At 74.0% G+C, this 52,563-nt stretch carries 30 protein-coding genes and 1 other RNA gene; 21 read left to right on the forward strand and 10 right to left on the reverse strand.

Annotation, left to right across the window (positions count from 1 at the left end; genetic code table 11):
• Positions 1-428: 428 nt before the first annotated feature.
• The gene (locus ACFWEG_RS09235; RefSeq protein WP_387211110.1) at positions 429-5,351 is read left to right on the forward strand and encodes an NAD-glutamate dehydrogenase; all 4,923 of its coding nucleotides are present in this window, start codon (positions 429-431) and stop codon (positions 5,349-5,351) included.
• 185 nt (positions 5,352-5,536) lie between these two features.
• Positions 5,537-7,669, forward strand: a complete 2,133-nt coding sequence (locus ACFWEG_RS09240; protein ID WP_387211113.1) for a hypothetical protein — start codon at positions 5,537-5,539, stop codon at positions 7,667-7,669.
• On the opposite strand, the gene galE is transcribed toward ACFWEG_RS09240, so the two are convergent.
• The 3 genes from galE to ACFWEG_RS09255 form a co-directional block, all read right to left on the reverse strand.
• Positions 7,666-8,634: a UDP-glucose 4-epimerase GalE gene (galE, locus tag ACFWEG_RS09245; protein ID WP_387211116.1), complete on the reverse strand. Its 969-nt coding sequence runs from the start codon at positions 8,632-8,634 to the stop codon at positions 7,666-7,668. The genes ACFWEG_RS09240 and galE overlap by 4 nt on opposite strands.
• A gap of 173 nt (positions 8,635-8,807) precedes the next feature.
• The gene (locus ACFWEG_RS09250; protein ID WP_387211119.1) at positions 8,808-10,346 is read right to left on the reverse strand and encodes a hypothetical protein; all 1,539 of its coding nucleotides are present in this window, start codon (positions 10,344-10,346) and stop codon (positions 8,808-8,810) included.
• Positions 10,347-10,410: 64 nt separating this feature from the next.
• Positions 10,411-13,815 (reverse strand): CDP-glycerol glycerophosphotransferase family protein, encoded by a 3,405-nt coding sequence (locus ACFWEG_RS09255; RefSeq protein WP_387211122.1) that lies wholly within the window; start codon positions 13,813-13,815, stop codon positions 10,411-10,413.
• A gap of 85 nt (positions 13,816-13,900) precedes the next feature.
• Between ACFWEG_RS09255 and ACFWEG_RS09260 the strand changes: the two genes are divergently transcribed.
• The gene (locus ACFWEG_RS09260; protein ID WP_387211125.1) at positions 13,901-15,919 is read left to right on the forward strand and encodes a CDP-glycerol glycerophosphotransferase family protein; all 2,019 of its coding nucleotides are present in this window, start codon (positions 13,901-13,903) and stop codon (positions 15,917-15,919) included.
• Between the two features lie 56 nt (positions 15,920-15,975).
• Here the strand turns inward: ACFWEG_RS09260 and ACFWEG_RS09265 are convergent, their stop codons facing one another.
• The 6 genes from ACFWEG_RS09265 to ACFWEG_RS09290 all read right to left on the reverse strand — a co-directional run bounded on the left by ACFWEG_RS09265 (position 15,976) and on the right by ACFWEG_RS09290 (position 29,174).
• Positions 15,976-19,557: a CDP-glycerol glycerophosphotransferase family protein gene (locus ACFWEG_RS09265; protein WP_387211128.1), complete on the reverse strand. Its 3,582-nt coding sequence runs from the start codon at positions 19,555-19,557 to the stop codon at positions 15,976-15,978.
• A gap of 81 nt (positions 19,558-19,638) precedes the next feature.
• Positions 19,639-21,882, reverse strand: coding sequence for a CDP-glycerol glycerophosphotransferase family protein (locus ACFWEG_RS09270; protein WP_387211131.1), 2,244 nt, complete (start codon positions 21,880-21,882; stop codon positions 19,639-19,641).
• 155 nt (positions 21,883-22,037) lie between these two features.
• A complete protein-coding gene (locus ACFWEG_RS09275; RefSeq protein ID WP_387211134.1) occupies positions 22,038-22,958 on the reverse strand; it encodes a carbohydrate ABC transporter permease in 921 nt (306 codons plus the stop codon).
• Entirely contained in the window at positions 22,955-24,232 is a 1,278-nt protein-coding gene (locus tag ACFWEG_RS09280; protein WP_387211137.1) for a carbohydrate ABC transporter permease, read from the reverse strand. Before ACFWEG_RS09280 ends, ACFWEG_RS09275 begins: the two co-directional genes overlap by 4 nt.
• 71 nt (positions 24,233-24,303) lie before the next feature.
• Entirely contained in the window at positions 24,304-25,665 is a 1,362-nt protein-coding gene (locus tag ACFWEG_RS09285; RefSeq protein WP_387211140.1) for an ABC transporter substrate-binding protein, read from the reverse strand.
• A 149-nt stretch (positions 25,666-25,814) separates the two neighbouring features.
• Entirely contained in the window at positions 25,815-29,174 is a 3,360-nt protein-coding gene (locus ACFWEG_RS09290; protein ID WP_387211143.1) for an FtsK/SpoIIIE domain-containing protein, read from the reverse strand.
• Positions 29,175-29,698: 524 nt separating this feature from the next.
• Here ACFWEG_RS09290 and ACFWEG_RS09295 point away from each other — a divergent pair.
• The 4 genes from ACFWEG_RS09295 (at position 29,699) to ACFWEG_RS09310 (ending at position 35,034) form a co-directional block, all read left to right on the forward strand.
• Positions 29,699-31,411 carry a serine/threonine-protein kinase gene (locus tag ACFWEG_RS09295; protein ID WP_387211146.1) on the forward strand — a complete coding sequence of 571 codons (1,713 nt, stop codon included), beginning with the start codon at positions 29,699-29,701 and terminating at the stop codon, positions 31,409-31,411.
• Positions 31,412-31,522: 111 nt separating this feature from the next.
• Positions 31,523-32,752, forward strand: coding sequence for a serine/threonine-protein kinase (locus ACFWEG_RS09300; RefSeq protein ID WP_387211149.1), 1,230 nt, complete (start codon positions 31,523-31,525; stop codon positions 32,750-32,752).
• Positions 32,753-32,939: 187 nt separating this feature from the next.
• Entirely contained in the window at positions 32,940-34,046 is a 1,107-nt protein-coding gene (gene prfB / locus ACFWEG_RS09305) for a peptide chain release factor 2 (RefSeq protein ID WP_387211152.1), read from the forward strand.
• Positions 34,047-34,278: 232 nt separating this feature from the next.
• A complete protein-coding gene (locus ACFWEG_RS09310; RefSeq protein ID WP_387211155.1) occupies positions 34,279-35,034 on the forward strand; it encodes a hypothetical protein in 756 nt (251 codons plus the stop codon).
• A 72-nt stretch (positions 35,035-35,106) separates the two neighbouring features.
• Here the strand turns inward: ACFWEG_RS09310 and ACFWEG_RS09315 are convergent, their stop codons facing one another.
• Positions 35,107-35,325, reverse strand: coding sequence for a hypothetical protein (locus tag ACFWEG_RS09315; RefSeq protein WP_387211157.1), 219 nt, complete (start codon positions 35,323-35,325; stop codon positions 35,107-35,109).
• A 305-nt stretch (positions 35,326-35,630) separates the two neighbouring features.
• Between ACFWEG_RS09315 and ftsE the strand changes: the two genes are divergently transcribed.
• The 14 genes from ftsE (at position 35,631) to ACFWEG_RS09385 (ending at position 52,289) form a co-directional block, all read left to right on the forward strand.
• Positions 35,631-36,320: a cell division ATP-binding protein FtsE gene (ftsE, locus tag ACFWEG_RS09320; RefSeq protein ID WP_387211160.1), complete on the forward strand. Its 690-nt coding sequence runs from the start codon at positions 35,631-35,633 to the stop codon at positions 36,318-36,320.
• 73 nt (positions 36,321-36,393) lie between these two features.
• Positions 36,394-37,311, forward strand: a complete 918-nt coding sequence (gene ftsX / locus ACFWEG_RS09325) for a permease-like cell division protein FtsX (protein WP_387211163.1) — start codon at positions 36,394-36,396, stop codon at positions 37,309-37,311.
• Between the two features lie 78 nt (positions 37,312-37,389).
• Positions 37,390-38,469, forward strand: a complete 1,080-nt coding sequence (locus tag ACFWEG_RS09330; protein WP_387211166.1) for a S41 family peptidase — start codon at positions 37,390-37,392, stop codon at positions 38,467-38,469.
• Between the two features lie 18 nt (positions 38,470-38,487).
• Entirely contained in the window at positions 38,488-38,967 is a 480-nt protein-coding gene (gene smpB / locus ACFWEG_RS09335; protein ID WP_387211169.1) for an SsrA-binding protein SmpB, read from the forward strand.
• A gap of 129 nt (positions 38,968-39,096) precedes the next feature.
• Positions 39,097-39,487, forward strand: a transfer-messenger RNA (tmRNA) gene (gene ssrA / locus ACFWEG_RS09340).
• A gap of 404 nt (positions 39,488-39,891) precedes the next feature.
• A complete protein-coding gene (locus ACFWEG_RS09345; RefSeq protein ID WP_387211172.1) occupies positions 39,892-41,061 on the forward strand; it encodes a hypothetical protein in 1,170 nt (389 codons plus the stop codon).
• A gap of 43 nt (positions 41,062-41,104) precedes the next feature.
• Positions 41,105-43,231 carry a bifunctional polysaccharide deacetylase/glycosyltransferase family 2 protein gene (locus ACFWEG_RS09350; protein WP_387211195.1) on the forward strand — a complete coding sequence of 709 codons (2,127 nt, stop codon included), beginning with the start codon at positions 41,105-41,107 and terminating at the stop codon, positions 43,229-43,231.
• 2 nt (positions 43,232-43,233) lie between these two features.
• A complete protein-coding gene (locus ACFWEG_RS09355) occupies positions 43,234-44,613 on the forward strand; it encodes an acyltransferase (RefSeq protein ID WP_387211175.1) in 1,380 nt (459 codons plus the stop codon).
• Between the two features lie 160 nt (positions 44,614-44,773).
• Positions 44,774-46,135, forward strand: a complete 1,362-nt coding sequence (locus ACFWEG_RS09360; protein ID WP_387211177.1) for a nitrate/nitrite transporter — start codon at positions 44,774-44,776, stop codon at positions 46,133-46,135.
• 137 nt (positions 46,136-46,272) lie between these two features.
• Entirely contained in the window at positions 46,273-47,418 is a 1,146-nt protein-coding gene (locus tag ACFWEG_RS09365) for a uroporphyrinogen-III synthase (RefSeq protein ID WP_387211181.1), read from the forward strand.
• A gap of 296 nt (positions 47,419-47,714) precedes the next feature.
• The gene (locus ACFWEG_RS09370; RefSeq protein WP_387211184.1) at positions 47,715-48,272 is read left to right on the forward strand and encodes a CGNR zinc finger domain-containing protein; all 558 of its coding nucleotides are present in this window, start codon (positions 47,715-47,717) and stop codon (positions 48,270-48,272) included.
• Between the two features lie 174 nt (positions 48,273-48,446).
• Complete coding sequence (locus tag ACFWEG_RS09375) at positions 48,447-49,013, forward strand: sigma-70 family RNA polymerase sigma factor (RefSeq protein WP_387211187.1); 567 nt, start codon at positions 48,447-48,449, stop codon at positions 49,011-49,013.
• On the forward strand, positions 49,010-49,873 hold the full coding sequence (locus tag ACFWEG_RS09380) for an anti-sigma factor family protein (RefSeq protein ID WP_387211189.1): 864 nt from the start codon (positions 49,010-49,012) through the stop codon (positions 49,871-49,873). Before ACFWEG_RS09375 ends, ACFWEG_RS09380 begins: the two co-directional genes overlap by 4 nt.
• 61 nt (positions 49,874-49,934) lie before the next feature.
• On the forward strand, positions 49,935-52,289 hold the full coding sequence (locus tag ACFWEG_RS09385; protein ID WP_387211192.1) for a HelD family protein: 2,355 nt from the start codon (positions 49,935-49,937) through the stop codon (positions 52,287-52,289).
• The last annotated feature ends 274 nt before the right edge of the window (positions 52,290-52,563 follow it).

The raw sequence follows: 52,563 nt of genomic DNA on the forward strand, positions 1-52,563 counted from the left end.
GGACCCGCGGACCCGCGAGATCCGCGGCGCCGACCCTCCCGGAGGGGCCGCCGGGCGGCACGGGGCGCGCGGTGCGCGAGCGGTCGGAACCGGGTGATCCACCTGTACCGAACGGTGCGGTGGCCCTCCGCTTTTGTACAGTTCCGGCCCATGACGTGGTCCCCCGGCGGAGCGATAGCCTGGGCCCGTGATCAGCGCTATACCCCGCGGGTGCGGTGAACCCCCCGCCCGGCGCCCGGAGCGGTCCCCGACCGACCGGGCGGTCGCTGGCACCCGTATCCGGGTCCCCGGGGCCGAAATGGCCGATAACGGCTCGGACGCACATCGTCACGGCATAGCGTCGACCCCGACCGGAGAACCCGCGTCGCGGCGTTACGTCAACATCCCCACTTACGTCACGCAACGGCGCGCGACAGGAGTCAGAGGACATGCAGACCAAGCTGGACGAAGCCAAGGCCGAGCTGCTCGTGAGGGCCGCCCGGGTTGCTGAGAACAGCCCGCTCGGGGGACCTCCCGCGACCGGGCCCGAGCACGGGGCCGGCCAGGACGCCCTGCTCGCGTACATCCAGCGCTACTACAAGCACACGGCGCCCGAGGACCTGGCCGACCGCGACCCGGTCGACGTCTACGGCGCCGCGCTGTCGCACTACCGCCTCGCCGAGAACCGTCCCCAGGGCACCGCGAACGTCCGGGTGCTCACCCCGACGGTCGAGGAGAACGGCTGGTCGAGCAGCCACTCCCTGGTCGAGGTCGTCACCGACGACATGCCCTTCCTGGTCGACTCCGTCACCAACGAGCTCTCCCGCCAGCACCGCGGCATCCACGCGGTGATCCACCCCCAGATCGCCGTCCGTCGCGACGTGGCCGGCCGGCTGATCGAGATCCTGCCCGGCCGGACCGCCGGCGAGGACCTGCCGCAGGACGCGATCGTCGAGTCCTGGATCCACGTCGAGATCGACCGGGAGACCGACCGCGCGGACCTCAAGCAGATCACCGGCGACCTGCTCCGCATCCTGTCCGACGTGCGCGAGGCGGTCGAGGACTGGGGCAAGATGCGCGACTCCGCGCTCCGCATCGCCGACGAGCTGCCGAACGAGCCCACCGCCGACGACCTGCGCGACCAGGAGGTCGAGGAGGCCCGCGCGCTGCTGCACTGGCTGGCCGCCGACCACTTCACCTTCCTCGGCTACCGCGAGTACGAGCTGCGGGAGAACGACGCGCTGACCGCCGTCCCCGGCACCGGACTCGGCATCCTGCGCTCCGACCCCCACCACGGCGGCGACGACGCCCACCCCGTCTCGCCGTCCTTCGAGCGGCTGCCGGCCGACGCCCGCGCGAAGGCCCGCGAGCACAAGCTGCTGGTGCTGACCAAGGCCAACAGCCGGGCCACCGTGCACCGGCCGTCCTACCTCGACTACGTCGGCGTGAAGAAGTTCGACGCGGCCGGCGAGGTGGTCGGCGAGCGCCGGTTCCTCGGTCTCTTCTCGTCCGCCGCGTACACGGAGTCCGTGCGCCGGGTGCCCGTCATCCGCCGCAAGGTCCAGGAGGTGCTCCAGGGCGCCGGCGTCACCGCGCAGAGCCACGACGGGCGCGACCTGCTGCAGATCCTCGAGACGTACCCGCGCGACGAGCTGTTCCAGACGCCCGTCGACGAGCTGCGCACCATCGCGACCAGCGTGATGTACCTCCAGGAGCGCCGCCGGCTGCGGCTGTACCTGCGGCAGGACGAGTACGGCCGCTACTACTCGGCGCTCGTCTACCTGCCGCGCGACCGCTACACCACCGCCGTCCGGCTGAGGATCATCGACATCCTCAAGGAGGAGCTCGGCGGCACCTCCGTCGACTTCACCGCGTGGAACACCGAGTCGATCCTGTCCCGGCTGCACTTCGTGGTCCGCGTGCCGCAGGGCACCCAGCTGCCGCACCTGACCGACGAGGACGCCGACCGGATCGAGGCGCGGCTCGTCGAGGCGTCGCGCTCCTGGGAGGACGGTTTCTCCGAGGCGCTGAACGCCGAGTTCGGCGAGGAGCGCGCGGCGGAGCTGCTGCGCCGCTACGGGCAGTCGTTCCCGGAGGGCTACAAGGCCGACCACACGCCGCGCGCGGCCGTCGCCGACCTGGTCCACCTGGAGCAGCTCGCGCAGGACCGCGAGGACTTCCGCCTCAGCCTCTACGAGCCCGTCGGCGCGCGTCCCGGCGAGCGCCGGTTCAAGATCTACCGCAGCGGCTCCCAGGTCTCGCTCTCGTCCGTGCTGCCCGTGCTGCAGCGGCTGGGCGTCGAGGTCGTCGACGAGCGGCCCTACGAGCTGCGCTGCGCCGACCGCCCGCAGGCCTGGGTCTACGACTTCGGTCTGCGGATGCCGCAGACCGGTGGCAACGACCTCGCCGACGACGCCCGCGAGCGCTTCCAGGACGCCTTCGCGGCCGTCTGGACGGGTCAGGCGGAGAACGACGGCTTCAACGCGCTGGTCCTGCGCGCGGGGCTCGACTGGCGGCAGGCGATGGTGCTCCGCGCCTACGCCAAGTACCTGCGCCAGGCGGGTTCGACGTTCAGCCAGGACTACATGGAGGACACCCTCCGCGACAACGTCCACACCACCCGGCTGCTCGTCTCGCTGTTCGAGGCGCGGATGTCGCCGGCGCGGCAGACCGCGGGCACCGAGCTGACCGACGGCCTCCTGGAGGAGCTGGACGGGGCGCTCGACCAGGTCGCCTCCCTGGACGACGACCGCATCCTGCGGGCCTTCATGACGCTCATCAGGGCCACCCTGCGGACGAGTTACTGGCAGACGGCGAGCGACGGCCGCCCGCACAACTACGTCGCGATGAAGTTCGACCCGCAGGCCATCCCCGACCTGCCCGCGCCGCGCCCGGCGTTCGAGATCTGGGTGTACTCGCCGCGCGTCGAGGGCGTGCACCTGCGGTTCGGGAAGGTCGCCCGCGGCGGGCTGCGCTGGTCGGACCGGCGGGAGGACTTCCGTACGGAGATCCTCGGCCTGGTCAAGGCGCAGATGGTGAAGAACACCGTCATCGTGCCGGTCGGCGCCAAGGGCGGGTTCGTCGCCAAGCAGCTGCCCGACCCGTCGGTGGACCGGGACGCCTGGATGGCGGAGGGCATCGCCTCCTACCGCACGTTCATCTCCGCGCTGCTCGACATCACCGACAACATGGTGGCGGGCGAGGTCGTGCCCCCCAAGGACGTGGTCCGGCACGACGAGGACGACACCTACCTGGTGGTCGCCGCCGACAAGGGCACGGCGACGTTCTCCGACATCGCCAACGAGATCGCCGTCGCCTACGACTTCTGGCTCGGCGACGCGTTCGCCTCCGGCGGCTCGGTGGGCTACGACCACAAGGGCATGGGCATCACCGCCCGCGGCGCCTGGGAGTCCGTCAAGCGGCACTTCAGGGAGCTCGGGCACGACACCCAGAGCGAGGACTTCACCGTCGTCGGCGTCGGCGACATGTCCGGCGACGTGTTCGGCAACGGCATGCTCCTGAGCGAGCACATCAGGCTGGTCGCCGCCTTCGACCACCGGCACATCTTCCTGGACCCGCGGCCCGACGCGGCCGTGTCGTACGCGGAGCGCCGCCGGCTGTTCGAGCTGCCGCGGTCCTCCTGGGAGGACTACGACAAGAGCCTGCTGTCCGCGGGAGGCGGGGTCTTCCCGCGCAGCGCCAAGTCCGTTCCGCTGAACGCCCACATCCGCGAGGCGCTCGGCATCGACGAGTCGGTGAGCAAGGTGACCCCTGCGGACCTGATGCGGGCGATCCTCACGTCCCCCGTCGACCTGCTGTGGAACGGCGGGATCGGGACGTACGTGAAGTCCTCGGTCGAGAGCAACGCGGACGTCGGCGACAAGGCGAACGACGCGATCCGCGTCGACGGCGAGGAGCTGCGGGTCAAGGTCGTCGGCGAGGGCGGCAACCTGGGCTGCACGCAGCTCGGGCGGATCGAGTTCGCGCGGGCCGGCGGGCGGATCAACACCGACGCCATCGACAACAGCGCGGGCGTCGACACCTCGGACCACGAGGTCAACATCAAGATCCTGCTCAACGCTCTGGTGACCGACGGCGACCTGACGGTCAAGCAGCGCAACAAGGTGCTCGCCGAGATGACCGACGAGGTCGGCGCCCTGGTGCTGCGGAACAACTACGCGCAGAACACCGCGCTCGGCAACGGCGTCGCGCAGTCGGCGTCGCTGCTCCACGCGCACCAGCGCTTCATGCGCAAGCTGGCGCGGGACGGGCACCTGGACCGCGCCCTGGAGTTCCTGCCCAACGACCGCCAGGTGCGCGAGCTGCTGGCCGCGGGCAAGGGCCTCAGCCAGCCCGAGCTGGCCGTGCTGCTCGCCTACACCAAGATCACGACGGCGGACGAGCTGATCGGCACGGGGCTGCCGGACGACCCCTACCTGCGCAAGCTGCTGCACGCGTACTTCCCGCGGCAGCTGCGGGAGAACTTCGCCGAGCAGATCGACGCCCACGCGCTGCGCCGCGAGATCGTCACCACCGTCCTGGTCAACGACACCGTCAACGCCGGCGGCTCGACCTTCCTGCACCGGCTGCGGGAGGAGTCGGGGGCGTCCCTGGAGGAGATCGTGCGGGCCCAGCTGGCCGCGCGGGAGATCTTCTGCCTCACCGACGTCTGGGACGCCGTGGAGGCCCTGGACAACGTCGTGGCGGCGGACGTCCAGACCCGGATCCGGCTGCACTCGCGGCGGCTGGTGGAGCGCGGCACGCGGTGGCTGCTCAACAACCGGCCGCAGCCCCTGGAGCTCGCCGGGACGATCGACTTCTTCGCCGAGGGCGTGGCGCAGGTCTGGGACCGGCTGCCGTCGCTCCTGCGCGGGGCGGACCTGGAGTGGTACCAGGGCATCCTGGACGAGCTGACGGACGCCGGGGTGCCCGAGGAGCTGGCGCTGCGGGTGGCGGGCTTCTCCTCCGCCTTCCCGGCGCTCGACATCGTGGCGATCGCCGACCGCACGGCGAAGGACCCGATGGCCGTCGCCGAGGTCTACTACGACCTCGCCGACCGGCTGCGGATCACCCAGCTCATGGACCGCATCATCGAGCTGCCGCGGGCCGACCGCTGGCAGTCGATGGCCCGTGCGGCGATCCGCGAGGACCTGTACGCGGCGCACGCGGCGCTGACCGCCGACGTCCTGTCGGCCGGTGACGACCCGGCCACGCCGGAGCAGCGCTTCAAGGCGTGGGAGGAGGCCAACGCGGCGATCCTGGGCCGGGCCCGGACGACCCTGGAGGAGATCCAGGGCTCGGACGACTTCGACCTGGCGAACCTGTCGGTCGCCATGCGGACGATGCGCACGCTGCTGCGCACGCACGTCTAGGAGACGTCGCCCGTCCGACGCCGTTCCCCGCAGGGGCCCCGACGCAATGCCGTCGGGGCCCCTCGTCGTGCGCCCCGCGCGGCGGATGAAGGAGAGCGGTGACCGTTCTGCGTACCTTTGGGGGAATCTTCCGGTGTGATCGGAAACGGTCCACCCGGGTACGGCTTCGGTGAAGGTCGGTCGGCATGGCACAACAGCAGCAGGATCCGCCGGAAGCGGCGGAAGCGGCGGAAGCGGCGGAAGCGGCGGAAGCGGCGGAAGCGGCAGACGCGGTCCGCGTGGACGGGTTGGGGCGCTCGTGGCGGCAGCGCGCGAGACGGTACAAGGCCGCGTCGCCCCTCCTCCTCGTCCTCCTGGGGGTCGGCTACGCGACCCAGGCGGTCGGGCTGACCGCTGTGAACCGACCCGTCATGGTGAGCGGTGCCCTCCTGGGGGTGCTGGTCGAGCTGCGGATGCTGCGGGCCGCGGGGCTGACCCGGCGGCTCGGCCGCCTGCAGTTCAACGCCCCGCTGCGGCGCCTCCTCGGCGAGGCGCTGCTGATCGGCGGGCTGCTGCGGCTGGACGTCCTGGACGCGGTCGCCGTCGGATGGCTCCTCGCGGCCGTGCTGGGCTGCTGGTCCGCCCACTTCCTGTGCCAGGCGACCGCCGGCCTGGTGCGCCGCAGCCAGCTGCTGCCCCTGGTCACCCGCAACATCGACGCCTCCGCGCTGCGCCTCAGCCCGGCCCCGCACCGGCTCTTCCTCCGCCAGGGCGCCCGGCGGCTCGCCCTCGTCTCAACGGCCGTCACCGTCGCCGTCTGCGCCACGGTCCTCACCGGGCAGGGGCTCTGGGGGACGGCCGTGGCCGCGGTCTGCGCGCTCGGCGTCCTCGGCGGCACGGCCCACCTCGCCGACCGCCTGCGGCCCGCCCGGCGCTGCGCGGACGACCGCGCCGTCCTGGCCTGGTTCGAGGGCTGGCTGGCGGAGTACCGGCCGACGGTCGGCATGTACTTCTCCGGCGGCCGGAGCTCGGCCTACCAGGCCGACATGTGGCTGGGCACGCTCGCGGGCCTCGACGGCAACCCGCTGATCGTGCTGCGGGAGCGCTTCATGGTGCAGCGGCTGGCCGCCACCGGCATCCCCGTGGTGTGCGTCCCGAAGGTCGAGCACCTGATGCTCCTCCAGGAGAGCACGCTGCGCGTGCTGCTCCACCCGGCCAACTCGGGCAAGACCTCCCAGGTGCTGCGCATCCCGACCCTCAAGCACGCGTTCACCAACCACGGCGAGAGCGACAAGCCCTCCTCCTGCAACCCCTACGCCAAGGCCTACGACCAGGTGTGGGTGGCCGGCCCCGCCGCCCGGGAGCGCTACCTCCGGGCCGAGGTCGGCGTCGAGGACCGGGACATCGTGGAGGTCGGCCGGCCGCAGCTGTCGCCGATCGCCCCCTACGCGGGCCCGCCCGCCGCCGACGAGCGCACCACCGTGCTCTACGCGCCCACCTGGGAGGGCTGGACCAGCGACCCCGGCAACACGTCGGTCATCCTGGCGGGGGAGAGCATCGTGTCCGCGCTGCTCGCCGACGAGCGGGTGCGGCTGCTCTACAAGCCCCACCCCATGACCGGCAGCGTGGACCCCCGGGCACGGGCCGCCGACGCGCACATCAGGGCGCTGGTCGCGGCCGCACGGGACCGCGAGCCGGTCCCGCGGGACGAGGCGGCGGAGGAGGCCCTCGCGGCCGCCGGCGAGGCCCTCGCGGCGCTCACCACGACCACCTTCCGGCCCGGCGCGGACGAGGTCGAGCGGATGATGCTCCAGTCGTCGGCCGACCCCGGCCTCGAGGCGGCGGTCGCGGCGGCCCTCGCGGAGTGGGAGCGGGCCTACTGGGCCCTGCAGGGCGGCGCGCACCAGGTGGTCACCCGCAGGCGGCCCACCCTGTACTCGTGCTTCAACCAGGCGCACCTGCTGATCTCCGACGTGTCGTCGGTGGTCACCGACTTCCTGGCCGGCGGCAAGCCCTACGCGGTCGCCAACACCAGCGGTCTCGACGAGGACGCCTTCCGTGCGCAGTTCCCCACCGTCGCCGCGGCCACCGTGCTCGGCCCGGACGCGCGGGAGGTCCCCGAACTGCTCGCCGCGGTGCGCGATCCGGCCGGCGATCCGCTCGCCGCCGCGCGGGCCGCCCTCAGGGAGCGCCTCCTCGGCCCCGACGACCCGCCGTCGGCCGTCCGCTTCAACCGCGCCGCCCTGGCCCTGGCCGCCGCCGCGGAGGCCCGCGACACCCGCCTCACCGCCCGCAACGCGGCCCTCACCCGAGCGGGGTCGCAGCTCGTGGGTCCCTAGTTCCGGGGGGTCCAGCCCGACCAGGCGGACTCGATCATCGCGCGGACGCCGTACTGCGCCTTCCAGCCGAGGGTGGCGGCGACGCGGTCGGCGGAGGCGACCACGCGCGGGGGGTCGCCGGGGCGGCGGTCGGTGACCAGGGGCTCGACGGCGTGGCCGGTGACCTCGGCGATGAGGTCCATCATCTCGCGGACGGACACGCCCTCCCCGCGGCCGATGTTGAGGGTCAGGTCCCCGGCGTCGCCGCCGGCGGCGCTCAGGTGGCGGGCGGCGGCGACATGGGCCCGGGCGATGTCGGAGACGTGGATGTAGTCGCGCACGCAGGTGCCGTCCGGGGTCGGGTAGTCGGCGCCGAAGACGAGCGGCGCCCGACCCGCCGTCAGCTTCTCGAAGACCATGGGGATCAGGTTGAACACACCGGTGTCGGCCAGCTCGGGTGCGGCCGCGCCTGCCACGTTGAAATAACGCAGGTTCGCGGTCGCGACGCCGTACGCCCGGCCGGCCGCCCGGACCAGCCACTCGCCCGTCAGCTTCGTCTCGCCGTACGGGTTGATCGGGAGCGTCGGGGTCTCCTCGGTGACGAGGTCGACGTCGGGGGACCCGTAGACGGCCGCCGAGGAGGAGAAGACGAAGCTCCGCACATCGCCCGCCACCACCGCGTCCAGGAGGCCGCGCAGGCCCTCGACGTTCTCCCGGTAGTAGTGCAGGGGGAGTTCGACGGACTCGCCCACCTGCTTCTTGGCCGCCAGGTGCACCACGCCGGTGACCCCGTGCTCGGCGATCGTGCGGCTCAGGAGGGGGCGGTCCAAGGTCGATCCGGTGACCAGTGGGACGTCCGCCGGAACGCGGTCCGCGCGGCCGGTGGACAGGTCGTCGTAGACCACCGCGCGCTCGCCGGCCCCGGTCATCGCGCGCACGACGTGTGAACCGATGTATCCGGCGCCGCCGGTGATCAGCCAGGTCATGGAGTCCTCTTGTCGCGGGTCGGGTCCGGGGGCCGGCAGGGTGCGTTTCCGGCCATAAGGCATATCAAACCCTACGAATCGTGGAATTCGCCCTCAACGGACCGCAACTGACAGGTGATCCTCCGGTCCCCCGCAGGTCGGGGCCCCTGCCGCCCGCCCGCGCGAACTCCTGCTCACCTCGAACGGGTGACGCCCGGGACCCGGGCGAGCAGCTCGCCGCTCCTCGGCCCCCCGGCCACCACCACCGCCTCCGGGGGCATCCGCTGACGCGGCCCCAGGAGCACCCAGCGCACCTGGTACCGCCGGGCGACGGCGAGCCGCCCGGCGGGCGTGGAGTCCGGCGCCAGATAGGCCCGTACGGCGTCCCGCCGGACCCGGCGCTCCCGTTCGTCGAGCGCGGGATCCGGCCAGACGGGGGCGACCAGGTTCGCGCCGTGGCCCGGCAGCGAGCGCACCGCCCGGTAGCCGTTCGTCAGCACCACGTCGCCCGGCCGCAGATGGCGGGCCGCCCAGTGGTACTCCTCCCAGCGCGGCGGCTGGTCCAGGCCCACGGGGTCGAGCGCCCGGGGGACCACCGCCCCGCCCTGGACGGTCAGGAAGCTCCAGCCGACCGCCGCCGCCGTCACCGCGGCGAGCACGGCCCGTGCGAACGGCCAGGGCCGCGGGCGGGTCAGCTCGACGGCGAGCGCGAGCTGCGGGGCGAGCAGGGCGGTCCCGATCAGCCGCCCGTAGGTGTGGTGGCCGCTCGCCCAGCCGTATGCGACTACCAGGCACGACAGGACGAACAGCAGCACCAGGGGGTCGCGGCGGTCGCGCCGCCACCGGGCGGCGAGCACGGGGACGCCGACCAGCGCCAGGCAGACCGCCTCCGGGAGCTTGGTCCACAGCGCCTTGTGGATCGCGTCCACCCCGGAGTCGCCGACCAGCTCCCAGACGTGGAAGTACGGCCAGCACACGGCCACCAGGAGGGCCGCTCCCAGGCTGACCAGCCATCCGGGACGGCGGACGGCCCGGTGGCCGACGATCAGCGAGACGACGCCGACCGCCGCCCCCAGGGACGTGATCGGGTGCACCAGGATCGTCAGGCCCCCCAGGAGGCCGACGCCCGCGTACGCCCACGGGCCGGTGCCGTCGCCCGCCGCGCGGGCGGTCGACGCCCAGAGGTGGAGGGTCAGCCCCAGGGCGAACGTCGACGGGTACCCGAGATGGCCGGTCAGCGACATCAGCCCGGTGAAGCCGCTCCACCACATCATCTCTGTGCCCCAGAGCAGCACCATGAGCACCAGCGCGGCGACCGGCGCCCACGGCCGCGGGGTGAGCGTCCTGGTGAAGCGCCCCAGTCCCGTGAGGAGCACCAGGAGGTTCACCGGCGCCGACAGCCGCACCACGAACCAGCCGGGCAGGTCGGTCAGCCGGGCCGCCGCCCCCTGGAGGAGCGCGTACGGCGAGTAGTACGGGCTGCCCGCGCCCGGCAGGTCCGCCATGGGGTGGCTCGGATCGAGCAGGTCCGCCTTCAGGCGCTCGACGACCGCCGCGTGCTGCCCGAAGTCGCAGCACATCGGGATCCGCCAGGCGGCCAGGGTCAGCAGCAGCCAGGCGAGCGTCCCGACGGCCAGGTACGGGGTGATCCGCGGCCGCCGCGGCTCCCGCACGGGGGATGGGTCGACGGGCCGCGACGGCCGGGGGACGGCGAGGGTCTCTTCGGTGGGCACGCGGACATGCGTTCCGCGGCCGCGCCCCTGCCGACCAGCCGTCACCCGCCTGGCGGGACGCCCCTCACCGCAGCAGCCGGTCCGCGACGCGCGCGCTCGCCTTCCCGTCGTCGAGGTCGCCGTAGGCGTCCCGGAACGCCTCGTAGGCGTCCGCGTGGCGGGCCGCGATGCCGTCCAGGTCGCGCAGCGCCTCGACGACCTCCTCCGTGCCGTGCAGCAGCGGCCCCGGGGCGTGCGCCTCGAAGTCCAGGTAGAAGCCGCGGACGGTGTCCCGGTAGTGCTCCAGGTCCGGGGTGTGGAAGAGCATCGGCCGCCCGGTGAGCGCGAAGTCGAACATGAGCGCCGAGTAGTCCGTGATCAGCACGTCCGCGATCAGGAGGAGTTCCCCCACCCGGGGGCGCGCGGTCACGTCCCGCACGCCCCGTGCGGTGTTGGTGGTCAGCGGGTGCCGGCGGAGCAGCAGGACGTGGTCGTCGCCGAGGGCCCGCCGTACCGCGGCGGGGTCGAGCAGCGGCTCGTACCGGTAGTGGCCCGGCGTGTAGGCCAGGTGGTCGCGGAAGGTGGGCGCGTAGAGCACGACACGCCGGCCGGGCTCGATGCCCAGTTCCGCGCGGACCCGGGCGGCCGTCTCGGCGCGGTCGCCCGCGAAGAGCACGTCGTTGCGCGGCGAGCCCGCCTCCAGGACCTCGCCGGAGTAGGACAGCGCCCGCCGCAGGTGCGGCGTCGAGAAGGTGTTGGGGGAGACCAGGACGTCCCACTGCCGGGCCAGGCGCGGCAGGGCGTCGAGGTGGTGGTGGTCGGCGTACAGGCTGTCGGTGAGGTCGGCTCCGATCCGCTTGAGCGGCGCGCCGTTCCACGTCTGCACGACCGTCTGCCCGTCCCGCCGCTCGAAGAAGTCGGGCAGGTGCCGGTCGGTGACGATCCGCCGGGAGCGGGCCAGCGCCTCGTACCACTGCGCGCTGTGCTCGCGCACGCCCCGCGCGGTGGCCGGGGCGGGCGGCAGGCCGTCCCGCTCGACCCACAGGTGCTCCACGTCCGCGCCGCGCCGCACCAGCTCCTCGTGGACGGCCAGGGGCGAGTCGCCGTCCAGGTACAGCACGGTGTCCAGGAGGGGCTGCGCGCGGTGGCGCGGGAGATGCGTCGTGCGCAACCGGTGCCGGCGGTAGGCGCCCCGCTCGGCGGGGGCGAGCGGCGACCCGGAGTCGACCACCAACCGGTCGCCGTACCGCCGGTCGACGGCGAACGTCCGCCCGCCCGCCTCCCTGGAGAGCGGCAGCGCGGCGGAGACGCCGGCGAGCAGGCGGACGGGGACGTCGTCCAGGAAGACGTACCAACGGCCCTCCCTGAGAGGCGGGTCCGCCGGGGAGAGCACGGCCCGGAAGCGGCCCTTGTCCCACCGCACTGGGGCGGTCGCCTCCTCGTGGCGGGCGCTGTGCCGCAGCGTCAGGAGCGCGTCGCCGGTGTCGGGGGCCGATCCCGCGAGCACGATCCGCTCGCCGTCCCACTCGACGCGGTCGACGACCGGCTGCCGGGTCGTCTCCACCACCAGCCGCCCGAGGTGGTCGGCGGCGGCGCAGACGCCCGCCGCGCCGTAGTGGCCGGGCGGCAGGTCGAGGACCGCGGCGAGCGGGTGCGGCCGGCCCCCGGGCAGGACCAGGTCCGCCGTCCAGCGGGCGGAGTGCTCCGGCTCGACCCCCTTGGGCGCGCGGTGGGCCGGCGGCGGGACGGACTCCAGGTCGGCGAGCGGGACGCGGACGGTGAAGCGCCCGTCCGGCAGCCGCTCGACGGGGTTCTCCGACGTGCGGCCGTCGCGGGTCAGGCGCAGTGCGGTGGGGGCGAGCCCGTCCCGCAGCTCCCCGCCGAGCTCCAGCCACGGCCCGCCGGACTCCGACGCCTCGACGAGCCGGTGCGTGTCGACGCGGGCCGACCAGGTCTCCACCCGCAGGGCGAGCCGGCCGTCGAGGTGGAGGACGGCCAGCCGCCTGCCGTCGCCGAGTTCGCGCACCGAGGGCTGGGCGGCGGACACCTCCACCGCCCGCACGGCCGCGCGGCGCACGCTTCCCCGCCCTGCCGTCACGATGCCGACCGTCCAGGTGCCGGGACCGAGCTTCGCGGGGTCGACGGTCATCTCGAAGCCGGAGCCGTCGTAGGAGTGCAGCCGCTGGCCCGAGTCGGCGGTCGCCCGGCGGGAGGCGGTGCGGCGGGTGGGAACCGGGCGCACCTGCCGTCCGTTCTTCAGGAGACCGGACTTCAGGACCTGGCGGGGGGAGGCGGTGGCGACGTTGCGGACGTAGGCGTGGCCGATGAGCCGCAGCAGGCCGTCCTCGCCCCAGGCCGCCTCTTCGAGCCGGGCCACGACCGGGAGTTCGGACGGGCCGAGCCGCGCCAGCCGGCCGGGCACGCGGACGTACCCCCCGTCCGCGGTCGGGTAGCGGGCGGAGCGCCGCAGCCGCCCCTCGACGTCGAACACCGCCTTGCCGTTGTCGCGTTCGAAGGCGAGCACCTCGATGAGGTCCTCCAGCCTGCCCTCGCGCACCAGGTGCCACTTGATCCGCAGGTCCGCCGGCAGCCGCTCCAGGACCGAGGGGTCCGCCCGGACGACGAACGCGGCCGCGTTCCGCATGAAGGCGGCCCGGTAGGCGGGCCCGCCCTGCGGCAGCCCCTCCAGGAAGTACACGAAGTCGTCGCGCAGGCAGGACAGGTCGTACGCGGGCCGCTGCTCGGGCCGCGCCCCGGCGAGGAACGAGCTGACGTACGCGCAGGCCGCGATCCGGTCGGTGACGCCCCGGACGTCGGTGCGGCGGCGGGTGATGGACCCCTCGCGCACCCGCCAGTAGTAGACGTGCCCGGTCAGCACGTCGACCTGCTCGGCCAGGTAGTGCGCCGGGATCATCACCGGGGTGTCCTCGTAGAGCTTGCCCTCGGGGAACGTGAAGGCGTGCCGGTCCCAGAACGAGCGGCGGAACACCTTGTTCCACGCCACCCGGTCGGAGAGCAGCTCGGGATCGCGGGTGATGTGCGTCCGCTCCCGGTCGCGGACGAGCCAGCGGTACTGCCAGGCCTGCTGCCGGCCCTGCTCGTTGAGGCGCCAGACGTTGCCGCTCGCGAAGTCGGAGCCGGTCCGCTCCAGGGAGCCGGTCATCCGCGCGTAGGCGTCGGGCGGCACCACGTCGTCGCTGTCGACGAAGGCCAGGAACTCGGCGTCCGGGTCGGCCTCCCGCACCCCGGTGTTGCGGGCGGCGCTCAGCCCGCCGTTGGGCCGGCGGACGTGGCGGAAACGGGGGTCGCGTGCGGCGAAGTCCCGGGCGATCGCCGTGCTCCCGTCCGTCGAGCCGTCGTCCACCATGAGCACCTCGAGCGAGCGGAAACTCTGGTCCGCGAGGGACCGAAGGCACTCCTCCAGGTACTCCTCGACGTTGTACACGGGGACGACGACGCTCAGACGTGGCTTCACGCCCTCCTCAACCATCGTGGCGTGCACCGGTCACCCGCGCTGCGCCGAACGGGTGACGCGATGACCCGACCGCGTCACGGTTTCACTACGCTCGGTCACCATGCCCCGCTTCAGCGTCATCGTCCCCGTGCACCGCGTCCAGGGCTACCTGCGCGCCTGCCTGGAGTCCGTGCTCACCCAGTCCCTCCGGGACGTCGAACTGATCGTCGTGGACGACGCCTCGCCCGACGGCAGCGGGGCGATCGCCGCCGAGTTCGCCGCCCGGGACAGCCGGGTCCGGGTGCTGACCCACGACCTCCCGCTCGGCACGGGCGCCGCCCGCAACGCCGGCGCCGACCGGGCCAGGGGCGACTACCTGCTCTTCCTCGACGGCGACGACCTGCTGCTGCCCGGCGCGCTCCGGGCGATCGCCGACCGGCTGGCCGCGGCGGGCGACCCCGGGCCCGACGTCCTCCTCTTCGGTCACGACCGCGTCGACTGGCGCGACGACACCGCCGCCCGGCCCGGCGGCGACGACCTCGGCCCCGGAGCCGACCCGCTCGCCGTCACCGTCGCCGCCTGGAACCGGGTCCTGCGCCGCGCGTTCTTCACCGGACACGACCTGCACTTCACCAGCGGCCCCTACGAGGACGTCCTCCCCGTCCAGCGGGCCACCCTGCTCGCCGGCGACCGGGTAGCCACCCTGGACCGGGCCTGCGTGCGCTGGCGCGAGCGGCGCAGCGGGGCCGCCGCCGCCCGCCCCGGCCGGCACCACTTCGCCGTGATCGAGGCCTACCGCCGCCTCCTCGACCAGGAGCCCGCCGCCCGCGACCGGCTCGTCCCGCCCATGCTCGACCACCTGCGGCAGGTGCTCACCGACCGCGTCCCCGAAGCGGACCGCGCCGCCTTCCTCAAGGAGGCGCGGACGCTGGGCCCCCTGACGTACACCCGCCCCGCGCGCGTCGCCCCGCTCGCCGGCCGGGCGAAAAGGAGGCTGCGCACCGCGGTGATGCGCGCCGCCTACCGCACCGACCTGCGCACCTCCGGCCTCGATGCGAACCTCGCCGTCTACGGCGCCTACTGGAACCGCGGTGTCGCCTGCAACCCCGCCGCCGTGTACGCCAAGGCCGCCGAACTGGCCCCGCACATCCGGGGCGTCTGGGTGGTGAGCAGCCGCCACCGCGACCGGGTCCCCGAAGGCGTCCCGTACGTGATCGAGGGCTCACGGGCCTACTGGCGGACGATGGCCCGCGCCACCTATCTCGTGAACAACTCCAGCTTCCCCGGCGGCTTCACCAAACGGCCGGGCCAGACCTACCTCCAGACCCACCACGGCACCCCCCTCAAGACCATGGGCGTGGAGCAGCGCCGCTACCCGGCGACCACCCACGGATTCCACCTCGCCAAGGTCATGCGCCACGTCGACCAGTGGGACTTCTCGCTCTCCTCCAACCCGCACTCCACCGAGACCTGGGACCGCGTCTACCCCTCGGCCGCCTACCGCCACCTCGAACTCGGCTATCCGCGCAACGACGTCTTCCTCACCGCGACCCCCGCCGACACCGCCCGCGTCCGGGCGCGGCTCGGCATCCCCGAGGGCCGTACCGTCCTGCTCTACGCCCCCACCCACCGCGACTACCAGAAGGGCTTCACCCCCCGCCTCGACCTGCACCGGTTCGCCCGCGACCTGGGCGACGAGCACGTCCTGCTGCTGCGCGCTCACTACTTCTACACCGGCCGGCCCCACGAGGTTCCACCGAACGTCGTCGACGTCTCCGACCACCCCTCGGCCGAGGAACTCTGCCTGGCCGCCGACGCCTTGGTCACCGACTACTCGTCCCTGATGTTCGACTACGCCTGCCTCGACCGACCGATCATCACCTACGCCCCCGACTGGCCGGCCTACCGCGCCGCCCGCGGCACCTACTTCGACCTGCTCTCCGGCCGCCCCGGCGACACCCCCGGCGCCGTCGCCACCACCGAGGACGACCTCCTGTCCGTCCTCCGCGAGAACCCCGACACGAGCGCGCTCCGGGCCGCCTTCCGGGAGCGCTTCTGCCCCTGGGACGACGGCCACGCGGCCGAACGCGTCGTGCGGCGGTTCTTCCTGGGGGAGCCCGTGAGCCCGCCAGGCCGGTGAGCCCCCCCCAAGGCCCTTGACCCCCCGGGCCCGTGAGTCCCCCAGGACCTCCTGACTCAGTCCCGCCACTCCAGCATCCGGTCGACGACCCTGCGCGCCGCCTGCCCGTCGTCCAGGTCGCAGAAGGTGTCGGTGAACCGCGTGTACCGCTCCTTGTGCGCCTTCGCCACCGCGTCGATGTCCTCGACCGCGTCGAGGACCTCCTCGGTGGTGAACAGCAGCGGGCCGGGCGCGTTCTCCTCGAAGTCGAAGTAGAAGCCGCGCAGGGTGTCGCGGTAGTGCTCCAGGTCGTGCGTGAAGAACAGCATCGGCCGCCCGGTGTGCGCGAAGTCGAACATCACCGAGGAGTAGTCCGTGATCAGGATGTCGCTGACCATGTACAGGTCGGCGATGTCCGGGTACTCCGACACGTCCCGCACGAAGCCCTGCCCCGCGCCCGGGATGCTGTCGACGACGTTGGAGTGCCGTCGGATCAGCAGCACGTGGTCGTCGCCCAGCCGGGCGCGGGCCTGCTCCAGGTCGAGCGCCAGCTGCATCTTGAAGTTGCCGCCGCCGTGGGTGAGGTCGTCCCGCCAGGTCGGCGCGTAGAGGATCACCTTCTTGTCCTCGGGCAGGTCGAGCTCCTCGCGGATCGCCGCGATCCGGTGCGGCAGGTCGTCGGCGTAGAAGCAGTCGTTGCGCGGGTAGCCCGACTCCAGGATCGTGCCCTCGTACTTGAACGCCCGCCGCAGGATCGGGGTGCTGAAGCGGTTCGCGGAGACCAGCACCGACCAGTTCCGCGCCTCCCGGGAGATGCGGTTCTTGTACTCGGCGTCGAAGTACGTGGTCTCGATGTCGTGGCCGATCTTCTTCAGCATCGTGCCGTGCCAGGTCTGCACGACGACCTGTCCGGGCCGCCGCTCGAACCAGTCGGGCAGGTGGGCGTTGGTGACGACGTACTTCGCCGTCGCCAGCGCCTCGTACCACTGCCTGCTCCACAGGGCGACCGCGCGGACGTGCGGCGGCAGGGCGACCTGGCCGTCCCTGACCACCCAGAGGTGCTCCAGGCCCGGCTCCCGCGCGCGCAGCTCCTCGTGGACGGCCCGGGGGCTGTCGGAGAACTGCTTGCCGTTGTAGCTCACGAACAGCGCGGTCTCCCGCAGCGGCGCGGTGCGGCGGAGGGGCCCGTAGACGTCCTGGCGCAGCCGCAGCTGGTGGTACAGGCCGCGCTCGCCGCCGGGGATGCCGGAGTGGCAGTTCAGGTGCAGGGTGTCGTGCCAGTGCGCCTCGGCGGTGTACGCGCGGCCGCCGGTCGCGACCCGGCCGGGCATGGCGTCGGCGGCCAGGCGGTCGATCTTCACGGGCATGTCCGCCGGGGGCGCGACGGCCCCGGCCTCCTCGCCCGCCGCGGTGACCTCGGCGGCTTCGTCGGAGAGCCGCACCCAGAACTTCCACAGCCCCGACTTCAGCGGCAGCGTCCCGGAGACCGACGGCATCGCCGCCGGGGTCAGCCGGGTGGCGAACCGGCCCGCGCCGTCGACGTCGAGGACGCTCGTCTTCTCCTCGGTGCGCGTGGTGCTGCGCACGACCAGGGTGTGCGCCCCCGCGGGGGCGGCGATGCGGCCGGTCAGCTCCAGGCCGCCGTCCGCGTCCCAGGCGAGCGACGTGACCACGGCGTGCGGGCGGCGCGCCCACACCTTCAGGTAGCCGTTGTGACCGGACGTCAGGGCCGCCTCGCCGCCCGCGCAGGGCACCTCCAGGTCGGCGATGCCGTCGGCGACGACCAGGGGGTAGCGGTGGTCGCGCCCGTCGTCGTCGCGGACGTGCAGGGCCGTCGCCCAGCACAGCCCCGCGCCGCGCGCGTGGCGGCCGGCCGGCGACTCCTCGTCGACGAGGTGCCCGGCCACCGCGCTCACCGGCAGGTCCACGTGGAGGACGCGGTCGCCGTCGCGGTGCGCGGGCAGCACCAGGTCCGTCTCCAGGGACTCGCAGGACAGCCGTACGGTCGCGGCCCCGTCGGCGGGTGCGTCGGGGGCGTCGCCGCGCAGCGCGACCGTCAGGCGCACCCGGTCGCCGTCCACCTCGTGCGCGGTGACCAGGGCGCGGACCTTCTCCACCCGCAGCTCCAGGCGCCGCCCGTGGACGAACGGCAGCACGCGGACGTCTTTGTCGACCCACCGGTAGGGCGGGTGCGCGGCCGGATGCCAGCGGTTGTCGGTCTGCAGGGGGCCGCGCCGCGCCGCGCCCGGGGCGACCACGCACATCCCCAGGCACCAGACGCCCTCGGTCCAGCGGCCCTTGGTGCGGAGCATCCGCGGATCGAGGACCGCCTCGAAACCGGCCCAGTCGTAGCGGTGGCTGACGCCGCCGGAGGTCGCCGTGCGCTCGGGGCTCGGCGTCTGCCGGACGGGGACCGGGAGCGGGATCCGCGAGCCCCTGGCGTGCACGTAGGCGATCTTCCGCTGGCTGCGGGGCGAGACGGCGTCGAGCATGGAGATCCAGCTGTCGCCGGTGATCCGCAGCCTGCCCCTGTCCCAGCAGACCTCCGACACCGCGTTCTTGAACAGCAGCTCGCGGCCCAGCTTGGTGAGGTGGCGGGGGATCTCGGTGCCGGGGGGCAGCTCCGGGTAGCCGACCCGCCGCACCCACCGCCCGCTGATGGTCACCGGCACCTGCTCGGCCTCCGCCCGCAGCGAGGCGAGCACCCCCTCCAGGTCCCGTCGGCGCACCAGCGCCCACTGGACGCGCTGCCGCAGCGACAGGGCGCGCAGCAGCTCGGGGCCCGTCTGGTCGAGGAAGGTGTTGGCGACGTCCATGAACGCCCGCCGGTAGTCGTCCTCGGCGCCCGCCAGGAGCTTGAGGTGGGTGCGCAGGTCGTCGCGCAGGACGCTCAGGTCGTAGGCGTGCTTCTCGGCGGGGAAGCGGTCGCCCAGGAACCGGCTGACGGCGGTCACCGCGGCGCCCCGCCCCTGGATCGAGGCGGGCTCCGAGCGCCGCTGGGTGATCGACTTCTCGGCGGTCGCCGGGCGCATCCGCCAGAGGTAGACGGGCTCGGCGACGATGTCGACGGCCTCGGCCAGATGGTGGGCGGGCAGCACGACCGGGATGTCCTCGTGCAGCACCCCGACCGGGAAGCTGAAGGAGTGCGCCTCCCAGAAGCTCCTGCGGAACAGCTTGTTGCACGCGATCCGGTCGGACACCAGCCGCGGCAGCCGGGTGATGTGGGTGCGCGGCCGGTCGTGCCCCGCCAGGATCCTCAGCATCGGCACCTGCCAGGTGCGCACGGCGTTGACGTGGTGCACGTTCCCGGTGGCGAAGTCCGACCCGGACTCCTCCAGGGACCCGAGCAGCAGCTCGAAGGCCCGCTCGGTCAGCAGGTCGTCGCTGTCGACGAACATCAGGAACTCGCTGTCCGCCGCCATCTGCGCCACGCCGGCGTTCCGGGCCGCTCCGAGTCCGGCGTTCGCCTGCCGCACCAGGGTGAACCGGTGGTCGTCGCGGGCGAACGCCTCGGCGATGTCCGCCGAGGCGTCGGTGGACCCGTCGTCGACCATGACGACCTCGAAGTCGTCGAAGCTCTGGACGGCCAGCGACGTCAGGCAGTCGAACAGGTAGGGCTCGACGTTGTGGACGGGGACGATGGCGCTGATCTTGGGCATGGGGGACTCCGTGTCGTGAGGAGCGGCGGGAGGCGGTCCGGGCCGCCGCGCCCCGGGCGGGGTACGGCGGCCCGGGCGGGGTCACGACTCCAGTTGGAGCGAGCGCGGGGAGGCCTCCGGGGCCCGGCCCGCCGGGGCGGGCGCGGCGGGCCGGCGCTCGGCCATCGGCAGCGGGGCGGGCGCGCCGCCCGTCTCGCCGAGGAAGACGCGGCGCACCACGCGCTCGGCGGCGTGCCCGTCGTCGTACGGGCAGAAGCGGGCCCGGAAGGCGGCGCGGAGCTGGGCGGAGCGGGAACCGCGCCAGTGGCCGGTGGCGAAGATGTCGATCAGCTCGTCCTCGGTGGCGGCGACCGGGCCCGGCGGGAAGGCCCGGACGTCGAAGTACGTGCCCCGGGCGGCCTCGAAGGCCTCGGGGTCGTCGGCGTGGACGACGAGCGGCCGGTCGAGGTTGGCGTAGTCGAACATCAGGGACGAGTAGTCGGTGACCAGGGCGTCGGAGGCGAGCGCGAGCTGTTCGATGCCGGGGTGCGCGGAGACGTCGATCACCCTGGGGTGCGGATCGCCCTGCCACGGCGCGGTCAGGGGGTGGGCGCGGGACAGCAGCACGTAGGACGGGCCGAGCTCCCGGGCGACCCTGGCCAGGTCGACGCGGGGCCCCTGGGTGCGCCGGTAGTCGCGGAAGGTGGGTGCGTAGAGGATCGCGGTCGCCCCCTCGGGGACGCCGATCAGCTCGCGGTGGCGGGCGACGTCCTCGGCGGTCGCCCGCTGGTAGACGTCGTTGCGCGGGTAGCCGTACTCCAGGGTGGTGTAGCCGGCCGGGTAGACGCGCTCCCAGGTGAGCGTCGAGTGCCGGTTGGCGGAGACGACGTAGTCCCACTTGTCGACGTTGCGCAGCAGGCCCTCGAAGTCCGTGGTGGCGCCGGCGGCCGGGTGCTCCTGGAGGTCCAGGCCCATCGTCTTCAGCGGGGTGCCGTGCTGGGTCTGCAGCAGGACCTGGCCGCGCCGCTTGCGCAGCCGACGGTCGAAGTTCACGTTGTTGACCAGGTAGCGGGCCCGCGCGAGGGCGGTCCAGTACGCGGCCGTGCCGGGCGTCAGCCGGCGGGTCCCGGGCGGCACGGTGTGGGTGTACGCGGGGTCCGCGATCCACGCGGTGCGCAGACCGGGCACGAGGTCCCGCGCGGCGGACTCGATCGCGGCCGGGTTGCAGGCGTAACCACGGTGCCAGGAGGCGGCGAAGACGGCGAGGTCCGGGTCGACGGGGCGCAGGCACTGCAGCCGGTAGTGCGCCTGCAGGAGCGCCCCCCGCGCCCGGCGCCCGGCCACCGCGAAGGCCCGCAGCCCGCGGCGGCGGGCCTGGCGGACCTTCGCCAGGGCGCGGTACGACCGGTGCGCGCCCAGCCGCACCAGGGCGTGCCGGGCGCGCTGCGGAGCCCCCACGCTCCCGCCCGTCACGCGGTAGCGGGCGTAGTGGGCGCGGGCCCGGCGGAAGAACTCCGCCCGGCTGTCGCGGGGGAGCCGGCCCGGCGTGGTGTAGACGGCGCAGAGGTGGTCGACCATCCGCCGGAAGATCAGCCACCGCCAGGACGCGTCGAGTTCGGGCCGCGCGTCCAGGAACGCGAACACCCGGTCGTACTGGTCGAAGACGTCGAAGTGCCGGCGGCTGGTGGTCTGCAGGATGTTGCCGCGGCGGCGCTGGCGGTAGTGGACGCAGACCCGGTCCAGGGTGCTGATCGACCCGGCGGCCAGCAGCGCCGGGTACGTCCAGGGCGTGTCCTCGTAGTAGCCCGGCGGGAACTGGAAGCCCTCGCGCTCGACGAACTCCCGCCGGTAGGCCTTGTTCCAGACCACCATCAGCAGGCGCAGCAGGTCCGGCCGCTCGGCGAGGGTGAACGTGGCGGGGCCCTCCTGGCTGAGCAGCAGCGCCCGCTGGTTGCGGGCCACGTCGCCGTTCCAGTAGGTGCGGGCGTAGTCGAGGACGAGGACGTCCGGTTCGTCGCAATCCTTGAGGCGGTCCGCGACGGCCTGCAGGGCGCCCGGGGTGAAGGTGTCGTCGCCGTCCAGGAAGAGGACGTAGTCGCCGCGCGCGCGGGCCAGACCGGCGTTGCGGGCGGGGCCGAGGCCGACGTTGTCGGGCAGGTGGACCGGCTTCACGCGCGGGTCGCGGGCCGCGTACTCGTCGAGGATCGCGCCGCAGGCGTCGGGGGAGGCGTCGTCCACCACGACGACCTCCAGGTCGGTGTACGACTGGCCGAGGACGGAGTCGAGGCAGGCGTGCAGATACGCCTGCACCCTGTACGTGGGGACGATCACGCTGAACCGGGGCACGTCGCATCCAGAGGTCGGCACGGGCGGACTGCCCTGGAACGCCGGAAGCGGGCGCCGGGTTACGCGTGTTGTGTCGTTCGGGGGACATGCGGCGGCGGACGGCCCAAAGGGGCAGGACCGCCCGCCGCGTGTGGTAAGGAACCGCTTCGGCCCGCCTACTTGACGGCCCCCGCCATCACCCCCGCCACGAACTGCCGCTGGAACGCGAAGAACACGATCAGCGGGATGACCATCGAGATGAACGCGCCCGGCGCGAGGATCTCGATGTTGCCGCCGAACTGCCGCACCTGGGACTGCAGGGCGACGGTCAGCGGCTGCGAGTCGGTGTCGGAGAAGACCAGCGCGACCAGCATGTCGTTCCACACCCACAGGAACTGGAAGATGCCGAGCGAGGCCAGCGCGGGCGCGGCGAGCGGCAGGACGACCGTCGCGAACAGCCGCCCCTCTCCCGCCCCGTCGAGCCGGGCCGCCTCCAGGAGCTCGCGGGGGATCTCCGCGAAGAAGTTGCGCAGCAGGAAGATCGCGAACGGCAGCCCGAACCCGACGTGGAAGAGCACCACGCCGACGACGTCGCCGAAGATCCCGAGCGTCCCGAACAGGTCGGACAGCGGGATCAGCGCCACCTGCACCGGCACCACGAGCAGCGCCACCACCCCGACGAACCACCAGTCGCGGCCGGGGAACTCCATCCAGGCGAACGCGTACCCGGCCATCGCCCCGATCACCACCGTGAGCAGGGTGGCCGGGACGGTGATCAGGACGGTGTTCCACAGCGCGCCGGTGATCTCGTCGCGCTGCAGCAGCGACTCGTAGCTCGCCGCGGTGAGCTGCGCGGGGGCGGTGAGGACCTTCCACCAGCCGCTGGTGGCGATGTCGGTCGGCGAGCGGAACGACGACACCAGGAGGCCGACGGTCGGCATCAGCCAGAACAGCGCCACCACGACCAGGAAGACCCGCACCGCGCCCCCGGCCACCCCGGAGGCGATCCGGGCGGCCGCCGAGCGCGGTTTCCGCGCGGGCCCCGGCGCCGGCGCGGGCGGTTCGGAGCGCGACGGTTCCGTCGCCACGGTGCTCATCGTCGGCGCTCCTTCCGCAGGCGGCGGATGTTGGCGATCATCACCGGCAGGACGAGCACGAGCAGCAGGATGCCGATCGCGCTGCCCAGCCCGTAGTTGTCGCCGTCGAGGTAGCGGAACATCTGCAGGGCGAGCACGTTCGCCTCGTCCTGGGTGGGCTGCGGGGCGATGATGTAGATCAGGTCGAAGACCTTCATCACGTTGATGACCAGCGTGATCAGCACGACGCTGAGGACCGGCGCGAGGACCGGGACGGTGATCCTGCGGAACACCTGCCACTCGTTGGCCCCGTCGACCCGGGCGGCCTCCAGGAGGTTGCGGTCCACCCCGGCGAGCCCCGCGGCGATGAGGACCATCGCGAAGCCGGCCCACATCCACACGTAGGAGCCGATCACGGACGGCGTGATGAGGGTGGGACCGAGCCACTCGATCCCGTTGTACGGGGCCGCGAAGTTCGACGCCGGCAAGCGCAGTTGCGCGCCTGCCGCGTCCGCCGGAAGGGTGAACGTGCCGTCGGCCTCGCTGCTCGTGGTGGCGACGACCTCCCCGTCGCGCACGGCCTCGACCTTCACCCCCTCCAGGGCCTTCTCCCGCTCGTCGACCTGCCCCTTCTCACCGCCGCCGCCGAGCCGGAAGTCCAGCCAGACCGTCCCGGTGACCTCGTCGCCCGACGGTTCGGCGGCCTTGGCGTCGCCCGGATCGCCCGGCACCTTGTTCGGGGCGATGCCGACCAGCGGCAGCAGGACGGGCGTGCCGGGCTCGGCGGACGCCCCGGTCGTGAAGGCGCCGCCGCCCGACGCTTTCAGGTCGCTCTGGCCCTGCGGGCGGGCCTTGGGGTAGACGGAGGAGTCGGCGAAGGTGTCGTGCACGCCGACGACCACCGCGTTGGCGACGCCCTGTTCGGGCGCCTGCTCGTAGACGAGGCGGAAGATGATCCCGGCGGCGAGCATCGAGATCGCCATCGGCATGAAGACGATCAGCTTGAACGCCGTCCCCCAGCGCACCCGTTCGGTGAGCACCGCGAAGATCAGTCCGAGGGCGGTGCACAGCGCGGGCGCCACCGCCACCCAGATCGCGGTGTTGCGGACGGCGGTGAGGGTCGCGTCGTCGCTGAAGATGTCGCCGTAGTTGCCGAGGCCGACGAACCCGGAGCCGTCGGCGTCGAACAGGCTGCGCCAGAGCGAGTACCCGATCGGGTAGACCACGAGCGCGCCGAGCAGCACCAAAGCGGGCAGCAGGAAGACAGCCGCCACCCACTTCCTCGTGCCGGTCACGCTCCTGCGGGGTACGGGCCCCGCCGGCGGGACGACCGCCGGCGGGGTCTCGGTTGTCGCCATCGCCGCCGTCAGCCGGCGTAGGCCTTGGCGGCGGCCGCTTCGAGCTTGGCCTGCGCACCGGCGACGTCGGCAGGGTTCTTCAGGAAGTCCTGGAGCTCCTTCCACTCGCCCTGGCCCTGGGTACCGCCGAACGCGGCCGGCGCCTGGTCGGACATGTCGAACCGGAAGTCGTCGCCCGCCGCGATCAGCGCCTCGGCGATGTCCCGGGTCACGTCGTCCTTGTAGGCGCCGGTGTCGACCTCCTTGCTGGGCGAGATGAACCCGCCCTGCCCGGCCCAGATCTCGGCCGCGTCCGTCGAGGCCAGGAAGGTCAGCAGCGCCTGGGCGCCCTCGCCCTTCTTCAGCGCCACGGCGACGTCGCCGCCGCTGACCACCGGGGACTCGTCGCCGACGGCCGGGAACGGGAACACCTTGGCGTCGGTGCCGAGCTTCGCGTCGGTGTCGGCGTTGATGTTCGCCGCCACGAAGTCGCCCTCGTAGACCATCGCCGCCGGAGTGTCGCCGCTGAACGTCTGGGTCACCGACTTCGGGAAGTCGGTGCGCAGCGCCCCGCTCTTGCCGCCGGCGACCAGCTCGTCCTTGCCCCAGAGCTGGGCCAGGGTGGTCAGCGCCTCCTTGACCGACGGGTCGGTCCACTTGATCTCGTGCTGCGCCAGCTGGTCGTACTTCTCCGGCCCGGCCTGCGAGAGGTAGACGTTCTCGAACCAGTCGGTGAGGGTCCAGCCGTCCGCGCCGCCGACGGAGACGGCCGGGGAGCCGGCGTCGGAGAGGGTCTGGGCGGTGGTGAGGAAGTCGTCCCAGGTCTTGGGCTCCTCGGTGATCCCGGCCGCCTCGTACGCGGCGGCGTTGTACCAGACCAGCGACTTGTTGGCGGCCTTGAAGTAGACCCCGTACTGCTTGCCCTCGCGCGCGCCGAGGTCCTTCCAGCCGGCGGAGAAGTTCTTGTCCAGCTGCGCCTGGGCGTCGGCCCCGAGCGGCTGGAGCCAGCCCCGGTCGGCGAACTGGTGGAGTACGCCGACCTGCGGGAGGAAGCCCACGTCCGGCGGCTGCCCTCCCTGGATCTTGGTCTGGAGGAAGGTGGCGGTGTTGTTGCCGGTCGGCACGAAGGCGACCTCGGCGCCCGTCCGCTTCTCGAACTCCTCGAGCACCTTGGTGAAGTTGTCCTGCTCGGCGCCGGTCCACACGGCGGCCACCTCGAGCTTCTGTCCGTCCAGTTTCGGCAGCTCCACGGAGGCCGTGGTCTCCTTGGCGCCGCCGCTCGGCTCGTCGCCGCCTTCGTCGCCGCCGTCGCCGCCGCATCCGGCGAGCGTGAGCGCGCCGATCGCCGCCATCGCTATCGCGGCCCTGCGTGGGTGAAGAGTTGTGCGCATCACTGCCCCGTCTCTCCTGCTTGCGCTGTCCCGTGCCTCAGGTCTACGCCCGTCCGTCGACACCCGGCAATAGCGCCCGCGATGTCAACCACGTGATCGTTGTGCCCTCGTGACGTCGAGTCAGTCCCCCTGTGCGGGGCGGGGAAACCTCAGAGCAGGGGCGCCACCGGTTCCGCTTCCGCGGTCCTCGCGGCGCGCTCCAGGGCGCTGGCGAGCAGGGCGAGGTCGGTGGGCCCGTTGCCGAGTTCGCGGACCGGGCGGCGGGCGGGCGGGTCGCCCATCCGCTCCCACTCCAGCGGGACGACGGTGGGCCGCAGGGTCGCCGTGCGCGGGATGCGCCCGGTGACCCGGCCGGCCTGGAAGGGGGTGGCCGGGCCGTGCGCGTGCAGGACGCCGCGGCCTGGGGCGGGCGCCTCCGGCCCCGCTCCGGCGGGCGCCGGCGGCTCCAGGACGGCCCGCAGCGCCGCTCGGCCGCTCGCCTCGGTGGCGGCGGTGACGTCGGGACGGCCGGTGACGGCGACCAGGTGCACGCCGAGCCGGTGGCCGTCCCTGGCGACCGCCTCCAGGGCGCGGACCACGGAGCCCGCGCTCGGCCGGCCGGGGCTGCCGAGGGCGGGGGCGACGAGCGCGTCGAAGTCGTCGACGAGGACGACGAGGCGGGGCAGCGGCGGGCCCGGGGGCGGCGGGGTGGTGGTGCGCAGCCGGAGGGTGCCCGAGGGGGGCGCCTCCACGTCGCCGTCGCCCGACGGGTCGGGACCGCCCGCAGGGCCGCTCCGGCCGGGGGCGCGCTGGGCGACGAGCCGGCGGACCCGGTCGCGGTCGGTGTGCCACTGGGTGAAGTCGACGGTGCCGAGCAGCTCGGCGCGGCGCTTCAGCTCGGTGCTCAGCGCCTGGGCGAACTCCCGCATGCGGACGGCGTCGTTGGCGGTGAGCAGGGTGGTGGTGTGCGGCAGCTCGGTGCAGGCGCGCAGGCCCTCGCCGCGCTCGGGCCCGTCCGCGCCCTCAACCAGGACGAGGGCGAGCCGGTCGGGGCGCTCGGCGGCCCCGAGGGACGCGGCGAGCGCCCGGAGCAGCTCGCTGCGGCCGCTGCCGGGCGGGCCCTCGACGAGCAGGTGCGGGCCCTCGGCGGCCAGGTCGACGACGAGCGGTCCGCGCGGGCCCGCGCCGAGGACCGCGTGGGCGCGGCCGCCCACGGAGCGCTCGTCGTCGCCCGCGCTCGCCCAGCGGGCGAGCAGCGAGGCGGGGGTGGCCCGGGCGAGGCCCAGCTCGTCCAGGAGGCGGGAGGCGGGCGGCAGCGCGGTCGCGGTGCGCTCGCGGCGGCCGCCGGTCGGCGCGCCGTCCGAGCGCAGCGGGGCGAGCGCCCGCGCGAAGCGGTCGGCCCAGGCCGCGGAGACCGCGTCGACCACGGCGAGGGTGCCGTGCCCGACGGGCTGCCCGGCGCTGGTCCGCAGCAGCCGCAGCGCGGTGGCCACGTCCCCGCTGAGCAGGGCGGCCGCCCCGCAGGCCCGGAAGGCGGGGCTGGCGGCGCAGGCCGCCTCGTAGGTCTCGGCGACCGGGGAGGCGGGGGACGCGGCGGCCGTCTCGGCCAGGCACACGACGTGGATGCCGACCGCGGGGCCTTCCTGCGCGAGCCGCACCACGGCCTCGCGGACGTCGGCGGCGCCCGGGTCGCCGTCCACGAGGACCACGGTGTACGGTCCCGCGCCGCCGTCCGCGGGCGGCCCGTGCGGGGTGCGCTCCAGGCGCTGGAGCAGCTCGCCGGTGCGGGCGGCGGCCTGCTCGCGGTCGTGCGCGAGCAGCAGCCGGCAGTCCTGGCCGTGGGCCGGGCGCAGGTGCGGGAGCCAGCCGAGCCACGCCCACTCCGCGGCCCGCGCGGCGGCCTCGCGGCTGCGGTCGGTGCTGATCAGGACGACTTCCAGGTCGGCGGGCGCGTGCAGCGCGGTGAGCTGAGCGACCACGCAGCGGGCGAGTCCCGCGAGCCGGGCGCGGGGGCCCGCGAGGCCGAGCGAGCCGGTCTCGCGCAGGTCGACCGTCACCGGCACGGACGGCAGCCCCGGCCGGTCGGCGGTGCCGACCCGGACGGTCAGCGCCTCGGGGTGGTCGGCGGCCCGCTCCCACAGCCGCGGTCCCGGGCCGAGCGCGGTGAGCAGCAGCGCCGCCGGGTCGGGCCAGGTGTCGGGGGCGAGCGGCCGGGGCGCGGGGGCGGCGGCGCGGGCGGCGCCCGCCGCCGCGGACCGCGCGCGGCCGTGCGGGTCGCCGGGCCGCTGCTGCGGTCCTTCCGGGTCGAACGCGGCCTCCGCCTCGTCCCGCACGCCGTCCCCGTACGCGTCCGGCTCCCTGCCCCCGGCCAGCCGCCGCGCCCATGCCCCTATCCCGCCGCGCCGCCGCTCCCGCGCGGGCAGCGACGTGCCCCGCAGGGGCGTCCCGATCCGCCCGTGCTCGGCGGGCACGTCGTCACGGGGCCCGGTAGGGGCGTCCGGCCACTCGGCGGGCTCGACGGGCTCGGCGGGGGCGGGGCGGTGGGCGGTCCGGGCGTCGCCCTCCGCCGGGGCGGCCGGCGCTCCGGGCAGCGGGCGCGTCCGCGCCTGCGGCACGGCGTCCGGCGTCCGCGCGGACGGCAGGAGCCGGGGGCGGGCGTCCGGCGCGTCGGCGGTGCGGTCGTAGGGCGGGCGGTCGTACGCCTGCCGGACCGCGGCCCGCTCCTGGGCCCGCCGCTCGGCCGGCTGCCGGTCCGCCGTGAGCCGGGCCGTCCCGCCGGCCGCGGACGGCGCGTCCCCGCCCTGGGCCGGGACCTGGCCGTAGGGGGCCGGGGCGGTCGCCTCGCGCGGCGCCGGGACGGGGGAGGGCCGGGGCGCGCGCCCCGGGGCGGCGATCCGCAGGCGGCCCTCGCCGTCCGGGGTGACGGGGAGGGTGCGCGGCTCGGGGCCGGTGAGCTGGAGGGTGGACTCGCCGACGCGCAGCAGGGCGCCGGGCAGCAGCCGGGCGGGCCGGTCGGCGAGCCGCTCGCCGCCGATCGCGGTGCCGTTCGTGGACCGCAGGTCGGCGACGGTGACGCGGCCGTCGGGCGCGACGGTGACCGCGCAGTGCGTCCGGGAGACGTCCGGGTCGTCGATGGGGACGTCGGCGTCGGCCGAGCGGCCGACGTGGATCTGCCCGCCGTGCAGGAGGTGGACGCCGCCGGCGTCGGGGCCCGCCACGACGTGCAGCTGGGCGGCGGCGGAGCCGTCCGGGACGATCGGCTCGTCACCGGGCGCGCCCAGGCTCAGCACCGCGCCGTCGACCAGCGGGGGCTCGCCCAGGGTGCGGCGGTGCGGGTCGAGGCGGTCCCGGCCGGCGTACAGGGCGGGGGCGCCGCCGCCCGCCGTGGAGTCCGGTCCGGCGACGGCCGAGGCGAGGCCGGAGGCCACCGCGGCCAGGGCGGTGCCCGCGGGGGCGGTCACCACTACGTCGCACGCGCGCGCGGGGCTCTGGCCGCTGCGCGGCCCGAGGACGGTCAGCCGGATCTGCATCGCCGTCAGCGGTCCCTTCCGCGCGGCATGTGCCGACGGGGAGGGCGGCCCGGCTCCCCCTGTCGCACACCCGCGCCTCGGCCTGTGCCGAACTGCCTGTCGGTGGCGCGCTCCGGCCCCGCGGGGCGGTCGGCCGACGCGGCCGGAGCGGTACTGGTGAGCATCCTCGCACCTGCCACTGACAACACGCCCGGGAACCCGGCGGAAAAGGATCTTGGCGACCGCTGCCGGCCCGCGGGGGGCCCGACCGGGACCGCGCCTGACGTGGCCGGATCCGGCCCCTCGGCAACCGTCCGGGCCCCCGCGGCGTCTTCCACACGAACAGGGGTACGGGTACATCCCCGGGCCGTGCCGTCGATGCGGCGGCCGCCCGCCCCGTGCGCCACCCGCCGCGATGACCGGTCGGTCACCCGTACGGCGGCACTAAGGTAGGCCGGAAGACTTCTGGACAGGCTTCTCGGAGACATCTCCGGCACCCGACCGACCCGGACCCTGATCCGGACCGATCAGCAGGGAGCGCAGACGTGCGGCCCGTAGGCAGCAAGTACATCCTGGAGGAGCCGCTCGGACGCGGCGCCACGGGCACCGTGTGGCGGGCCCGGCAGCGCGAGACCGCGGGCGCCGAGGCGGCCGTCGCCGGCCACCCCGGCGAGGCCGTCGCGATCAAGGTCCTCAAGGAGGAGCTGGCCCAGGACGCGGACATCGTCATGCGCTTCCTGCGCGAGCGCTCCGTCCTGCTGCGCCTGACCCACCCGAACATCGTGCGGACCCGCGACCTGGTCGTCGAGGGCGACCTCCTCGCCCTCGTCATGGACCTCATCGAGGGTCCCGACCTGCACCGCTACCTGCGTGAGAACGGCCCCCTGTCGCCGGTCGGCGCGGCGCTGCTCACCGCGCAGATCGCCGACGCGCTCGCCGCCAGCCACGCCGACGGCGTCGTCCACCGCGACCTCAAGCCCGCGAACGTGCTGGTCGACGAGCGCGGCGGCGACATGCGGCCGATGCTCACCGACTTCGGCATCGCCCGCCTCGCGGACTCCCCGGGCCTCACCCGCACCCACGAGTTCGTCGGCACCCCCGCCTACGTCGCCCCGGAGTCCGCCGAGGGCCGCCCGCAGACCTCCGCCGTCGACGTCTACGGCGCCGGCATCCTCCTCTACGAGCTGGTCACCGGCCGCCCGCCGTTCGCCGGCGGCACCGCCCTGGAAGTCCTGCACCGGCACCTCAGCGAGGAGCCGCGCCGGCCCTCGAACATCCCCGAGCCGCTGTGGACGGTCATAGAGCGCTGCCTGAGCAAGGACCCGGACCGCAGGCCGAGCGCCGAGAACCTGGGCCGCGCGCTGCGCGTCGTCGCCGCGGGCGTCGGCGTGCACGCCAACAGCGCGCAGATCGCCGCCGCCGAGGGCGTGGGCGCGCTGCTCGCCCCCGACCCGGCCCCGGCCCCCGTCCCCGACGTGCCCGGCGCGGCCGACCCCACCCAGGTCATGCAGAACCGCCAGGGCGGCTACGACCCCTCCGCCCCGACCGACGTCATGCCGCACGCCGACCGCCAGGACGGCTACGGGCAGCAGGGCGGCTACGGCGGCAACCGGGCCGGCGCCGCGGACCCCACCGCCGTGATGCCGCCCGTCCCGCAGGGGCAGCCGGGCCAGGGCGGGTCCGACGACCCGCACCCCTGGCAGTCCCAGATGCGCGCCGCGCGGGACCGCAACGAGCAGACGCAGGTGCAGTACCTGGACCCGAGCCAGGACCCGCTGCGCCGCCGCCCGCAGCGCCAGCCGCAGCGCGCCCCGCAGCCGGAGCGGAACCGGCAGCAGGCCCCGCCGCCGCCCCAGCAGCAGTACGGCCGGCAGCCGCAGCACCAGCCGCAGCACCAGCCCCAGCGCCGGGCCGCCGCGCCCCCGCCGCAGCAGCAGCGCCCGCACCAGCCGGCCCCGCAGCGCTACGAGCCGCCGCGGCAGCCCGCGCCCGCGCCGCGGCCCGCGCGGGAGCCGCGTCCGCCGCGGCAGCGCAGCGCGAACCCGATGCGCATCCCCGGGCTCGGCTGCCTCAAGGGCTGCCTGTTCATGCTGCTCATCCTGTTCGTCGCGAGCTGGATGGTGTGGGAGTTCACCCCGCTCCAGGACTGGATCGGCACCGGCAAGGGGTACTGGGAGCAGCTCGGCTCCTGGATCGACACCACCACCGACTGGATCTCCGAGGTCACCGGCGGCGGCTCCGGGACCACCGGCGCCTAGGAGCGACTTCGTGGATTTGTCGACTTCTGGCGGGCAAAAACCCCGCCAGAAGTGAAGGTCGTACGCGTCCGGGGCTTCCAGGGCCCTTCCGGCCGCGTACTTTTAGGCCCCATGGCACGGAAAATCGGCAGCCGGTACACCGCCCACCAGATCCTGGGCCGGGGGTCCGCCGGCACGGTGTGGCTGGGGGAGGGCCCCGAGGGGCCCGTCGCCGTCAAGCTGCTGCGGGAGGACCTCGCCTCCGACCAGGAGCTGGTCGGACGGTTCGTCCAGGAGCGCACCGCGCTGCTCAGCCTGGACCACCCGAAGGTGGTCGGCGTCCGTGACCTCGTCGTGGACGGCAACGACCTCGCCCTCGTCATGGACCTGGTCCGGGGCACCGACCTGCGCACGCGCCTGGAGCGCGAGCGGCGGATGGCCCCCGAAGCGGCCGTCGCCATCGCCGCGGACGTCGCCGACGGGCTCGCCGCGGCGCACGCGGCGGGGATCGTGCACCGGGACGTCAAGCCTGAGAACATCCTCCTCGACATGCAGGGGCCGCTCGGCCCCGGCGGCTCGCACCCGGCGCTGCTCACCGACTTCGGGATCGCGAAGCTGGTCGACACCCCGCGGCGGACCCGGGCGACCAAGGTCATCGGGACGCCGGACTACCTCGCGCCCGAGATCATCGAGGGGCTGCCGCCGCGGGCCGCGGTCGACATCTACGCGCTCGCGACCGTGCTCTACGAGCTGCTCGCCGGGTTCACGCCCTTCGGGGGCGGGCACCCGGGCGCGATCCTGCGGCGGCACGTCACCGAGACGGTGGTCCCGCTGCCCGGCATCCCCGAGGAGCTGTGGGCGCTGATCCTGCAGTGCCTGGCGAAGGCGCCGGCGTCGCGGCTGCGGGCGACGGAGATGGCGGCGCGGCTGCGGGAGCAGCTGCCCGTGCTCGCCGGGATGCCGCCGCTGGACGTCGACGAGCCGTACGGGGACGAGGAGGGGGAGGACGAGTCCGCGTCCGCCGAGCCCGCGGTGGAGGCCGAGGCAGGGGCCCGCCGCGGGGCCGTGCCGCTCGTGACCGGCTCGGCGCCGGACTCCAACCGGGACACGCACACGAGCATGCGGGTGCCGGGGCCGGACGAACTGGCGGGCGGCCCGCTCGGCACGGCCCGCGCGCCCCGCTCGCCCGGCCGCCCCCGCCCGGGCTCCGCCCGGCACCGGGTCGCACTCCGCCGTCGCCGCGTTCGGCTGTCGCTCGCGGGGGTCGCTCTCGCGGCGGTCGTCGGCGCGGGGGCGTGGTTCGCCACGAGTGCTGACGGGTCCGACGCGAAACCGGAGCCGTCGGTCTCGGCGACGCCGTGACGCCGGGGCTCCGCCCCGGGTGTCTCCCCCCACCCGCCCCTTCCCCAAGTCCCCGGGCGGGCGCCGTTGCGCCTGCCGGCGCGTACCGGGCTCCGCCCGGTGGCCTCAAGCGCCGGCCGGGCTGAGTTCTTTTCGGCCTCGCCACCGGTCGGGCCGAGATGGATGCGGTACCCGTTACGCTGGTGCGGTGGCAGTCGTGGATGTATCCGAAGAGCTCAAGTCCCTCTCGTCGACCATGGGGTCGATCGAGGCCGTTCTGGACCTCGAGAAGATGAGGGGCGACATCGTCGCGCTCGAGGAGCAGGCGGCAGCGCCGTCGCTCTGGGACGACCCGGAGGCGGCGCAGAAGATCACGAGCCGGCTCTCGCACCTCCAGGCGGACGTGCGGAAGACGGAGGCGCTGCGGGGCCGGATCGACGACCTCGCGGTGATGTTCGAGCTGGCGGCGGACGAGGACGACGCGGACACGCTGGCCGAGGCCGAGGCCGAGCTCGAATCCGTCCGCAAGGCGCTGGACGAGATGGAAGTGCGCACGCTCCTGTCCGGGGAGTACGACGCCCGCGAGGCGCTCGTGAACATCCGCGCCGAGGCCGGCGGCGTCGACGCGGCGGACTTCGCCGAGCAGCTGCAGCGCATGTACCTGCGCTGGGCCGAGCGCCACGGCTACCCGACCGAGGTCTACGAGACGTCGTACGCGGAGGAGGCCGGCATCAAGTCGACCACCTTCACCGTCAAGGTCCCGTACGCCTACGGCACGCTCTCGGTCGAGCAGGGCACGCACCGCCTCGTGCGGATCTCGCCCTTCGACAACCAGGGCCGCCGCCAGACGTCCTTCGCGGGCGTCGAGGTGCTGCCCGTGGTCGAGCAGACGGACCACGTCGAGATCGACGAGTCCGAGCTGCGCGTGGACGTCTACCGCGCCTCGGGCCCCGGCGGCCAGGGCGTCAACACCACCGACTCCGCGGTCCGCCTGACGCACATCCCGACCGGCATCGTCGTCTCCTGCCAGAACGAGCGCTCGCAGATCCAGAACAAAGCGAGCGCGATGAACGTCCTCCAGGCGAAGCTCCTGGAGCGCCGCCGCCAGGAGGAGCAGGCGCTGATGGACTCGCTCAAGGGCGACGGCGGCAACTCCTGGGGCAACCAGATGCGGTCCTACGTCCTGCACCCGTACCAGATGGTCAAGGACCTCCGGACGGAGTTCGAGGTCGGCAACCCGCAGTCCGTCCTCGACGGCGAGATCGACGGCTTCCTGGAGGCCGGCATCCGCTGGCGCAAGCAGCGCGAGAAGTAGTGCCGCAAGCGGCCGCCCGCACCACCTGCTGAAACGCGAACTGCCGTCCATGGGGCGGCAGTTCGCGTTTCTCTCGTTACTTGACGTGACCCTGAAAAGTGGGAAGGGTGACGAGCGGCATGCGCGTCTCCGGGGCGCGTGTGACTCCGGGGGCCCGCCGCTCGGCCCCCGTGAGACCGCCGCCCCGGCCGCTGCCCCACACGACGAGCCAGCTACTGGGGGTACCAGTCGGATGACGAAGAGAATGCGCCTGCGCGTGGCGCGGATAGCCGCCGGATCGGTGATCGTGGCCGGCGCCTCGCTGACGGCCGCGGGGGTGGCGCAGGCCCTCGACCCGGACAAGGCTGCCGGGATCGCCGCGGAGGCCAAGGACGCGGACGACGCCGCGGCCGCGGATCCGGAGGAGCCGTGCGACCCGGAGATCGGCACCTGCACCGAGGACCCGGAGGACCCGCCGACGGACCCCGTCGACCCGCCCACCGACCCGGTGGACCCACCGACCGACCCCGTCGACCCGCCCACGGACCCCGTCGACCCGCCCACCGACCCGGTGGACCCGCCGACCGACCCGGTCGACCCGCCCACGGACCCGGTCGACCCGCCGACGGACCCCGTCGACCCGCCGACGGACCCCGTGGACCCGCCGACGGACCCGGTGGACCCGGTGGACCCGCCCACCGACCCCGTCGAGCCGCCCGCCTCGCCCGGCGATCCCGTCGAGCCCGGTGACGACCCGACCGAGGAGGCCGGCGGCACGGGCGGCTCCGGGGCTCCCGGCGACGCGGTCCAGGTCGGGGACGGCACGGGCACGGACAACGCGGGCAGCCGGCCCGTCCAGCAGGGCCGGGCCAGCGAGGAGCTGGCCGCGACCGGCGCGGGCGAGACCGGCTTCCTCCTGGTCGGCGCGGCGACCATGATCGCCGGCGGCATCGGCTTCCGCCTGCTGCCCCGCCTGATCGGCGACGGCACGACGGGCACCGCCGCCTGACGCCCCCCGCAGCACGCGAAGGGCCCCGGGAGCGCCGTACGGCGCCTCCGGGGCCCTTCTGCGAGCGTCTCGCTACACGGGCCGCACCGCGAGGAGCGCCACGGCCGCGACGAGCAGTACCAGGAGCGCTATCAGCGCGGCCGCGTTCGGGCCGCCGCTCTCCGCGGGGCCGAAGAGGCCGGCCAGGAAGCCGTCCTGCTCCATACGGGCGCGGCTGGCCCGGCAGACCGGGCAGCGGCCCTCGGTCACGGGGGACGCGCAGTTCGCGCACACCAGTCGGTCGTACGTCATGCGCTACCTCTCCTCCCGCGGGGCCTCGGCCCCGGGGGGCCGCAAGGGCTACTTCTCCTTCTAACGCGGCGGGAAACGCATCCGTTCCCTCACCCGTTCCCCTGACGTTCCCTGCCGGACGGCCGTCCGCGTACCCCTACCACTGTGCCAGCTCCCCGGCCGCTCGGCGCGCCCCAGGGGAATTGTCCCCAATCGGCCGGTGCACGCCTATGCCCGGCGTCACAAGAGCGCCCGCCCCCTGCGCCGCCGCACGCCCTTCGCGTAGTGTCCTGCACACCTACCTCCGGCCGACCCGTGGTGCACCTGTGATCCGATTCGACAACGTCACCAAGACCTATCCGAAGCAGAGTCATCCCGCGCTCAGAGACGTCTCCCTGGAGATCGAGCGCGGGGAGTTCGTGTTCCTCGTCGGGTCCTCGGGATCCGGCAAGTCCACCTTCCTGCGGCTGGTCCTGCGCGAGGAGCGCACCAGCCACGGCCAGGTGCACGTGCTCGGCAAGGATCTCGCGCGGCTGTCCAACTGGAAGGTGCCGCACATGCGCCGCCAGCTGGGCACCGTCTTCCAGGACTTCCGGCTGCTGCCCAACAAGACGGTCGCGGAGAACGTGGCCTTCGCCCAGGAGGTCATCGGCAAGTCCCGCGGCGAGATCCGCAAGTCGGTGCCGCAGGTCCTCGACCTGGTCGGGCTCGGCGGCAAGGAGGACCGCCGCCCCGGCGAGCTGTCCGGCGGCGAGCAGCAGCGCGTCGCCATCGCCCGCGCGTTCGTGAACCGCCCGATGCTGCTGATCGCCGACGAGCCCACGGGCAACCTCGACCCGCAGACCTCCGTCGGCATCATGAAGCTGCTCGACCGCATCAACCGCACGGGCACCACGGTGATCATGGCGACGCACGACCAGAACATCGTCGACCAGATGCGCAAGCGGGTCATCGAGCTGGAGAAGGGCCGTCTCGTCCGCGACCAGGCGCGCGGCGTCTACGGCTACCAGCACTGACCGGCCGAGCCGCCCCGTAAGCCGGAGGACCGCACCGCGGGAGTCCGGAAGCCTGAAAGCCTGAAAGGACGCCATGCGCGCCCAGTTCGTCCTGTCGGAGATCGGCGTCGGCCTCCGGCGCAATCTCACGATGACCATCGCGGTCGTCGTCTCCGTCGCCCTCTCCCTCGCCCTGTTCGGCGGCTCGCTGCTCATGCGCGAGCAGGTCGACACGATGAAGGGCTTCTGGTACGACAAGGTCAACGTCTCGATCTTCCTCTGCAACAAGCACGACGCGGAGATCGACCCCGCCTGCACCAAGGGGGCGGTGACCAAGGAGCAGAAGGACCAGATCGAGCGGGACCTGAAGAACCTGCCGGTGGTCGACACGATCACCTTCGAGACCTCGGACCAGGCGTACAAGCACTACAAGGAGGACTTCGGCGACTCCCCGCTGATGGGCTCCATCACGCCGGACCAGATGCCGGAGTCGTTCCGCGTCAAGCTCAAGGACCCGGAGAAGTACCAGGTCGTCACCACCGCCTTCCAGGGCCGGCCGGGCGTCCAGGAGGTCCAGGACCAGCGGGACACGCTGGAGAACCTCTTCGGACTCCTCGAGGGGGCGAGCGTGGCGGCGCTCTCGCTGATGGCGCTGATGCTCGTCGTCGCCCTGATGCTGATCGTCAACACCGTCCGGGTCTCCGCGTTCAGCCGCCGCCGCGAGACCGGCATCATGCGGCTCGTCGGCGCGTCGGGCTTCTACATCCAGGCGCCGTTCATCATGGAGGCCGCGGTCGCCGGCCTCATCGGCGGCGTGGTCGCCTGCGGGCTGATGCTGCTCGGCCGGTACTTCCTCATCGACAGCGGGCTCGACCTCGGCGCCAAGCTCCAGCTCATCGACTTCATCGGCTGGGACGCGGTCCTCACCAAGCTCCCGCTGGTGCTCGCGATCGGCCTCCTGATGCCCGCGCTGGCCGCGTTCTTCGCGCTGCGCAAGTACCTGAAGGTGTGACAATCACCCCTTGAAGTCCCGGACGCCGCACGGTGGTTGAACCGTGCGGCGTCGGCCGTCCCGTCTAGACTCGCCCCCATGTCAGGCCCCGTCCTGTTCCTCCGGCCCCGCCGCCCGCGCCGCGGGGCGGCCCTGACATCGGCCGCCGGCGGCCTCGTCCTCGCCGGGACCCTGCTCGTCTCGGGCGCCTCCGGCACCACCGACGCGGCCCTCCACGACCGGCCCCCGTCCGCCGCCGAGCGGCCCGCGGGCCACGGCGACCGCTGGACCGCCGTCTACGACGCCCGCGCGTACGAGGCGTACGAGCGGGCGCTGGCCGGCCAGTACTCCGGCATCGGGCTCTCCGCCCGCCGCACCCGGGACGGGGCCATCGAGGTCGAGCGGGTGCAGCCCGGCGGCCCCGCCGACCGGGCCGGGATCCGGGCCGGCGACCGGCTCGACACCGTCGACGCCCGGGGCACGGCCCGGCGCCCCGTCACCGAGGTCGTCTCCCGGCTGCGCGGGGCGCAGGGCACCCGGGTCACCCTCGGGCTGACCCGCGGCGACCGCTCCTGGACCAGGACCCTCAGCCGTGCCCGCCTCACCACCCCGAACGTCGTCACCGAACCGGCCGGACCGGACGCGGTCCGGATCCGGGTCACCGCCTTCACCGCGGGCGCGGGCACCCGGCTGCGGGACGCGGTCGCCGCCGCCCCGCCCGGCGCGGGCGTCCTGCTCGACCTGCGCGGCAACTCCGGCGGCCTGGTCACCGAGGCGCGCGAGGCCGCGTCGGTCTTCCTCGACGGCGGCCTCGTCGCCACCTACGGCGTCCGCGGCGAGCAGCGGGCCCTGTACGCCGAGCCCGGCGGCGACACCGGCCGGCCGGTGGTCGTCCTCGTCGACGGCGGGACGATGAGCGCCGCCGAGCTGCTCGCCGGGGCGCTGCAGGACCGGGGCCGGGCGGTCGTCGTGGGCTCCCCGACCTTCGGCAAGGGCTCGGTGCAGATGCCGACCCGGCTCCCGGACGGCTCGGTCGCCGAGCTGACCGTCGGCCACTACAGCACCCCCGCCGGCCGCGAGGTCGACGGCGTCGGCATCACGCCCGACCTCACCGCGACCCGCGAGCGGGCCGTGACGCGGGCCCGTGCGGTATTGGGTGGCCTCGGAGGGGCCCCGTAGTGCGAAAATGGCCGCACTATGGCTAAGGAAAAAGGACGCAAGCTGATCGCGCAGCACAAGAAGGCGCGGCACGACTACCTCATCCTCGACACCTACGAGTGCGGCCTCGTGCTCACCGGTACCGAGGTCAAGTCGCTCCGGCAGGGGCGCGCGTCGCTCGTCGACGGTTTCGTGCAGATCGACGGCGGCGAGGCCTGGCTGCACAACGTGCACATCCCGGAGTACAGCCAGGGCACCTGGACCAACCACTCCGCCCGCCGCCGCCGCAAGCTCCTCATGCACCGGGAGGAGATCGACAAACTGGACTCGAAGGCCTCGGAGAGCGGCCACACGATCGTCCCGCTGTCGCTGTACTTCAAGGACGGCCGGGCGAAGGTCGAGATCGCGCTGGCCAAGGGCAAGAAGGAGTACGACAAGCGGCAGACCCTGCGGGAGAAGCAGGACCTGCGCGAGACGAACCGGGCGCTCTCGGCGGTCCGGCGGCAGCAGCGCGCCTGACGCGCTCCGACGGGCCGTCCGACCAGGCGATATTTATGTGCTGGCCCCGTCGCCGCCCGGTCCGTTACGATGGGACACGTTCCCCTCGCGGGAGCAGTCGCCCCCTCGGGGGCATTGACAACACAACATGGGGATGATCGGTTTCGACAGCGGATGTCGAGGCAGGGGAAGCGAGCCGAGGAAGCGGCAATGATCTCGTAAACCATATGTCGCAAAAAAATAATCGCCGATTCCAAGCGCGATTCCCAGTCCTTCGCCCTCGCTGCCTAATTAGGTAACGAGAGAAGGACCCTTAATGGGTGTCAGCCCGGGGGTGTTCCCGACCCGGATCCTGGCATAATCAAGGGAACTCAACCATTCGGTTCGGCCACGGGGCCGGATGGGAAAACCAACAGTGGCTGAGCCCGTCGGAGACTTGTCCGTGTGATCTCCGGGGCCGAGAAAATCGCAGCGGACTGCGCTCGGAGAAGCCCTGTTTCCGCACCGTTGGACGCGGGTTCGATTCCCGCCATCTCCACCACCCCATGTGCCGTACGACGAAGGCCCGACCGCCCACCGGCGGCCGGGCCTTCGTCGTGCCGCCGGGCCGTCACGGACGTCACCTGACCGTCACGTGCGTCACTCCGCATGTATCAGTTCTGTCCGCATCGGTCGGATCACCTGCTTACGGGATTCGCCGGGGGTGGCCGTGCGCTACATTCTGCGAGCGGCGCCGTGTGATAGAGGGCCCGCCGGGGACGCGAGGGGCAGTCCCGGCGGACGGGGATCCGACCCTCGGTGCGCACGCTGGTTCGAGTCGTTGGGGGATGTGCGTACTTCATGGAAAAGACGTTGAGTGACGCCCTGTCAGGTCCGGAGACCGACAGGGACGACGTGAGGGCCACTGGCCTGCGCATTCCGGTCCAGCCCGAACCGGTCCACGACATGACGAAGCCCGCGGCGGACGGCGGACCCGCCGACGCCGTTCCGGCGGGCGGGGTCGCGGACCGGGAGGGACCGGAGGCGGAGCCGGCGGCCACCCACGCGGAACCCGCGGACGCCGAACCCGCGGACGCCGTGCCGACCGCGGCCGCGGACTCCACGCCCGCCGAGCGGCCGGACCCCGCGGACGACGGTGACGCCGAGCGCGCCGTCGCCGCCGCTCCCGCCGCCGCGGACCGGATCGACGTACCGCGGCCCGCGCCGGCCCGCGCCCCCGCGCGCTTCCGTCTTCCCGTCGAGCCCGCCGCCGAAGCGCCCGCCGCCGCACCCGCGCCCGCATCCGTGCCCGCCGCGGCACCCCCCGCCGCTCCCGCCCCCGTCGCGCCGGTCGACCCCTGGTCGTTCGACGCGACCTGGGGCGAGTCGCGGCGCGGCGCCGGGCTCACCGTCCCGAACCCGGACGGCGACCAGGCCGAGACCATGGCGCTCGCCCTGATCGGCAAGCACGGCCCCGGCGGCGTGCCCCTGGTCGAACGGCCCGTGTTCGTCGACGAGAGCGGCCGGCGCAGCAAGCGGGTCCGCAGCCTCGGCTGGATCGTCGCGGCGGCCTGCGCGGTGTACGCGGTCGTCCTCGTCGGCACGCTGGTCGGCGGGAACTCCTCCGCGCCCTGGGTGCCCGCGTTCGTGGCGGGCGAGGAGAAGGCCCCCGCGCTCGACGAGCCCTCCGACGACCTCGGCGGCGTCGACCCGCGGGAGGTCGACGCGGACGGCGGGTCCGGCGGCACCGGAACCGACGGTTCCGGCGGCGGCGACGGAGAGGTCGACGGCGACGCCGACGGGCTGGTCGACGGCGACCCGGTCACCGGCGGCGGCGAGGAGACCGTCGACGGCGACGTCGTCACCGCGCCCACCGCGTCCGCGAAGCCGGGCACCAAGCCGAAGCCCGGCAACGCCGCCGAGCCCGGCTCGAAGCCCACGCCGGCCGACCCCGCCGACCCCGCCGACCCGCCGGTCGTCCCGCCCGCCGACCCCGACCCGGACCCCGAGCCGCCCGCTCCGGACCCCGAGCCCGAGCCGCCGGCCCCGGACCCGGACCCCGAGCCGCCCGTCGTGGACCCCCCGGCCGATCCGGTCACCACCGGCGGCACCGGCACCGGCACGGAAGGCGCCTAGGCACATGGCACCGAGCTCCACCCCGCGGCGGCGCAGGGTCCCCATGCGGTACCTGCTCCCGCTGCTGGTCCTCCTCGCGCTGTTCGCGATGCTCATGCTGCGCGGCTACGCGCACAGCGAGATCCTCGCCGACCACCGCATCCGTCCCGGCGACGTCTTCGACCGGGTGCCCGCCCAGGTCCACGACAACGGCGGGCCGGTCATCGACGTCCGCGGCGGCGGCGAGCCGAAGGCGCTGTACGTCAGGAAGAACCACATCAGCCTGACCTTCGACGACGGGCCCGACCCGGTCTGGACGCCGAAGGTGCTCGACCAGCTGAAGAAGTACAAGGCGCACGCGACGTTCTTCGTCACCGGCACCATGGCCTCGCGCTACCCCGAGCTGATCGAGCGGATGGTGCGCGAGGGCCACGAGATCGGCCTGCACACGTTCAACCACCCCGACCTGTCGTACCAGAGCGCCGACCGGGTCGAGTGGGAGCTGTCGCAGAACCAGCTCGCGCTCGCGGGCGCGGCGGGCGTCAACACCACGCTGTTCCGGCCGCCGTACTCCACCTCCTCGGAGGCGTTCGACAACAACTCCTGGCCTGTCGTCGAGGCCGTCGGCAAGCTCGGCTACATCACCGTCGTCAACGACATCGACACCCGCGACTGGGAGCGCCCCGGCGCCGAGGCGATCGCGGACCGCGTCGCGCCGAAACCCGGTGCGAAGCACGGGTTCGTCGTGCTCATGCACGACTCCGGCGGTGACCGGTCGCAGACGGTCGACGCGCTCGGCAAGGTGCTGCCCGAGCTCACCGCCAAGGGCTACTCCTTCTCGAACATCTCCCAGGCCATGGGCGGGAAGCAGAGCCTGCAGACCGAGGTCACCGGGATCGACCTGTGGAAGGGCCAGGCGTTCGTCGGCGCGGTCCAGCTGTCCGAGACCGTCACCGACGGCCTCGTGGTCGGGCTCGCCGTCATCGGCGTGCTCGTCTTCGCCCGCTTCGGGCTGATGCTGCTGCTCTCCTGGGTGCACGCCCGTCGCACGCGCCGTCCGGACTTCGGCTGGGGCCGGCAGGTCACCGAACCGGTCACCGTGCTCGTGCCCGCGTACAACGAGGCCGTCGGGATCGAGAGCACCGTCCGCTCGCTGGTCGCCTCCGACCACCCGATCGAGATCATCGTCATCGACGACGGGTCGAGCGACGGCACGGCGGACATCGTCGAGGCGATGGGGCTCCCGAACGTGCGGGTCGTCCGCCAGGAGAACGCCGGCAAGCCCGCCGCGCTCAACAACGGCATCCGGCACGCCCGGTACAACATCGTCGTGATGATGGACGGCGACACCGTCTTCGAGCCCGACACCGTCCGCGAGCTGGTCCAGCCGTTCGGCGACGACCGGGTCGGCGCGGTCGCCGGCAACGCGAAGGTCGGCAACCGGAACAAGCTGATCGGGGCCTGGCAGCACATCGAGTACGTGATGGGCTTCAACCTCGACCGGCGCATGTACGACGTGCTGCGCTGCATGCCCACCATCCCTGGCGCGGTCGGGGCGTTCCGCCGTACCGCGCTGAACCGGGTCGGCGGGATGAGCGACGACACGCTCGCCGAGGACACCGACATCACGATGGCGCTGCACCGCGACGGCTGGCGGGTCGTCTACGCGGAGAAGGCGCGCGCCTGGACCGAGGCGCCGGAGAGCGTCCAGCAGCTGTGGTCCCAGCGTTACCGGTGGTCCTACGGGACCATGCAGGCGATCTGGAAGCACCGCCGCGCCGTGATCGAGGGCGGGGCGAGCGGGCGGTTCGGGCGGGTGGGGCTGCCGTTCGTGTCGCTGTTCATGGTCGTCGCGCCGCTGCTCGCGCCGCTCATCGACGTCTTCCTGGTCTACGGCCTGGTCTTCGGCCCGACGGCCAAGACGATCGCCGCGTGGTTCGGCGTCCTCGCGGTCCAGTTCGTCTGCGCGGCGTACGCGTTCCGGCTCGACCGGGAGAAGTGGACCCCGCTGATCGCGCTGCCGCTGCAGCAGATCCTGTACCGGCAGCTGATGTACGTGGTGCTGCTCCAGTCGTGGATCACCGCGCTGACCGGCGGCCGGCTGCGGTGGCAGAAGCTGCGGCGCACGGGGTCGCTGAACCATCCCGACGGCGGCTCGGTCCCGCAGTTCGCCGCGACGGGACGGCCCTGACGATGAGCGACCTGACGACTCCGCGGTTCCCGCCGACGGGGGACGGCGGGGCGGGCCCGTACGGGACGCCCGCGCCCTCCTCCGGGCCGGACCTCGCGTCCTACGCGGCCCCGTACGAGCCCGTCGCCGCCCCCTACGGGTCCGCGGCCCCGTACGCACCCGCGCCTGCCCCGTTTGAGCCCACCCCCGCCGCCGAGCCCGTGGCCGAGCAGGCCGAGCCGGCCCGGTCCGGGGGGCGCAACCTGTACTTCGACTTCCTGCGCGCGCTCGCCCTGTTCCGGGTGGTGGTCTTCCACGCGACCTCCTGGGTGTGGCTGCCGCTGCTCTTCCCGTCGATGGGCGTGATGTTCGCGCTCGCCGGGAACCTGATGGCGCGGTCGCTGAGCGGCCGGCCGTCCGTGACGGTGATCCGCGGGCGGATGCGGCGGCTGCTGCCGCCGCTGTGGGCGGTCGGCGGGATCGCGGTGACCGCGATGCTCGTCCAGGGCTGGCAGCCGGCCGAGGGGGAGAGCGCGGCGGCGTGGTGGGGGCGGCTGCTGTACTGGGTGGTCCCGCTGAGCGACCCGCCGTACCTCACCGACAGCCACGGGCTGCCGCACCTGGTCGGGGACGGCTGGGCGGAGGCGATGGCCGGCCCGCTGTGGTACCTGCGGACCTACCTCCAGTACGTGCTGCTCTCCCCGCTGTTCCTGTGGTGCCTGCGCAAGGCGCCCTGGGCGACGATGGGCGCCCCGGTCGCCCTGCTCGCCGCGATGACGTACGACTACTTCAGCCCGGCGGCCTTCGGCCCGGCCGGTGAGCTGCTCGACGTCGTGCTGTGGGACACGACGACCTTCGCGGCCTGCTGGATCCTCGGGATGGCGCACCAGATGGGGATCATGGACCGGCTGCCGCGGTACGTGGTGCCCTCGGTGGCGCCGATGATCGCGGGCGTCGGGCTCTGGTACGCCGTCGAGCACGACTGGACGCGGGTCGAGCTGGACGGGCTGCCGCTGGCGGACGCGATCTGGTCGTTCGCCGTCGTGCTGCTGCTCCTGCACTTCACACCGGACTGGAGCGAGTGGCCGGCCCGGCTGCGGCGGTGGGGCGGCCTGATCTCGCTCCTCAACGCGCGCGCCGTGACGGTGTACCTGTGGCACAACGTCAGCATCCTGGTCGCACTGACCCTCGTCGACCACCTGTGGGGGTTCGACGTGCTCGGCGAGCAGGCGGCGTGGCTGCTGGACTCGCCGGTCCTGCTCGTCCTCACCGCCTGGCTGGTGATCGCGGTCGCCGTCGTGGCGTTCGGCTGGGTCGAGGACGTGGCCGCGAAGCGCCGGGTCCGGCTGTGGCCCGCCGGGGGCCCGGGCCGGCCGTCCGGGCGGCGGGCGCGTCCCGCCTGAGGACGCCCCGGCGGTGCTCCCCGGGGCCCGCCGGGTCCCGCTCACACCCGGTCCCGCGCAGGGGTGAGCGCAAGGTTCCCCCGCGGTCACGCGGGCGCACGGGGCGGAAACGTGTGCTCCCTAGCGTCGGCGAGGACGAGGCGACCGCAGGGAGGCGAACGTGAACGCAAGGACGAGGGCGCGCTGGATCGAGGAGTGGGATCCGGAGGACGAGGGGTTCTGGCGCCGGGAGGGTGAGGGGATCGCGCGGCGGAACCTGGTGTTCTCCATCCTCTCGGAGCACGTCGGGTTCTCGGTGTGGACGCTGTGGTCGGTGCTCGTGCTGTTCATGGGCCCGGAGTACGGGATCGACCCGGCGGGGAAGTTCTTCCTGGTCGCGATGGCGACGCTGGTCGGCGCGTTCGTCCGGGTGCCGTACACCTTCGCCGTCGCGCGGTTCGGCGGCCGGAACTGGACGGTGTTCGCCGCGGCGATGCTGCTGGTCCCGGCCGGCGCGGCGTTCGCGGTGATGGAGCCGGGCACGTCGTACTCGACGTTCATGCTGGTGGCGATGGTGACGGGGGTCGGCGGTGGCAACTTCGCCTCGTCGATGACGAACATCAACGCGTTCTACCCGCTGCGCCGCAAGGGCTGGGCGCTCGGCCTGAACGCCGGCGGCGGGAACATCGGCGTGCCGGTGGTGCAGCTGGCCGCGCTCGCGGTGATCGGGGCGAGCGGCGGGCCGCGGGTCCTGCTCGGCGGGTACCTGGCGCTGATCGTCGTCTCGGCGGTGTGCGCCTGGCTGTTCATGGACAACCTGGCGCCGGTGCGCAACGACACCGGCGCGGCGAAGGAGTCGGTGCGCGACCCGCACACGTGGATCATGGCGTTCCTGTACATCGGCACGTTCGGCTCGTTCATCGGCTACAGCTTCGCCTTCGGCCTGGTCCTGCAGACCCAGTTCGGCCGCACCCCGCTGCAGGCCGCGTCGATCACGTTCATCGGCCCGCTGCTCGGCTCGCTGATCCGCCCGTTCGGGGGGAGGCTCGCGGACCGCTTCGGCGGCGCGCGGATCACGTTCTGGAACTTCCTGGGGATGGCCGCGGCCACCGCGGTGATCGTCACGGCGTCGGTGGCCGAGTCGCTGCCGCTGTTCACCTCCGCGTTCATCGTGCTCTTCGTGCTCACCGGGCTCGGCAACGGCTCGACGTACAAGATGATCCCCGGGATCTTCCACTCCAAGGCGCTCGCCCGCGGGCTGAGCGGCGAGGAGGCCGCCGCGTACGGGCGCAGGCTGTCGGGGGCGTCGATGGGGCTGATCGGGGCGGTCGGCGCGGTCGGCGGGCTCGGCATCAACCTCGCCTTCCGGCAGTCCTTCCAGACCGCGGGCACCGGCACCGGGGCGTTCGTCGCCTTCCTCGCCTTCTACGGGGTCTGCCTGGCCGTCACCTGGGCGGTATACCTTCGCCGGCCCGCGCCCGCGGCGAGCTCCGCGCCCGCCTCCGTCGCACCGGCGCACCAGCCGGACTACGCCCGGGTGTGAGCCCGGCGCGTAACACCGGGGACATCACGGCGCACCGGGCCCGTCACGCGACGTTGGCAGGCTCGGTGCCGCCGTACCGGTGCGGGCGGGGCCACCGCACGCACCGCGAGCACGCACGACGAAGCGGGACGACTGCCATGCGCGACCAGCCAGGACCAGGACCGCTCGCGGGGTTCACCGTCGGGGTGACCGCCGCCCGGCGCGCCGACGAGCTCGGCGCGCTGCTCGAACGGCGCGGGGCGGCCGTCCAGCACGCCCCCGCGCTGCGGATCGTCCCGCTCTCGGACGACACCCAACTGCTGTCCACCACCCGGCAGTTGCTGGACGAGCCGCCGCACGTCGTCGTCGCCACCACCGCGATCGGGTTCCGCGGCTGGGTGGAGGCCGCCGACGGCTGGGGGCTCGGCGAGGCGCTGCTCGCCACCCTGCGCGGGGCGGAGATCCTCGCCCGCGGGCCGAAGGTGAAGGGGGCGATCCGGGCGGCCGGGCTCACCGAGGAGTGGTCGCCGGCCTCGGAGTCGATGGCCGAGGTCCTCGACCGGCTGCTCGCCGAGGGGGTGGCGGGCCGCCGGGTCGCGATCCAGCTGCACGGGGAGCCGCTGCCCGGCTTCATCGAGTCGCTGCGGGCGGCCGGGGCGGAGGTGGTCGGGGTGCCCGTCTACCGGTGGATGCCGCCGGCGGACCTCGGCCCGCTCGACCGGCTGCTCGACGCGGTGGTGGCCCGCTCCGTCGACGCCGTCACCTTCACCAGCGCCCCGGCCGCCGCCTCGATGCTGTCCCGGGCCGCCGGGCGCGGGCTGCGCGAGGAGCTGCTCGCCGCGCTCGCGCACGACGTCCTGGTGGCCTGCGTCGGCCCGGTCACCGCGCTGCCGCTGCAGGCCGAGGGGATCGGCACGCTCGCCCCCGAGCGGTTCAGGCTCGGCCCGCTGGTCCAGCTCGTCTGCCACGAACTGCCCGCCCGGGCCCGGGTGTTGCCCGTCGCCGGCCGCCGGATCGAGATCCGCGGGCAGGCCGTGCTCGTCGACGGCGAGCTGCGGCCCGTGCCGCCCGCCGGGATGTCGCTGCTGCGCTGCCTGGCCCGCCGCCCGGGGTGGGTGGTGGCCCGCGCGGAGCTGCTGCGGGCGCTGCCGGGCGCGGGCCGCGACGAGCACGCGGTGGAGACCGCGATGGCCCGGCTGCGGACCGCGCTCGGCGCGCCCAAGCTGATCCAGACGGTCGTCAAGCGCGGCTACCGGCTCTCGCTCGACCCGGCCGCCGACGCGAAGTACGCGGCGGGGCGGTAGGGGGTGTCCGGCGGATCCGGCCCGGCTGCGGTCGGGCTTCCGATCTGCGTCGGGCCGAGTGGTGGCTGGTGCGTCGAGATGCGAGGCGGAGGAGGGAAGCGACGCGGAGCGTCGTTGAGCGACGACAACGCCGCAGATCGGCGTGCCAGGCGCCACGACCCAGGGCAGGATCCGCCGGACACCCCCGGTAGCAGGGGTTCCGGCACGGGGGCGGGGCGGGCACTGTAGGGGGACAGCATCCGCGGCGCTCCCCCCGTCCCGGCGCCGCGCCCCCCCCCGAAGGCGGTGACGCAGCGATGACCGCACCCCCGCACCGCTTCGACCCCGGTCGGGTCTGCCTCGACCTGCTCGGCTGCGAACGGCCGCTCGACGAGGCCGGGTTGGCCGCCTGGCTCATCACCGCCGGCCTCGTCCCGCCCGGCACGCGGCTCGGTTCCCTCGACGCCCGGTGGGCCGCCCGGTTCGCCGAACTGCGCTCGGCCGTCGACCGGTTGGTCCGCACCGAGCTGGCCGGCCGGACCGACCCGGCCGCGCTGGCGAACGTCAACGCCCTCGCCCAGGCCGCGCCCCCCGCCCTGTGCGCCGTGCGGACCGAGGACGGGCTGCTCGTAAGGGAGTTGACCGCCGCGCCCGACTGCGACGCGCTGCTCGCCGCCGTCGCCAGGGACGCCGTCGACCTGCTCACCGACCCCGACGCGCGCGCCGGGCTGCGGCAGTGCGAGGGCGGGCACTGCCGGCGGATCTACCTGGACACCTCCCGCGGCCGCCGCCGGCGCTGGTGCTCCAGCGAGCGCTGCGGGAACCGGGAGCGGGTCGCCCGCCACCGCCGCCGGGCGGCCCTCGCCCACCCCTGAGCGAGCGGTCGGCTCCGGTCGCGAACCGGCGCACTTCCGATCAACCGAGCACTCCGCAAAAGAAATTACCGACGGGTTGAGCACCGCGGGCACCCGGGACGTATCCACTGGCGTAACAACTGACACACGTCACCGTCCGTTTGCCCCATATACGGTCTCGACCTGGAGGTTCGGGTGCGCAAGGATGCCGCCGTGGCCGATGACCGCCCGCACCGGGCGCGGCACCGCACTCCGGAACCGGACGAGGTGCTGATGAGCGCGCTCTACCGGGAGCACGCGGGTCCGTTGCTCGCGTACGTGCTCCGTCTGGTGGCGGGTGACCGTCAGCGGGCGGAGGACGTGGTGCAGGAGACCCTCATCCGTGCCTGGAAGAACGCCGGCTCGCTCAACCGGGCGACCGGCTCCGTCCGCCCCTGGCTGGTGACGGTGGCTCGCCGCATCGTCATCGACAACCACCGCAGTCGGCAGGCCCGGCCGCAGGAGGTCGATCCGTCGCCGCTGGAGGTCATGCCCGCGGAGGACGAGATCGACAAGGCGTTGTGGCTGATGACGCTCAGCGACGCGCTCGACGACCTGAGCCCGGCCCACCGGGAAGTGCTCGTCGAGACGTATTTCAAGGGACGTACGGTCAACGAGGCGGCCGAGACACTGGGTATACCCAGTGGGACGGTCCGCTCGCGCGTGTTCTACGCGCTGCGGTCCATGAAGCTGGCGCTGGAGGAGAGGGGGGTCACGGCATGAGCACGCAGTTCCCGTACGACGGCGGGTACGGCGGTGGGAGCGGCGGGCCGGGGGAGCAGGAACTGCACGAGGCGGTCGGGGCGTACGTCCTCGGCGTCCTGGACGACGCCGACGCGAGCGTCTTCGAGGCGCACCTGGCGGGCTGCCGGCGGTGCGCCGCCCATCTGGAGGAGTTCTCCGGCCTGGAACCGCTGCTCGCCACCCTCGCCGACCCCCGCGACCTCGGAGCCGGGTCGTTCGCCCAGCCCGCCATGCCGCCGGGCCGCGGACCCCTGCCCGGACTCGCCGCCGTGCCCCAGCCGCGCAGCGAACCCACCGCGCCGCAGCCCGCCATGCTCGACCAGCTGCTCGACGAGGTCGCCGTGCGCCGCCGGCGCCGCTCCCGGCGCGGTCTCTACCTGGTCGCGGCCGCCGCCGCGCTGGTCATCGGCGGTCCGCTGACCGTCCTCGCCGTCTCCGACGACCCCGGCGCGCCCCCGCCGGCGGCCTCCGGCAGCCCCGCCAAGGACGCGTTCTTCGGACAGATGGACGAGAAGGTCCGGGCCACCGACGTGACCAGCAAGGTCACCGCGACCGTCGGCCTGGAGAAGAAGGCCTGGGGCACCCACACCGTCCTCGAGCTGAAGAACGTCAAGGGCCCGCTGCGGTGCAGCCTGGTCGCCGTCGGCAAGGACGGCGAGGAGGAGACCGTCACCACCTGGGCCGTCCCCAAGTGGGGCTACGGCATCCCCGACAGCGCCAACGCGGCGGCGAAGGAGCCGCTGTACGTCCACGGCGGGGCGGCGATGGCCCCGGCGGACATCGAGCGGTTCGAGGTCCGCACGCTCGACGGCGCCCGTCTGGTCGAGATCGACGCCTGACACGGCCCACCCCCTTCGCGTACGGTTGACGGCTGCCATTGCACGTCAGAAGGGGGCCCTGGTGGCCGCGCAGGATGCCGCTGTCGACACCGTCCGCGAACGGGAGATCGGCGTGGAACAGGTACACCTCGACCGGGTGTACCGCCGCCTCGAGGAGAAGATCGACGAGGCCGAGTTCCTGATGAAGGACGCCGCCCAGCGCGGCCACGTCGGGACGCCCGGCGCGCTCGCCGAGCGCGACGCGCAGGTCTTCCGGGCGGGGATCCACCTCAACCGGCTCAACAACGAGTTCGAGGACTTCCTCTTCGGCCGGATCGACCTGCTCCTCGGCAAGGACGGAAAGAAGGGGCCCGACGGCGCCTACACCTCCGTCGAGCCCGCCGAGTCGGCGCTCCGCGAGGACGACACCGCCGACATCGCCGAGACCCTCCACATCGGCCGGATCGGGGTCCTGGACGCCGACTACGCGCCGCTCGTCATCGACTGGCGCGCCCCGGCCGCCGCACCGTTCTACCGCTCCACCCCGGTCGACCCCGGCCGGGTCGTGCGCCGCCGGGTCATCCGCTCCAAGGGACGCCGGGTCCTCGGCGTCGAGGACGACCTCATGCGCCCCTCGCTCACCGCCTACCTGGACGGCGAGCGGCTGCCGGTCGTCGGCGACGGGGCCCTGATGGCCGCGCTGGGGCAGGCCCGCAGCCACAGCATGCGGGACATCGTCGCCTCCATCCAGGCCGAGCAGGACCTCGTCATCCGGGCGCCCGCCGCCTCGGTCACCTACGTCGAGGGCGGGCCCGGCACCGGCAAGACCGCCGTCGCCCTGCACCGCGCCGCCTACCTGCTCTACCAGGACCGCCGGCGCTACTCCGGCGGCATTTTGATCGTCTCCCCGACCCCGCTGCTCGTCGCCTACACCGAGGGCGTGCTGCCCTCGCTCGGCGAGGAGGGCCAGGTCGCCATCCGCGCCGTGGGCTCGCTCGTCGACGGGGCGCAGGCCACCGAGTACGACGAGCCGGCCGTCGCCCGCGTCAAGGGCTCGTCCCGGATGCTCCACGTGCTGCGCAAGGCCGCCCGGGGGGCCCTGGAGCCCGACGTGCCGGTCGTCGGCCAACTGCCGCTGGACACCGCCGAGGACGCCGACGACGACGCCCCCCGCCCCACCGTCCGCACCGACCTGCTGCGGGTCGTCGCCTTCGGCCGCCGGATCGAGTTGGAGGCGGACGAGCTGCACCGCGTGCGGCAGAGCGCGCTGGGCGGCACCGCCCCCGTCAACCTGCTCCGCCCGCGGGCCAGACGGCTGCTCCTGGACGCCCTGTACGCGAAGTCCGGCGCGGGCCGCCGGCACGAGGACCCCGAGCTCGCCGCCGAGCTGCGCAGCTCCTTCGACGAGGACGTGTCCGGCGAGGACTCCTTCACCGACTTCCTCGACGCCTGGTGGCCCGAGCTGACCCCGCGCCAGGTGCTCGCGGCGATGGCCGACGAGAAGCGGCTCGCCCGGTGGTCGCGCCGGACCCTGAACCCCGGCGAGGTCCGCCGGCTCGCCCGCTCCCTGCGGCGGGACGCCTTCTCCGTCCACGACATCGCCCTCCTCGACGAGCTGGAGGCGATCCTCGGCACCCCCGCCCGCCCCCGGGCCAAGCGCCGCGACCTCGACCCGCTCGACCAGCTCACCGGCCTGGACGAGCTGATGCCGCAGCGCGAGGAGACCCAGCGCGAGCGCGCCGAGCGGCTGGCGGCGGAGCGCACCGAGTACGCGCACGTGATCGTCGACGAGGCGCAGGACCTCACCCCGATGCAGTGGCGGATGGTCGGCCGCCGCGGCCGCCACGCGACCTGGACGGTCGTCGGCGACCCGGCGCAGTCCTCCTGGTCGACGCCCGACGAGGCGGCCGCCGCCCGCGACGAGGCGCTCGGCACCCGCCCGCGCCGCCGCTTCGAGCTGACGGTCAACTACCGCAACCCCTCCGAGGTCGCCGACCTCGCCGCCAAGGTGCTCGCGCTCGCGATGCCCGGCAGCACCGCGCCGCGCGCCGTGCGCTCCACCGGGGTCGTGCCGTCGTTCGTCACCGCCCCCGACAAGGCCGGCCTGGAGGCCGTCGTGGTCGCCGAGGCCCGCCGGCTCCTGGCGGCGGTCGACGGGACGGTCGGCGTAGTCGTCGCCATGCAGCGCCGCGCCCAGGCGGCCCGCTGGCTCGCCCCGCTGGGCGACCGGGTCGTCGCGCTCGGCAGCCTGGAGGCCAAGGGCCTGGAGTACGACGCCACCGTCGTCGTCTCCCCGGCGGAGATCGCCGACGAGTCCCCGGCCGGGCTCCGCGTGCTGTACGTCGCCCTCACCCGGGCCACCCAGCAGCTCTCGGTCGTCTCGACGCAGCGGGACGTGCCGGACGCGGACGGGGTGCCGGACCTGCTGCGGGACTGAGGCGGGCGTCCGGGCCGGCCGGCCGGGTCCCGGGCGGCCGGGGGCGCGGGCGTTCCCGCGAGGGCGCGTTCCCAAACGGGAAGGGCGCTCGAAAAGAAGTCGAGGGACGGGAATGGCCTTGCGGGAATCCTTTGTTACCGTGGACGTGACACCGGCTCGATCCAAGCCCCCGGGCCCAACCTTCGTCGCCTAGAGCGACCACTTGCCGCGAGGCGAGCATGGCGGGCCGGTGTCGCCCACTTCGGCGGACGGGTCCGCACCACCTCGGTGGTGC

The sequence above is a fragment of the Streptomyces sp. NPDC060194 genome, assembly GCF_042728285.1.
Taxonomy (GTDB): domain Bacteria; phylum Actinomycetota; class Actinomycetes; order Streptomycetales; family Streptomycetaceae; genus Streptomyces.

Excerpts from the sequence above, each read along its gene's own strand:
- ACFWEG_RS09235 (WP_387211110.1), top strand. The coding sequence starts at position 429 with ATGCAGACCAAGCTGGACGAAGCCAAGGCCGAGCTGCTCGTGAGGGCC.
- ACFWEG_RS09240 (WP_387211113.1), top strand. The coding sequence starts at position 5,537 with ATGGCACAACAGCAGCAGGATCCGCCGGAAGCGGCGGAAGCGGCGGAA.
- galE (WP_387211116.1), bottom strand. The coding sequence starts at position 8,634 with ATGACCTGGCTGATCACCGGCGGCGCCGGATACATCGGTTCACACGTC.
- ACFWEG_RS09255 (WP_387211122.1), bottom strand. The coding sequence starts at position 13,815 with ATGGTTGAGGAGGGCGTGAAGCCACGTCTGAGCGTCGTCGTCCCCGTG.
- ACFWEG_RS09260 (WP_387211125.1), top strand. The coding sequence starts at position 13,901 with ATGCCCCGCTTCAGCGTCATCGTCCCCGTGCACCGCGTCCAGGGCTAC.
- ACFWEG_RS09265 (WP_387211128.1), bottom strand. The coding sequence starts at position 19,557 with ATGCCCAAGATCAGCGCCATCGTCCCCGTCCACAACGTCGAGCCCTAC.
- ACFWEG_RS09275 (WP_387211134.1), bottom strand. The coding sequence starts at position 22,958 with ATGAGCACCGTGGCGACGGAACCGTCGCGCTCCGAACCGCCCGCGCCG.
- ACFWEG_RS09285 (WP_387211140.1), bottom strand. The coding sequence starts at position 25,665 with ATGCGCACAACTCTTCACCCACGCAGGGCCGCGATAGCGATGGCGGCG.
- ACFWEG_RS09290 (WP_387211143.1), bottom strand. The coding sequence starts at position 29,174 with ATGCAGATCCGGCTGACCGTCCTCGGGCCGCGCAGCGGCCAGAGCCCC.
- ACFWEG_RS09300 (WP_387211149.1), top strand. The coding sequence starts at position 31,523 with ATGGCACGGAAAATCGGCAGCCGGTACACCGCCCACCAGATCCTGGGC.
- ACFWEG_RS09310 (WP_387211155.1), top strand. The coding sequence starts at position 34,279 with ATGACGAAGAGAATGCGCCTGCGCGTGGCGCGGATAGCCGCCGGATCG.
- ACFWEG_RS09315 (WP_387211157.1), bottom strand. The coding sequence starts at position 35,325 with ATGACGTACGACCGACTGGTGTGCGCGAACTGCGCGTCCCCCGTGACC.
- ftsX (WP_387211163.1), top strand. The coding sequence starts at position 36,394 with ATGCGCGCCCAGTTCGTCCTGTCGGAGATCGGCGTCGGCCTCCGGCGC.
- ACFWEG_RS09330 (WP_387211166.1), top strand. The coding sequence starts at position 37,390 with ATGTCAGGCCCCGTCCTGTTCCTCCGGCCCCGCCGCCCGCGCCGCGGG.
- smpB (WP_387211169.1), top strand. The coding sequence starts at position 38,488 with ATGGCTAAGGAAAAAGGACGCAAGCTGATCGCGCAGCACAAGAAGGCG.
- ACFWEG_RS09345 (WP_387211172.1), top strand. The coding sequence starts at position 39,892 with ATGACGAAGCCCGCGGCGGACGGCGGACCCGCCGACGCCGTTCCGGCG.
- ACFWEG_RS09350 (WP_387211195.1), top strand. The coding sequence starts at position 41,105 with ATGCGGTACCTGCTCCCGCTGCTGGTCCTCCTCGCGCTGTTCGCGATG.
- ACFWEG_RS09355 (WP_387211175.1), top strand. The coding sequence starts at position 43,234 with ATGAGCGACCTGACGACTCCGCGGTTCCCGCCGACGGGGGACGGCGGG.
- ACFWEG_RS09365 (WP_387211181.1), top strand. The coding sequence starts at position 46,273 with ATGCGCGACCAGCCAGGACCAGGACCGCTCGCGGGGTTCACCGTCGGG.
- ACFWEG_RS09370 (WP_387211184.1), top strand. The coding sequence starts at position 47,715 with ATGACCGCACCCCCGCACCGCTTCGACCCCGGTCGGGTCTGCCTCGAC.
- ACFWEG_RS09380 (WP_387211189.1), top strand. The coding sequence starts at position 49,010 with ATGAGCACGCAGTTCCCGTACGACGGCGGGTACGGCGGTGGGAGCGGC.